Genomic DNA, 57,671 nt, shown 5'->3' with positions numbered 1-57,671 from the left:
GGTAGTGGAATGTCGATGGTTACAGTGTGCACATAGTCGACGGCTGCGCCAGTGCAATCGGTATAAGTCCAGGTGTAAGTTATGTCACCTTCACAGTTAGGCACGGTGCCTTCTACCGGACCGCTCATGATCATGGTTTCGCCGCAGGCGTCCAGCACGGTGGGTGGGGTCGGCAGATTGATATCCGCGTAACAGTCGACCGTTTCGGCGGTTGGGTCCGGAGTAGTCGGCAGTGGAATGTCAATAGTTACGGTGTGCACATAATTGACCGTTTCACCCACACAATCCGTGTAAGTCCAGGTATAGGTCACGTCGCCTTCACAATCGGGTACATTACCTTCCACGGGGCCGGTGATCATCATATCGATACCACAGGCATCCGGTACATCGGGTGGCGTCGGTAATACGATATCCGCGTAACAGTCGACCGTTTCGGCGGTTGGGGCCGGAGCAGTCGGCAGCGGAATATCGATGGTCACGGTATGCACATAGGTCACCATAACGCCATTACAATCTTCGTAGGTCCAGGTGTACGTAATATCTCCTTCGCAATCCGGTACGGTACCTTCTACCGGCCCGGTAATGGAGATGACCGTACCGCAGGCATCCTGCACATCGGGCGGTGTCGGCAGACTAATGTCCGCATAACAATCAACGGTTTCGGAGGTCGGGTCCGGAGCGATCGGAGGTAAGATCTCCAGGGTATAGGTGTAGATCCATTCACTGACGTTCCCGGCACAATCCGTATACGTCCAGGTGTACGTCTTGGTGCCGTCACAGACCAGATCGGCGCTTTCTACCGGTCCGGTAGGGGTGATGGTCGCTCCGCAATTGTCGGTCACCACGGGTGGGGTGGGTGTGGTTATATCAGCCGGGCAGTTTACGGTACTGCCGTCATTAGCCGGTACTGCCGGTGGTGTGGTGTCATCGATGTTGATCAACTGGATGGCGTCCGAGGTATTACCGCAGGAATCGGTGTAAGTCCACGTTCGGGTAACGAGGGTCGGACAGTCCTGGTCGTCAATTACGTCCATACCGGTGACGGTGCCGGCTCCGTTACAGTTATCCGTCCAGTCCAGATCCGTCATGGCCGGCAGATCGCTCAGGCATTCTACGGTTACATCCATTGGGGGATTGTCCAAAACCGGCGGCGTGATATCGTGCACCGTGATGATCTGGTCACAAGTCACCAGATTACCGCACTGGTCTACTACCTGGTAGGTACGGGTAATGGTCTCGGGGCAGGTTTGATTATCGGATACGTCGCCGACATGGGAAATAGTGACCGGACCGTCACAGTTGTCGATCGCCATTACAATAGTGGTATCCGGAGCGGGAATATCCGCGCGACATTCTACCGTAACCGGGGCACCGCAGGAAGTGATGGTCGGAGGCGTAAAGTCATTGTACAAAATATACTGATCAGCGGTAGATACGTTGCCGCAACCATCGGTAGCGATCCATTTCCGAATAATACCGCCTCCATTGGGGATACAGCTAGCCGCCTGAATACAGGCACCCAGAAACTTGAGTTCACCGTTCGAACTGGCTTGCTTTTCCGCAAAGATCTGCCAGGTTCCGAACAGATCTCCGGTAAAATCTTCAAAACAGTCTACATAGTTCTCGGGTGGGATTGGCTGGCCGTTGTATTCCACCGGGGTAGTGGTCGACGGAACACCTCCGGTCGGTGTGAAGTTTCCGATACCCGTAAAGATGAAATCATTGTTACCCCATACCGGATATCCCTGTCCACAGTTCCAGAGCTGTACCTTATAGCGTTCGATACTGTTCCGGTCGGCGTCATCACATTCGCCCCCCTGGCAGTAAACGCCGATCAGGATGATGGCCTGGCCGGTGGGAGAGATCAAGATGAACTGGCCTCGACCTTTACCCTGGTTGGCTTCGAATTCAATCAGAATATTATTGATCTGACTGGCCGCAGTACCATTGTCTTCCGTTACTTCCAGATCGACGTATACCCCCTGTCCGGCATTGATATTGGTCTCTTTGTCAAAAGAAGCAATACAGTCGCCGTTGTTGTAGTAGAAATCCTGGTAGGTCAATTCTGGATTGGCATCGCAGTTATCGGTCACCTGCTGTACCGGATTGCCCAGCGCCTCTACCGAAATATCGTCTCCGCATTCCACGTACATGGTAATGGTATCCTTGATCTGGTTGCCGCTCTCAAAAGAGATGATCGGAGATTCATTGTCTATGATATTGAAAAAGGCGGTATCCGAAACCGTATTGCCGCAGGCATCTGAAGCGTAGAAGATGATCTCATCGACGATGTCGTTTTGACAGGTCCCGGTCAGGGTAGTGATGCTGTTGGTCCAGGTGATATCGCTGCAGTTATCCGTAGCCAGGGCCCCACCGTTATCAGCAAGCCAGGTTTCGAGGGTATCGATGGCACTTTCATTGCGTCGACACTGCTGTATGAACAGGTCAATGGCCGCCATATCAAGCGTCGGCGGTGTCACGTCGTATACCCAAGTAAAAGTCACATCACAACTTGCGGAAACATTCCCACAGGCATCCGTCGCTTCGTAGCGGTAAGTGATGCTGCGATCGCAGCCGGTCAGTACCTGGTCGATCTGCGTATAGGTGATATTGGTCGAATTACAAATATCCGTCGCCGTGATATCTGATCCGATGAGAGCCATGGGGTCGATGTCATCGGGAATATCATCGGAATTATTATCGTCGGGATTACAACCCAGATCGTAGGTGGCCTGGGTACAGCTCAGCTCGGGAGCGGTTGTGTCTTCGATGGTGAAGGTGGCTGTTTGGTCGGTGCTGTTACCACAATCATCGGTAGCGGTGAACGTAACCGTGATCGAGCCGGCATTGCCACAGTCAGTACTGAAAGCGTTCGCATTGAAATTATGACTGAGCGTCACCTGTCCGCAATTATCACTGGCCACTGCACCGCCAAAAGTATTCAGCCAGCTATTGATCTGACTGGTCAGACCCATCCCATTGCATTCTACGGTGAGGTCGGCCGGAGGGGTATCAAAAGTAGGCGTCGTATTATCGTTGACGGTAATGGTCTGGGAGACGGAACTTTCATTACCGCAGTCATCGGTGAAGGTCCAGGTACGGATCAGGGTATATTGATTGGCGCAGTTCCCCGGGTTAGTTTGCTCCGAGGGACTGGCGATGATGTCGCCGTCGCAGTTGTCCGTTGCCGTGAGATTGACGGCCGCAGGTACATCTGCGGAGCAGGAAACGGTGACGTTGGCCGGTGGTGTCGGTGCGGCCGGCGCCGTATCGTCGCTAACGTTAATGGTCTGGGAGACGGTACTGGTATTACCACAGTCATCGGTAAAGGTCCAGGTGCGTACCAGGGTATATTGGTTGGCACAATTACCGGCGGTGATCTGCTCGGTTGGACTAACGGTGATGTCTCCGTCGCAGTTATCGGTAGCGGTCAGATCCACGGCTGCGGGTACTTCGGCGTCGCAGGAAACATCAACATCTGCTGGTGCAGCCGGTGCCACGGGCGCCGTCTGATCGTTAACGGTAATGTTTTGAGAGACGGTACTGGTATTACCGCAGTCATCGGTGAAAGTCCAGGTGCGGACGAGGGTATATTGGTTGGCACAATTACCGGCGGTGATCTGCTCGGTTGGACTAACGGTGATATCTCCGTCGCAGTTATCGGTAGCGGTCAGGTCCACGGCTGCGGGTACTTCCGCGTCGCAAGAAACATCAACATCTGCTGGTGCAGCCGGTGCGGCCGGCGCCGTATTGTCGCTAACGTTAATGGTCTGAGAGACGGTACTGGTATTACCGCAGTCATCGGTAAACGTCCAGGTACGAACGAGGGTGTATTGGTTGGCACAATTACCGGCATTGATCTGCTCGGTTGGGCTAACGGTGATATCGCCGTCGCAGTTATCGGTAGCGGTCAGGTCCACGGCTGCGGGTACTTCGGCATCGCAGGAGGCGTTAATATCGGCCGGTGCGCTGGGTGCCACGGGCGCCGTCTGATCGTTAACGGTAATAGTCTGAGAGACGGTACTGGTATTGCCGCAGTCATCGGTAAACGTCCAGGTGCGGACCAGGGTGTATTGGTTGGCACAATTACCGGTATTGATCTGCTCGGTTGGGCTAACGGTGATGTCTCCGTCGCAGTTATCGGTAGCGGTCAGGTCCACGGCTGCGGGTATTTCGGCATCGCAGGAGGCGTTAATATCGGCCGGTGCGCTGGGTGCCACGGGTGGCGTCTGATCGTTAACGGTAATGGTCTGGGAGACGGCACTGGTGTTGCCGCAGGCATCGGTGAAGGTCCAGGTGCGGACCAGGGTATATTCATTCGCACAATTGCCCGGCGTAAGCTGCTCCGTCGGGCTAAGGGTGATGTCACCGTTACAGTTGTCCGTAGCGGTCAGATCTACCGCTGCGGGAACGCCGGCATCACAGGAAACGCTTATATCGTTCGGTGAGTTGGGCGCAACGGGCGCTGTTTGGTCATCAACCGTAATGGTCTGCTGTACACTACCGCCATTGCCGCAGCCGTCCGCAAAAGTCCAGGTACGGATAATAGTATATTGATTGGGGCAATTACCGGTATTGGTCTGCTCCGTAGGATTAACGGTGATGTCTCCGTCGCAACTATCGGTCGCCGTCAGGCTAACGGGCGCGGGTACCTCATCCGCACAGGATACGGTCACATCGGCCGGTGGATCGGGCAGCACCGGATCGGTATCGTCATTGACTACGATTATCTGGGAAACCTCGTCCGTATTGCCGCAGGCATCGGTGAAGGTCCAGGTGCGGGTCAGCACATATTCATTCGGGCACAGGCCGTTGTCAAAATCTTCCGTCGGATTCACGGTAATGTCTCCATCACAGTTATCGGTGGCGGTCAGAGCTACTGCGGCCGGTACTTCATCGGCACAGGTAAGGATCAGGTTCCCCGGGGCGGCCGGTACCACCGGAGCCGTATCGTCATTGACCGTAATGGTCTGGGAAACGGCACTCATATTGCCGCAGGCATCCAGGAAAGTCCAGGTACGGGTAATGACGTACTGATTGTCACAGTTGCCCGGGCTAATGACGTCCGAAGCCGGCACGATGAGCTCTCCGTCACAATTGTCCATACCGGTCAGATTGACCATAGCGGGTACGTCGTCTTCGCAGGAAACCGTAACGTCAGCGGGAGGTGTCGGGGTTTCGGGAGGGGTCGTATCCATGACCGTGATCGTCTGCGAGACGCTGGAAGCATTCATACAGGCGTCCGTAAAAGTCCAGGTGCGGACAATGGTCAATTCACTAATACAGGTGCCAACTGTTATATCATCTACTCCGGTAACCGTAATGGTCCCCTCACAATTGTCGGAGGCCGTCAGGTTTCCGGGAGCGGGTACGTCTTCAAAACACTGGTAAGTGGTATTGTTCGGCGCCGGTGGCGGCGAGGGAGCCGTCGTATCTTCAATTGTAAAAGTCGCCACCGCACTGCTGGCATTACCGCAGGAATCAGTTGCTGTAAAGGTCACATCGATGGAACCGTTCTGGCCGCAGGTATTGACGAAATTGGCTACGTCAAAATCATTAGACCAGGTGAAATTACTGCAATCGTCCGTGGCCGTAGCGCCACCGTTGTTACTCAGCCAGGTATTGATCTGGGCGGTCAGGCCGGTCCCGTTACACTCGACAGTCTGATCCATTGGCTGGGCGGTGAATACCGGATCGATGGTATCTTTTACGACCAGGATCTGCAGGCAGGAAAGGGGGGCACAGTCACTGAGCACGGTATAAGTACGCGTGATTACCGTTTCACAGAGCAGCGGGTTATCCACTACTGCATCGGCTGAGAAAATGGTACTTATCGTACAGGGACCTACCGGAAAATCAATTATTCCACCCGCCGCTTCAAATTCCAGTTGGGTTTTCAGGGAAGTCGTATCGCTGATGGCACATACCGTATCCCGCGGCGGACAGGTAGCCACCATCGGAGCGGCAGTTAACTGCTCCGGACCGGCCTTACGGATGGAAATAACCAGTTCCTGCATCTCCAGGAGATGTCGCGGGACTTCCACCACGTGGTAGGTATCGCCTTTCAGGTAGACCGGTTCGCCAAACTGGTAACCGGCAGCGGAATTAAAGGAAAAAGTGGCCGACGATGGGCTAAATACCCCAAAAGGCATGCGCGGTCGGTCAATCCGGATAAACTCGGTATCGCTACCGGCCCAGAAGATTACCTTAAACGTTGCGGAGCCCGCAGTTCGGAATTCCCACGAAGGATGATGGACGTCAGAGGCGTGGATCCGTATTTTGGAAGTGGATATATTTTCCAGATCAATGAATACGAGATCAGATGATGATGGTACATACGGGTTGTTTCCTTTCGCAGTAAAGATGCAGAAAAGACACAGGGTGACGGTGTAACCTAAGGATGACATGCTTCTTATGTGGCCAGACATTAAGAACCCTTTTGCTAGAATAAAAAAATCTATTTAGCTGAGGTATAAAAAATAGTCGTAATAAACTGTTGCGTGTCTACTTATCTGAGTACTGTGGATAAATCAAGCAATACAAGGTATCTAAATATCTACTAGGGGAGGTTGTGAATGTGCATGTAAAATAATCAATCTTTTTCCAGAAATCATTAAGATCCGAAGCGTTTTATCGGAAAAAGATAAATATAAAAAAATATTGCTATCTATTTCAACCGTGCAGCAGGTTTGCAATAAAACTTTTTTTTCAATGTAAAATGTTGGCAATTAACCAGATAAAAAGCCGTGATGCAAAGATTGTCCAGATTTTTGCAGGAAATGTCCAGAAGAGATTTGGATAAATACACTAAATTTATAAGAGAAAATCTTAATAGGTTACTTAATGAAAAAATCCAATTTAGCCACATCGCATGACACTGACTCATGAGCATGGAAAAATTTGCATACTAAGTCAGTTGTACTTAGAATCCGGGGCGCCAGAATGAGTGGCGCCCTTTTTTTTAGAGATAAAATGGGAAAAAGGAAAGGCCAGAAAAGCGGCGTCGGGGCTATTGATTTAACCCAGTCCAATCCCTTTTCTGACCTTGGGGTAAGAAGTGTTAACGATCCTAACCCTTGCGCAGGATCAGTCGTTTGCTGGTCGACTTCCCGTTTTGTTGTACGTGCAGATAGTAGGTGCCGATCCCGTTTTGGGAAAGGTCGATCTCATCCTTAAATTCCCCCGTAAAGGAATCCGTATAGTATTCGTAGATATTCCGGCCTACATCATTGTAGATCCGTACGATCGTCCTTCCGTGCTCGGGCAATACAAAACTCAACTGGAAAACGCCCTTGGCTGGCCGCGTAGCGATGCGGATGGATCGCATATTGATCTGGTTGTGCGCACTCAGTTGCACCTTATGCAAGCGGGACATCTGGACGGCTTCTTCGGAACGAATATCGGACACCACCACCTCTACGTTATCCAGATCAATGCCGCCCGGCGCCCGCCGGGTCAAATCCTCGTGGGTGGTTTGCGGCACGATCTGATTGGTTTTTGTCTGGCAATAGGACATGATGGGCGCCCGCCCGCTCATCTCCCGACCGTTGCGGATCCATTTCACTTCAATGTTGGTACCCACTTTCATATTGTCGATCGCGGTGCCCACATCCTCCCAGTCGATCATTGGATAACCGTTGATCCGGACGATAAGGTCCTGGTCCTTCATGCCGATGATCTGTGCGGTGGATTTCGGAATGATCTTTACGCTGACCCCGGTACGTTCAACGTAGGAATGGCTGGATTGGATACCGAAGTAGGGGCCTTCGCATTCATCTACCTTTTCCCGCCGGGCTTCATCCCGGTTGCCGAATGTCACCTGTACCTGCCGATCCTGGCTGCGGCGCACAAAGTGCACTACGGCCCGGTCGCCGGCCTGATAACGGTGGAGAATATTGGTCAGTGATTGACCTTCTCCCGTCCGGTATTCGTCTACACCGTATATATAGTCAAAGGGCATGATGCCGGCCCGTTCGGCGGCTGTATTCCCGATCACAGCGCTCACATAACTGCCGAAAGCATTTTCGAAACCGAGTTTTTTGGCCTTGGCTTGGGAAATTGTTTGTGATAAAATACCGAAAAAGGCATTTTCCACCGATTCCCGTTTTTCTCTGATCTCCAGGGATCTTTCCCGGCTTTGGATACGACCGCTGGCTTCCATTTTCCGTCCGTCTCTTTCGTAGGTTACCACTACCTCGTTCCCCACTTCCAGATCATTGATGGCCGTGGTGACATCACTCCAGTCTATCATCGGAAACCCATTGATGAGCAGCACCTTATCTCCGGACTGCAATCCGATGGCATCCGCCGTGGAGTTGTCTATGACATTGATCAGGATGCCGAGGTCATCTTTATCGGAATCCCGGTTGGAGATCCCGAGAAAAGGGGATGCGTCACTATCGCGCTCCCGCTGGATGCTGTCGGAAGCCCGACCCAGGATGAGATTGATCGTCATCGGCCGGCCATCACGAATGAGGTGGATATTGGCCTGGTCGCCGGCTTTGTATTTAACCAGCAGATCCGTGAGATCATCCCGGCTGCTGGTGCGGTACTCATCAATGCCGTAAATGAAATCAAAGGGGCGCAAACCGGCCCGGTCGGCAGCACCTCCGATCAATACTTCGGTGATCAGGCTACCTTCCTCCTGCGGTAATTGAAGGATAGCGGCTTTCTCTTCGGAGACGCTGGTACTGTAAATTCCTAAATAGGCTCTGTCGTCAGAGCATCTTTCCCCGGAGGTTTGGGCCAGGATCATACCTCCCAGTAGGAAAAGGAAAAGCGTGTTAAACAATCGTTTCATGGTTACTTCATCATTTTTGAGCTACTCGCATAAATTGGGGAGAATAGCCATTTTACGTATTTATAACAGTCGGGCCCAAGTGTTAAAAAATTCCGTTAAGCAATAAATTTCAGACAACATTAATGACAGTAATCCCGATTAAAGGTTGCTTAACTATCTTTGCCCGGGATTCGTTTCCTATGCTTACTTTTGTTGAAAATCAAGTTTCAGATCAGCCAGTCAAGGTCTTCTATTATGAAAATAAAAAATTCATTTCTACTTCATCTTGGGTTGTTTACCGTTATCAGCCTGAGCCTTTTTCCGGCCTGCAAAACGACCCAGCCGAACCGTCCGTCGGAGCAGTATGAAGAACTTTTCGAACAGGGAATTTCGGTGGTAAATATTCCCCTGCAGTTCAGTATCCGGGAGTTGGAGCGAATGCTCAACAAACAGCTCGATACCGTCCTCTACGAAGATAACGATATAAATGACGGAGATGATATGATGGTTAAGGCAGAAAAAACCGAAGATATCACCCTGCGTCTGGACAGCAACCGGGTAGCCTACCGGGTTCCGCTCGATATCTGGGTGCGATACAATGCCGGCATCGGCAAGGTGGAAGGTACCGGAGCGGTGGCCATCGAGTTGGAAACCGATTACGAGATCAAACCGAGCTGGGAACTCGAGACCCACACCGAGATCCTGTCTTACGAGTGGCTGGAAAAGCCGCGACTGAAGATGGGGCTGGTCAGCCTGCCCGTCGGTTTTGTGGCCGACCTGCTGATCGATAATTTCAAAGCGACCATCACGGAGAATATTGACCAGCAGATCTCGGCAAACCTGAAACTGGATACCCTGGTGGAAAGCGCCTGGAAAAAAATGCACGAACCCATACTGGTGTCCGAGGAGTATCTGGCCTGGATGATGCTGAACCCGGAAAAGATCAGTATGACGCCCATCAATATCCAAAAGGATGAGCTCGAAGCCACCATCCTTATTGAATCCAAACCCCAGCTCAGTTTCGGCAACCAGCCCAAGGATCCGGCGATCCGTCCGCTGCCCACTTTTGAATACACCAATATGGGGGGAGAGGACTTCTTTATTAACGTCGGCACCCAGATCTCTTACCAGGAAGCGCAACGTCTGGCCCAGGGAGCGGTGGAAGGCGAACGCTACGAATACGGTAAGCGCTACGTGGTGGTGGAGGGTATCGAACTCTACGGTCAGGGGAATAAGCTGGTGGTCAATACCACGATTTCCGGTACCTACAACGGCACCGTCTCCATGACCGGCCGGCCGGAATACAATGCCAACCGGAATTCCATCGATATCAAGGACCTCAACTACACCGTGGACTCCCGCAATTTCCTGCTCAAATCCGCCAGCTGGCTCCTCAAAAGTAAGTTCAAAAATATGATCGAGGCCAATATGGACTTCCTGCTGGAAGAAAACCTGAAGGATATGGAAAGCCAGATCAAAGAACAGCTGTCCAACTACGAGCTGACCGAAAACTTCATCCTGGACGGCGACCTGAAAGAACTCAATATTGCCAATGCTTACCTGGCTCCGGACGGCATGCGCGTAGACGTGGCCCTGCGGGGAAAACTGAAGGTGGGCATGAAAAAAAATCGGTAGGTTCAATTACCCGGCTGGCAAGAACGATAAATCACCGGACCGCAAGCCGGAAGCAGTATTAAAGTGGAAATGTTGAAATGTGGAAACGTTTTCAAGTTTCCACATTTCAATGCTTAAAATACTTGGCCGTAATAAAGATGTAAGGATGAGATTTTCTGAAAGCCATGCAATCATGGGGTTCACCGAGTGGCCATCCTTACCTGTCGATTACCGCCCGAAAGGTTTCTTCAAAAAGGCTTATCTTTAAGTGTCGGGCCGTAATCATGCGCGGTAACGATGAAGGTTTTTGAAAACCGACATTACTAGGTGATTGCCGGAATATCCATCCTTAGATATTTATCACCGTCAAAAATTAAACCTTTTGAGAAATCTCTGCACCATCCTCTTTATTCTGATAATGTTGGTTCTACTCAACGGGTGTGTTGGTCTTGTAGAGCCAGAATCTTCTCCCCGTACTGAGGCTCATTACCCCACTACCAGGCAACTTTATTACGCCTATTTAACGGTTGATTCTGTGACTGTGGAGTTTTCTAATTCATTCTGTTTAGAAAGCTACAGGTATACTGATTTGTATTCATGGGAAAGCTATTGGGTGAGCTTTAATAGTGAAAAAAAAATCCATGATGGAGGTTTGGATTGCTCGAGACTCAATAACGAATCATGCAATACAGGTTTCAAGTTTATTTACGAATATGAATTGGAAGGTAGTTATATCAATCCTTTTGATCGTGAAAATGGGTTTCTTTTGGATAAGAGTATTATGCCAAACGCCAAAGAGTTTGATATTGCAATTCACCTGGTTAGCGACAATGAGAGCTATTTGTACAGGCGTTTTGCTCCGGACAATACCGATCCTGGCAAAATTGTAGTGAAAACGAAGGATGTGCAACCAAAAGAAGAGATAGTGACAGTAAACGGGAATAGAGAATTTAGGAGTTATCCGGAATATACAGTTCTGATAACAGGCGAAGCGCACAAATATGATGTAAAGCACGATAATGAGGGAAATTATTTGGGATCTAGTTACACGCAAAAGAAGGTACCTTTTTCCATTGAAATGGTATTCCCTTTCGGATCATTTCCCCGGGAGCAATTTAATTTTGGATACCGAAGAGCAAATTACAAAGTCTGTCTGTAATAACTTTTCACTACCACTATTTCCATCAATTTAATTTAGCCAGTTTGGGCTGATTACGAAATCAAGCGATCATCTTTACAAGTTGATCACCGCCAAACACTTATCGTCGGCGATGCGATCCGCATTACTGACCGGCGGCAGCTTTGGATACGATCCAACCCAGTTTGGGAACGAGCGCCAGAGAATCTTCATCCTGATCGACACCGATAAAGCCTCCGGTGAAGTGCATATCTACGAGCGTGCCCGTTTTCATCCATTTGAACGGTACCCGGGAGACGCCCGTGTGAAAGTTATCCATCTTTAGTACTCTGGGAACTTCCTCCATCCCGAGATAAGGGTTTCGTTTTTCGACATCGGAAAAAACGATTCCACTGGGGGACCAGCTTTGAAAAGCGTCACCCGGGGATGTATCATTTTTGGGTTTATCCCGCAATTTGCCTTTCTCCTTCAGGTAGGGAAAAAAGTTGATGATCCAACCGCTGATGTAGGGCCCACCGCTCATTTCCATGTATTTGTATATGGAAGTCCAGAAATCCACGTCCGCTTCACCGGCGGCACTCGCTTTTATTTTCCGGATGATGGGGCGCAGATGCCGCGTCCACCAGTCGAGTTCGAGAAAGGCGAGGCCGTTCAGTCGATCTTCGATCTCCTGCCAGTCATCGGGACTTCCCTCCAGTTCAATTTCCGGAATGCCGCAGAGCGACATGACCAGATAATCGAAATAGTTGGAATAGATATCCAGGATACCGATCTGAAAAGCGATCCGTTCTGCATCCGTAGTGGTAGAAAAACTCGGGAGAAAAGTTTCCAGATCCTGACCGGCATCGGCAAGATGGCCGCGAAACTCCTGGATCAGTTGATCGGGAATAGTTGCCCAGCGTGATTTATCCACCAACAGTGCATCGTCCCGCACTTTGATCTCGGCTTTTCCTTCGTGTTCGACCAGCAGGTGTCGGTATTTCTCGGGATTCTGATCAATGTGTTTCGCTACTCCCTGCAGAATGAGCATCCAGAAGTATTCCGGTTTCAGCCGTAGCGGCAAATGCTGGGAGAATGCCCGGTTAATCGCGTACAGGAAACCATTTATCCCGGCCTGCTCCTCATCGCATTGCAGGAGTTCCTGTTTTGTCAGGGAATGCGTAATGATCCCGGGACCAAACTTTTGGGGAAGGACTTCGTCGGCGGGAAACCGGGGAAAAATGGCCGTCCGCTTGTTTGTTTTCAGACGGATGTGGGTAAGGGGAGTAGTTTTGCTTGGCATAATTTTCAGTTGTAGAGCGTCAGTATAATGGAATGGTTTACATTTCACGGGCCATTTTCAGCAACCTTTCTTTGCCCGCTTCGTTCATCCGCAGATGCAGCGAGTCCTGGGTGAGCAGCATGATCTCCACGGCTTTTTCGGTGGAAGCCTGATTGATGGTATCCATGGTGTATAGATACTGCTGGTCCAGGAAGTACGTTCCGGCTTCCTGGTAATTGAGCGTGCTTTCGTAGCGGTAGGAGCCGCTGGGCTCCAGGATCAGCTTGATGTTCGAAGGTTCAATATCCAGCGGCTGATTGGCCTCCAGAATGGAACTGCCGCGCCAGGTACCGCTGAGCAGATCCTCTTCGTACTGCTTGCAGGCGAGCAAACTCAATAATAGGAATAGTAGCGGAAGATGTGCTTTCGTCATAATTCGTGGGTAAATGTTGTGATGTATAGGTTGCGCATAAGAACCGGTTTAAAATTCGTTTTTGATAGCGAAAATGACCAGATAGTGATTCTCACAAAGGTATTTTTGAGCCTCATAGCAGCGCTACGGGGCGAAAAATTGGTGAAGTGAGGTTCATTAGATGGTTATTTACCGGCCAAAGGATGAAATTTAAACACGTTCTAAAAATAATTTATGGCGGGAAAGAATTTTTATCCCGGCTCAAATTTAATACAACTTTAAGAAACACACTATGCCGTTGCGCGGCTTCTGGCAGCAAAGGGGGTAAACATCCGCCGGAGAATGGCCGAAAACGTTAAAAAGCCGGATTTTGTCTTAAGGAAAACCTTGTACGGTTTGTTGTTCTTAGCAAGAGATAATATTTTTACGATTTTTCTAACGTAAAAACATTGTTTCATGCATTTAACGATTACCCGTATTAGCCTTCTATTCTTCCTGCTGGCGCTCTCTGTTACCGGATATTCTCAGGAGGAAGCTTCCTCCGAGACGGCCGAAACGGCTCCTTCCGCAGTCAGTTTGTACAATGAAGGGCTGGAGAAACTGAAAGCAAAAGAATTTGAAGCGGCCTTGCCTTTGCTGGTAGATGCTATCGCGGCGGCGGACACTACCTCCGAAACCGACGTGAAAGTGATCGGTTTGGCCCAGCGCAACGGCGCTATTGCAGCCTATTACGTGGGTACCGGCCAGCGGAAAGCCGAAGAGCTTGAAAAAGCGATCGAGACCTACCAGTTGGGCATTGAGTACAACCCTGATTTTTACGCCAACCACATCGGCCTTGCCCAGGCACTGGATGATAATGAGCAGAAAGTGGAAGCCGTATCGGCTTATATGAAGGCGGCTGAAGTGTGCAACATGTCCGAAAAAACGAAGGACAAAGTAGAATCCATGGAAAACAAGGCCACCAATACCGTGATCCGCCTGTTCCTGGACGATAAAGTAGACGAAACGCTGGCTGCTGCCGAAGCCTTCCTGGCGCTAAAGGAAACTTCCGACGTATTGACTTACAAGGCAAAAGCACTGGCTGCAAAGGGCGATAACTCCGGCGCGCTTGCTGCTGCTGATAAGGCCGTAGCGATGGTATCCGAAGCGGCGAATAAGGATCTGGTTTATTTCACCAAAGGTGAGATCCACCAGGCACTGGGCCAGAACGATGCGGCTATCGAAAGCTACAAAATGGCCGGCGGAAAATACGCGGATGCCGCTCAGTACAAGATCAGTGAGCTGGAAAAATAAAACGTACGTCCTGATCACTAAAGGACAAAGGACGGAATACCGGCCATCGCCCACTGTGGGCCGGCTGGTTTCGTCACTTAAAAACGCTGTGGAGTACGCTGTGAAAATTTCGCGGCTCTCCAAACGACAGATTGGATCGTATCCGTCTGACTTAAATGGTCAAAAGTTGCTGGATGCAGGGTGTCGGAACAGCCATGCCGACATCCTGCATCTTCCAACTTCCGATCTCGCGGACCAGGGAAGGCACAATTCGCATCCGCTCTATTCTTTCTCAATGCTTATTGTCCCAATTCAACGGCCCGGTTCAGCGCCGCCCGCGCACCGGCGATAATGTCCTCGTGGACCGCCTTTTCCTGGTAGGTACGCATGGCCGCTTCGGTAGTTCCGCCTTTGGAAGATACCCGGCGGATCCATTCTTCAAATGACAGGTCGGTTTTGTTGTAAAGTTCGATCGCTCCGCGGAAAGTCTGACTGACGAGCAATTCGGCTTCGGATTCGGAAAACCCCATCTCCAGGGCCGCCTGCATCATCGCCTGCATAAAGAACCACACATAGGCCGGACCACTACCGCTGATGGCGGTGGCCGCGTCAATGGCTGATTCCTGTTCTACATAAACGGTTTTCCCGGTGGTGTTCAGCAGGTTTTGTACGGTGACCAGTTCAATCCGCGTCACGGATTCGGAAGTGGTGAATACCGTCATGCCCATTCCAATCTGGGCGGGCAGGTTGGGCATCGCCCGGATGACCTTCTCGGCTCCCAGACCTTTGGCAATAGTTTCCATCTTGACCCCGGCCATGATGGAGAGAAATACCTGCTGGGGATCGACGAGCGGCCGCAAACTGGCAAAAAGTTTCTCGGCATCCTGCGGTTTGACGGCCAGAATGATAAGATCGGCATTCTTCAGGCAGCCGTCCGGAGTCCCGAAAACGGTCCCAATGTCCTGCTTGGCGAGTTCGGCGGCCTTCTCCGGTGATTTTTCCAGGATCATCATCTGTTCCTGAGTGGCAATGTGGGATCGAAGGAAACTCTGAGCGTATGTAAGGCCCATATTTCCCCCTCCGATGATTAGAATTTTCATAAAACCTTATTTACGGCTTTCCTGGTTGGGCAAGGATCGCAAAGCTAAATAATTCCGGCTGGCAGTACAACATTAAATCCCGGGAACAAATTCACAAAAGTTTGAAACAATTGAATGTCTATAGTAGTTTCTTTAAACAGAAGTGTTAATTTTTTACGATTTCAGGTTAATAATTAATTTGAAGTTGCTACATTAAATGTATATACATATATTTGCACCAGGATGAAAATTGAAGAAGCCATACAGCAGAAGAAATTCAGAGACGAATACCATAAAGCACACATCAATGTGTTATTTACGGCCAGTTGGATACATCAGCAATCCCTGAAGGCTCTGAAACCGTTCAATATTTCCTGGCAGCAATTCAATATCCTGCGGATCCTGCGCGGTATGTATCCAGAACCGGCCTCCGTCAAGTCGCTGACCGAGCGCATGATCGACAAAATGTCGAATGCTTCCCGGCTGGTGGAGAAACTGAAACAGAAGGGGCTGGTAGAAAGGCGGTCCTGTAAATTCGATCGTCGTCAGGTAGACGTAGTGATCACTGACCAGGGGCTGGAATTGCTTTCTCAGGCCAGTGCGGCCATGGAAGATCAGATGGATCTTTCCAAAAGTCAGCTGTCGGAAGAGCAGGCGGCCCAGCTCAATGATCTGCTCGACGCAATGCGGTATTAAAGCAAGCCGCATTTTTTTTGAGAAAATGCATGTATATACAATGATTGTTTAAACTTTATTTTTTGGTAAGCGTTCTAACAGTCATTATTTGGATAATTAGATTCGTAATCATTAACAAAACAATTTTAAAAATGAATCGCAATACACTTTTCACATTTGCCATCGCCCTGGTTGCGATGATCGGTCTGGCCTTCACTACGGTTGAAAAAACCTCCGTGAACGTAGACACAACGGAAAGTTACATTGTATGGAAAGGCTACAAAGTAACCGGTTCTCACCACGGTAAAGTGATGATCAAGAACGGTGAACTCAATTTCGATGAGGCCGGTATGCTGACCGGCGGCGGTTTTGATATCGATATGGCCAGCATCACCTGTGACGACCTGGAAGGAGAGTGGAGCCAGAAACTGGTAGGTCACCTGAAATCCGACGATTTCTTCGGCGTTGAGAAATTCCCGACTGCCAAGTTCGTCATCACCGAAGTGGTATCCCGCGGCAAGCCCGGCGAATACAAAGTGGTAGGCGACCTGACCATCAAAGAAACGACGAAAAAGATCAAGTTCAATACCGTGATCACGGAGGAAGCCGGCAAACGCGTAGCCAATGCCGACATCACCATCGACCGTTCTGAGTACAACGTACGTTACGGTTCCGGTAGCTTCTTTGATAACCTGGGTGACAAGACGATCTACGACGAATTTGAACTGAGCGTAAATCTGGTTGCTGCCAAATAAGCAGACGACCCCGATCGCATCAGCACTTAATGAAAAAATCCGTAGCCGGACCCGGCTACGGATTTTTTTTATTCGGTTCCGCAAAGACATCCGCGCGGGCGTAGTCTTTGGCGACCGTAGTCATTTCATACGGCGTACCGTTACTTCAGGCAATCGTCAACGGGATCCAGCGGCAGGTCGAAAGCTTCCGCTACTCCTTTGTAGACGACTTTACCGCGTACCACGTTCAGTCCCTTTTTCAGCGGCTCGCTCTCGCGGCAGGCCTGCTGCCAGCCCTTGCCGGCCAGTTGAATGGCGTAGGGCAGGGTAGCGTTGGTCAGGGCAATGGTGGAAGTATAGGGAACCGCACCCGGCATATTGGCCACACAGTAATGCAGCACATCGTCGATCACGAAGGTTGGATCGGAGTGGGTAGTCGGACGGCAGGTCTCAATGCAGCCACCCTGGTCTACTGCCACGTCAACCAATACGGTACCGGCGTGCATTTCCTTAAGCATATCGCGGGTAATGAGATTGGGCGCCTTGGCTCCGGGGATCAGTACCGCACCGACGATCAGGTCTGCTTCCTTGATGTAGTGGCGAATATTGTATTCGTTGGAATAAACCGTCTGCACATTGGCCGGCATGACATCCGCCAGATAACGCAGACGGGAAAGGCTGATATCCATAATGATCACCTGTGCACCCAGACCGGCGGCCATTTTTGCGGCCTGCGTACCCACCACACCGCCTCCGAGTACAAGTACCTGGCCGGGTCTCACGCCGGGCACCCCGCCCAGTAGTACCCCGCGTCCGCCACTGGGTTTTTCCAGATATTTGGCGCCTTCCTGGATGGCCATGCGGCCGGCTACTTCGGACATCGGTACCAGCAGCGGCAGGCTGCGATCCGGCAGTTCCACAGTTTCGTAAGCCAGACAAACGGCTTTACTCTTGATCATGGCCCGGGTCAGCGGTTCGTAGGAAGCGAAGTGGAAATAAGTGAACAGCAACTGATCTTCGCGGATCAGGTCGTATTCCGCTTCGATCGGTTCCTTCACTTTCATGATCATTTCCGCCTTGTCGTAGACATCTTTGATGGTCGGCAGGATCCGGGCTCCGGCGGCTTCGTAATCCTGATCTTCGAATCCGCTGCCGGCGCCGGCGGTTGACTGAACGTACACTTCGTGCCCGCGTTTGGTGAGTTCCAATGCACCGGCCGGTGTTAATGCGACCCGGTTCTCTTCGGTCTTAATCTCTTTGGGTACCCCAATTATCATTTTAAACTTGGCTTTAGAAGCGGCAATAGGTGTCCAAAGCCTTTATGGATGCATCATCTGGCGCAGGTCACCGGAAACCGCTTACAGGTTAAGGTTGAGCCGGCCTGCAGCCGGCTGGATCAAATCAAATAATCCGACCGGGGCCGGATCTTAATGGTGGCGCAAAAATAAGTTTCATTGCGCACAAGGCTGCCATTTTCCTGCAAAAGAATAGGGGAGGGGCAAAAAAAAGCCCGTGGTAATCTGGCACGGACTGGAGAAAACGAATTTTAGCATTTCATAACCTATTATAATTATTTACAATAAGTATGCCAGGATTTTAAAACGGTAATTTCAATGGCAACCGCAGTATCAATTACCCGAGATCAAAGCGAAAGGTCAACGGCGCAAAAAGCGGCCTTTTTCCTGCGATCGAGATGGCCACTGAAAAAGTTGTAAATCAAATTTTTGCACAAGCCTGCTCTTACCTCCGGGTATTATGGAAAAAGAAAGACCAGATATCGGCCTGTTCTTCAATGACCTTGGCGATGGGTTTACCCGCACCGTGTCCGGCCCTTTTGGAAATGCGGATCAATACCGGTTCTGCTCCATCCTGAGCCTCCTGCAGACGTGCCGCAAATTTAAAGGAATGGGCGGGCACTACCCGGTCGTCATGATCGGCCGTCGTGATCAAAGTAGCGGGATAAGCTTTTCCGTCCTGAAGGTTGTGCAACGGACTGTAAGCCAGCAGGAAAGGGAATTGCTGCGGATCATCACTGGAACCGTATTCGGGTACCCAGGCCCGGCCGATGGTGAACAGGTGAAAGCGCAACATATCAAGTACCCCCACTGATGGGAAAGCCACCGCAAAGAGTTCCGGCCGCTGGGTCATGGCCGCACCCACCAGCAGCCCCCCGTTGGATCCGCCGGCGATCGCCAGACGGGAAGGAGCCGTATAACCCTGGTCGATCAGGTATTCGGCGGCGGCGATGAAATCATCAAAAACATTTTGCTTGTTGGCCAGCATGCCGCCCTGGTGCCATTCTTCACCGTATTCGCCGCCACCCCGCAGATTGGGTATGGCCAGGATACCGCCCCGCTCCAGCAGCACTACCCGCGAGGCGCTGAAACCCGGAGAGAGACTGATATTGAACCCGCCGTAGCCGTAGAGATAGCAGGGGTTTTGGCCGTCCATCTGCAGTCCTTTTTTGTGGACGATGAACATCGATACTTTCGTGCCGTCTTTACTGGTGTAGAAAACCTGCTTTTCGGTATAGTCCTCCGGGTTGAACTGTAGTTCGGCCCGGAAGAAGGGTTCGGAACTTCCCGTACCGATATCGTACTTAAAAATGGTGGTTGGATAGATGAAGGAGGTGAAGGTGTAGAACAGGATCTTTTCCTCCTTTTTGCCCGAAAATCCACCGGCGTTGCCCGGTCCGGGCAGTTCGATCTCCTGCCGGCCGCTGCCGTCGTAGTTCAGCCGGTAGATGCGGTTAGTGGCGTTTTTCAGATAATTGGCGAAGAGGTATCCGCCACCGGTATTGACGCCCTGCAATAGGTCGTCCGTTTCCGGAATGAGCTCCTGCCATTCGTTCTCCGGCACTTCTTCCTTTGCCGGTACGGACAGGAGGCGGTATTTGGGCGCCCCCAGATCGGTCATCACCAGAAATTTCCCATCGCGGTGGTCCACAACGGAACTCTTATTGGAATAGCCGGCAAACAGGCGGGTGATCGGTCCATCCTGCTTCAGGTCCTTAAAGTAAGTGGCATAACCGTCCGTACCGGGGGAAGCGTAGATGAGCAGATATTGGCCATCTTCGGTTACCGTACAGTAGTGATTAAAAGTGGGGTGGTCTTCATCGCGGTAGATCAACTGATCTTCGGACTGATCTGTGCCCAGGCGGTGGTAGTAAACGGTATGGTGCAGATTTTTGGCGGAATATTCACTACCCGCATCCGGTTGGGGATAGCGGCTGTAGAAGAAGCCGTCTTCGTGCCAGGCTGCCCCCGAGAATTTCACCCACTTCAATACGTTGGGCAACTCTTTTTTGGTGGCTACTTCCATCACGCGAATCTGTTGCCAGTCCGATCCGGCTTCCGACTGCGCGTAGGCTACATAGCGGTCATCCTGGGAAAAACCCAGCAGGGTTACCGCAATGGTCCCGTCTTCCGACCGGCTGTTCGGATCGATAAATACCTCCGGATCACCTTCCAGACCTTTTTGGAAATAGATGACCGGCTGGTTTTGCAGACCGTCATTTTTATAGAAAAAGTAATAATCTCCGGCCCGGAACGGGGAAGACAGTCGCTCGTAATCGAGCAACTCCCGCAGGCGTTTGCGGATTGACTCCCGCTCGGGGATCTGTTCGAGGTATTGAAAAGTTACTTCATTCTGGGCGTCTACCCATTTTTCCACTTCCGGAGCCGTATCCACTTCGAGCCAGCGGAAAGGGTCCGCAATATCCCGGCCGTGGTAATTATCGATCTGGTCAGCTTTTCGGGTATGGGGATAGCGTATTGGAGTCATTAGTGTTGGATTTTCCGTAAGGTTAAAACGTCAATAATAACGCCTGTACGCACGCTAAGTTTGCCGGAATACTTTTTTATTTACCCACCGTGGGCTGCTGGGGGAGTGAAGTGAAAATAAATGGAGATCAATGATCTGTCAACCGACCGGCAGAGCGGCCGGCCGGGATCTCATTATTCCTACGTATTGAAAGCTCTACTTTCTGGGCTGGATGGACTGCACCCGGGCCTGATAGATCGTCCGAATATCAATACTGGGATCGGGAAAAAGAGGTTGGAGCGTATTGGCCCGGAAGGTGGCGGTGAATTTGACCAGTTTACCTTCCTCCTGGAAGCGGCCCGCCAGTTGATCGGGGATCCCGATGATGAGTTCCTCACCATCGGGATGGGTAGTTTTGATGCCGAAGCGGTTAAAACAGTGCAGCATCACTATTTCCCCTTCAAGATTGTACCCGAAGAACAGGCAATCGTTTTCGCATAAGATGTCTCCCTGCTTTTCACAACTAAGGGCCAGGCAGGAAATGGCTATCAGTAGGCCCGCTATGCTTTTTTTCATCGGTGATCTTTTTAAATAGAAGACCGATAGCTGCGAAAAAAAGGTTGGGCCGCTCGTTACTTGGTTTTGTCCAGACCGCCGATGATCTGAAATTCCGTTCTCCGGTTGATCTGATGCTCGGATTCCTCGCATTCCTTGGAATCGTCGCAGTCGTTGATCAATTGGGTCTCTCCGTAGCCTTTCGGGATCAGACGCTTTTCGTTGATGCCCTGCGAAACGAGGTATTTAACCACGTTTTCGGCCCGTCTCTGGGAGAGGTCCTGGTTGTAGGTCGCAGATCCACGGGAGTCCGTGTGGGCGCCGATCTCTACGATGAGCGTCGGGTTTTCCTCCAGCAGCCGCAATAGCTTTTTCAATTCCTCTACGGATTCGGCTTTTACGCTGGTACGGGCCGATTCGTAGTATACGTTCAGGATAAAGGCCAGACTTTTATCACCGAGCCTTTTATTCTTGCTTCTTTCAAATCCTTTGAATGCTTCCGGATTGACCAGCATGTTGGATTCGTTGTTGGCAACGGTCGGTTCCGGTTTGGGGTCTTCCGGTTTGAGCAGGATCGAAGTGCTCCCTTTGATATTACCGTTCTTATCCGTACACAAGGCTTCCAGAGCCGTGTAGGTCTGAAATCCTTCTTTCTCTACCCGGATATTGATACAGCAACTGGCTACCAGTGGCAGGCGATAGTGCCCGGAGGCGTCCGAAGTGATCCGGATATTCACCCCACAGGTTGAGTTCAACATATGTATGGTAGCGTAGGGGATCGGACGACTGTTGAGCGGGTCGTAAACCGTACCGATTAGGTATTTGGTGGTCTTTCTGGCCCGGGTCGTCTGCCGTACGATCTCCGTGGTTTCTTCCACTACGCCGGGGGCACTGCTGGGCTCCGGTTTGGCCTCATTGGACACGGTAATCGCATTTTCGCTGGATTCCTTAACCTCTTCCTCGGCTTGTGGTTTTGGTTGCGGTTCAACTGTATTCGGAGTCTTGGCCACCGTTTCTTTGGCCGGTTCTTTCGGTTGGGGAGCTGGTTCTACCTTTTTCGGGGCTTCGACTACCTTTTCCTCGGCTTGTGGTTTCGGCTCTACTTTGGACGCTACAACAACCGCTTCTTCCAGTTCTTCTTCGGGCTGTGGTTCCGGCTCGACTGCTTTGGGCGTTTCGGCTACCTTCTCCTCAACTTTTTCTTCGGGTTGCGGCTCCGGTTCCACCTCTTTCGGCGTTTCGACTACCTTTTCCTCAACTTTCTCCTCGGGTTGTGGTTCCGGTTCTACCTCTTTCGGAGTTTCGACCACTTTTTCCTCGACTTTCTCCTCGGGTTGTGGTTTCGGCTCGACTTCCTTCTGCGTTTCGGCTACCACTTCCTCGACTTTCTCCTCGGGCTGTGGATCCGGTTCCACCTCTTTTGGCGTTTCGGCTACTACTTCCTCGGCTTTTTCCTCGGGCTGTGGTTCCGGTTCCACCTCTTTTGGCGTTTCGACCACTACTTCCTCGACTTTTTCCTCGGGCTGTGGCTTTGGCTCAACTTCTTTCGGGGTTTCGACCACCACTTCCTCGACCTTCTCTTCGGGCTGTGGCTCCGGCTCAACCTCTTTCGGAGTTTCGACTACCACTTCCTCGACTTTCTCCTCGGGCTGTGGTTCCGGTTCAACTTCCTTCGGAGTTTCGACTACCACCTCCTCAACTTTCTCTTCGGGCTGGGGCTCCGGCTCCACTTCTTTCGGCGTTTCGGCTACTACTTCCTCGACTTTCTCCTCGGGCTGGGGTTCCGGTTCCACCTCTTTCGGCGTTTCAACCACCGCTTCCTCGATCTTCTCCTCGGGCTGTGGTTCCGGTTCAACTTCTTTCGGGGTTTCAACCACCACTTCTTCGACTTTCTCTTCGGCTTGTGGTTCCGGCTCCGGAGCTTTCGGAGTTTGAACTGCAGTTTCCGCAACTTGTTCTTCGGGCTCCGGTTCCGGCGCTATTTTCTTCGGTGCTTCGGCCACGGCTTCTTCGACTTTCTCTTCGGGAGTAACCGGGGTAGGAGCGGGGACCTGGGTAATGATTTCTTCTTTCGGCGGTGCGGTAGAAATACCGGTTTTCTTCAGGGCCACCGCGCGCGATTTCTTACTTGGATCTCCACAGATCTCGATCGTAGCGTCCTGAAAGCCCGGAGCGCTGACACTCACCTCACAGCAATCCCCCGGGAAAAGGTTCATCTGGAAGGAGGACGTGCCGACCGACCGGTAGAGATTGGCTTCGCAATTGGTAATGACGGGATTTTCAATTCGCTTACCGTTGGAGGCGTCGATGACCTGAACGTGCACCACCACTTTATTGCCTTCGGGGATCTCCTGCTGGGTCACCAACTCTTCTTCTTTTTCTTCCTGCGGTTTCTGGAAACCGTAGATGTCGTCTTTCCCGATGCCGCCGGGCCGGTTGGAAGTGAAATAACCATATTCCTCGTCGGGAGAAACGATGATACCGTAGTCGTCAAATTCCGTATTGATCGGAGCGCCGATATTTTGAATATTATCCCAAACGCCGGCTTTATTAGGGCTGGTGGAGAAAATATCCTGTCCACCGAGCCCTACCTGCCCGTCGGAGGAGAAAAACAATTTTCCCGAAGGATGATAAAAGGGAAACATTTCGTCTCCTTCGGTATTGACCAGTGGCCCCAGATTGACGGGATCACCCCAGTAATGCTCTTCCCACTTAGAAACGTAAATATCTTTTCCACCAAATCCACCCGGCATATCGGAAGAGAAAAATAGCATGCTTCCGTCCGGACTGAGGGATGGGTGGGCAATGGAATATTTTGGACTGTTGAACGGGAGTAACTGCAGATCGCTCCAGCGGTTCCCGTCTTCCGATACGGCGTATACGATCTCCAGACCGGTAGCGGTGGCGGAGCTGTGTTCGTTATCGATCCCCTGGTTACGGGTGAAATAGATCTTGGTGGCGTCCGAGTTGAAGGTCACGATGGCTTCGTGTACCCGAGAGTTGATCCGGTCCGAAAAGGATTGGGGATCCGTGAAGTCGAAATGTCCGTCGACCATTTCTGCGTAGTACAGATCGTAGAACGGATCGGCCTTATCCTGGCTGCCACCGTTCAGCGGTGAACGAACGGAACCAAAAACGAGACCGTTCTTGTAGAATGCCGGACCGATATCACTGAGTACGGAGTTGATGGCCAGCACCTCTACCTCCAGAGTATTCTCATCCTTTTTCAGCAAACTCTGGCGGTGAGAGCAGGCATCTCTCAGCTGAAACTGCCGGGGATCCAGTGGTTTGAGACTCAGAAAATAGTCGAACTGATCCTGCGCCTCCCGGCATTTATCCGTATGGAGGAGCATCATGCCGTAGTAGAAGTAGGCGGCGGCCTCCACTCCTTCCAGCGCGACTGCCTTTTCGTACCATACCGCTGCTTTACCGTAGCTGTTCTGCTTCCGGAAAATGTGGCCAAGCATGGTGGCGATCTCCGCATTGTCGTTGTTCTCGGACAAAGGGAGCAGTATATCAATGGCAGCCTGATAGTCCAGGGCTTCAATTAAGTTTTGAGCCTTTCTGATCTTGCCCTTCTGTGCCAGGACCGGACCCGATGTCAGCAGGATGCCGAAAATTAAACCTATGATCAATTGTTTACTCATGACTGTAAGCCCTTATGTAGTTGTTCTCCAGGTAATGTTTTGATCGGAAGTGGGTTTGGTGCAAAAACTAAAAAAGAGCAGGTAGCGGGACAGGCAACAGGCAATCTGATCGTCATTTATCCACTGAACCGGAGTTTTTTTGGTAATCATCTCCGGAACGATTGAACACGAAGCGCTCTTGCCATCTAATGATTTCGCGCTATCAACTAATTCGTAGTAGTTGATACAAACCACACTTAAGAGGAAGAAGTACGTGCTTGGTACTCACCTCTAAGCGTAAATTTGCTTGCTAAAGGTATTAGGTATTGCGACTATAATGTGTTTTATGGATAAAGCTGCTATTGCCCTTGTACGGGAAATAGCCCGCTAGGTTTCTAAAAACACCAGAAAAATATATGGAGGAAAAGTAGATATGGGGTAAATTTATACAAATATATCCAAAATAACGAGTGTGCCAAAAATAAGGCTGGCCACTCCGTTAGTTGTGAAAAATGCCAAATTGATCTTACTCAGATCGTTGGGCTTTACCAGGGTGTGCTGGTAAAACAATAAACTGACGAAGATCACTGCAGCCCCCCAGTGCAGCCATCCGAAAGATGGATAAACCTGGCTCAGCAACCAGCTGGCCAACAGAATGATGCCCGCACAGACCACGTGGAGAATGGACGAAAGCAAAAGTCCGCCACGCTTGCCCAGACTTACCGGTATGGAATTCAGGGACATGGATTTGTCAAAGTCTTCATCCTGGAGCGCATAGATGATATCAAAACCGGAAACCCACAGCAACACGGCTACGGAATACAGGATCGGGATCAGGTCAAATTTACCGCCTACCGCCAGGTAAGCACCGATCGGCGCCAGCGCCAAACCCAGGCCCAGCACGAAGTGGCACAGAAAGGTAAAGCGCTTGGTATAACTGTAACCGAGGATCACCAGCAGGGCCACGGGGGAAAGGTAAAAGCACAGTGGATTGATCATCCAGGTACAGGCAATGAAGAGCAGGCTGGTGACGATCACAAAGATCAGCGCGGACCGGGGACTGATCTTGCCGGCCGGGATCTCCCGTGTTATCGTCCGCGGATTAGCCTCGTCGATATCCCGGTCCAGATAGCGATTGAAGGCCATCGCAGCGCTGCGGGCAAACACCATGCAGCCCAGTACCAGTAGGAGCAAACGCCCGTTCAGTCCCGTACCGGTCTCCAGCGTACCGAGGAAAAAACCCAGCATGGCGAACGGCAATGCGAAGATCGTGTGGCTGAATTTGATCAGGGAAAAGTAGTTTTTCATTGCAATAACCTTTTGTGCTGTTAGTGTCGGGTCGTAGCGGGAACCGCCCTCAGTTGCACCCCGCCTGGTCCATGGGCAGCGTCCGCTTTTGGCCCGGCTATCAGGGCCCAAATCTAACAAATTTGCCGCGTAGGTAGTTTAGGCAGACCACCCAAAAAGAAAAGGCCGCCTCCGAAGAGACCGCCTTTCCTTTATGTTCACAAACCGAAAAGATCGGTTCTGTTCAATTTCGTCGATTACTGAGTAACCTGGATGCTTGGTTGAGCACCATCAGCCGGATTTACCGTACCGGTCAGAGACAGGAACGTCTGAGGCGGGTTGGTGTTAGCCGTGATGGTTACTTTTTGGTTACGTTGTCCTTTCTTACCTTTTGAGTTGAACTCAACGGTAATTTCGCTGGTGGCGCCCGGTGCGATCGGCTCACGTGGCCAAACTGGTACCGTACAACCGCAGCTACCTTTAGCGTCACTCAGTACCAGTGGTTCGTTACCGGTATTGGTGAAGGAATAGGTGTGAGAAACTTTCTCTCCTTCAGTAACAGTACCGAAGTCGAAAGTCAGCTCTTCAAAGCTCATGGTCGTAGTTGGGCCCGTTGGGGCAGGAGGAGTGTTGGCTGCAGCTGCAGGAGATGCTGGTGGAGTTACAGAAGGAGCTGTGCTCTCAATATTGTTACGGGCAGCATCGCGCACGTCATTATTCGCACTCTGGCAGCTAGACAAAAATCCTAATACCAATACTGCAAGAAGAGCAGTGTGAAATTGCTTTAGCATGTCAATTGCTATTTTGGTTATCAAAAATTATTTTGCGTGTTTAACGAGTACAAAATTAAGGAAAGCTCATGAATTCGCTGTTAATGCGATTTCAATTATTGTTAACGACTTGTTAATCGACTTAGTGTGTGCGATCAGGACTTTGGTGCTCCGGTGTCGCCGGGCGCTCTTCCGCAAACCCAAAAGCGGCCACTCCCGTTTGTCGTATTTCCCGCTCTACCGGTCCGAGCTGAGCGCTCACGGACTCCAGATCTTCCCGCATTTCCCGGCGGTTCCGATCCGATACCAGGTGCGAAAAGATCATCCAGACCCGGCCGTCGGCTGTTATCTGCCCGCTGAGCTCTTCCCACGGATCACCGTCCCACTGATGGACGACCGATCCGGAGATCTGCTCCGGACGAAGCGACGCCGCCTCGGGGGCATGTTGCGTATACCAGTAAAATGCCGGATAGGCGTACAGATCGATCCACAGCAGATCGCCGGCCCGGAGCTGCTCCCGGAGCTCGGCTAATAGCGATCGCATCTCCTCGTAACGGAAGGGGTACACCAGATATTCGGGGCCTTTGCGTAGCGGCAGAATCAAAAGCCCAAAAATTAAAAGAACCAGTTGACCCCATCGACCCACATACTGCACGAGAAAGTTCAGCCCAAAGGCAAGCAGTACCCCCGGCAACGGCATTAAGAATAAAGTGAGCCGTTCGATCAGGGAGTATCGCCCCAGTCCGGAGGCGATCAGACAGGCGACGATCGGACCGATCAGCAGCCATAGTAGGGCCGGTCGCTTTTTTCCGAGGTAAATGGTGCCGGCTACCAGTCCGCTCAGGCTGAGTACGATCGCGGGAAAAGTATGACCGCTCAGGGTGCCCAACAGGGATTGTGCCAGACCGGAAAGGCGTGCCCAGTCGGCACCGCTGGTTGGCAGCAACGGCCAGAAATAGGGCTGATGGTAAGACAGGAGGTCCGGCTTTTGCAGGTCATTGGCCAGGATCAGCCAGAAATACAGCCCGAAATTAAGCAGCCAGATCGTCCCGATCAGCAAGAGCGCAGCAACGGGTATATTTTGTTGATCTTTCAGGCCTAGGTATCCGAAATATAGACCGACACCGGTCAGTACGAACACCGAAGGCATACTCAGCCAGATGGCCAGACTGCCGGCCAGGATCCACAACGCGATCCGCTTTCCGGTCGTCGGACGGTACCGCAAGGCGAGCCAGACCAGAGTCGATGTAACCGCCATATCCGTACTGTACTGTTTTAATTCGGCGCTGTAGCGGATAAATACCTGGGAGCAGGCAAACAGATAGAAGACGAACAGGCCGGCCCAGCTTTTTTCACTCAACTGCCGCAGGAGGTCGTACAGGATGAGCAGCGCCAGCCCACCCATGATCAACGGCCAGAACCGTAGGCTGTACTCCGAAGCGCCGGCAAGTAGAAAATTGATCTTTTCCAATACGAGAAAGAGGGGAGGAGCGTACTGCTGGTAGCGAAGCGGGGCAAAACAGTCGGCTAAAGATATCTCGGCGATATTGCGGGCCAGGTTTGCCTCATCCAGAAATAACGAGCGATTCTGCAAATAGACCACCAAACGGAGCAGCAGGCCCAGAAAAAGCACCGCTGGCCAGAGTAGATCCCTGGCGCGGGAAAGCCCGAAAGTAATTCGTTGGTAAGAAGAAGGTGCCAATGCCCGATAGTTTTGCAGGATAGCCGGTGGTCAGCTGGCGGAACCGGTCCGATTTTAGGAACAAACATAATACATTCCTGCATTATCGGATAACGCCCACCTGATTCGGGCTGCTGACCACCGGCGAAGGGTGCTTATTCGAAGGGCATCAGGAAAGGTAACCTCGCCTGCGGGCCTTCTGCATTTTTCAATTCTTCAAAGTATTCGTAGTAGGGATACAGGTCTTCCAGCTTGGATTTTGCGATATAATTGTGGCGCACCTGTTCATCCCCCAGGAAGCTTTCAATAAATTCGATCAGTGGTTCTTTGACTACCGGATAACTGCTCAGCCGGAAATCATCTTCAATATCGGCCAGACGTGCCGCACTGGCAATGGCGTCATCGAGCGTACCCACCTTGTCGGCCAGTTTCAGCTCTACAGCCTTCTGACCGACCCAGACGCGACCCTGGGCTATTTCTTCTACCTGCTCCGGACTGATGCCCCGGCCTTCCGAAACCCGGGTTTTGAACAGGCGGTACAGTTCGTTGGTACGGGCCTGCATAAAGCGGCTTTCCCTTTCGTCCAGCGGATTGATAATTCCGATACCCGTAGCAAAATGACCGGTTTTAACGGAATCGAAAGTGACGCCCAGTTTATCGTTCATCAGACCCTGTATACTCGGTATGACACTGAAAACCCCGATGGAGCCGGTAAGCGTCGCATCCTGGGTGAAGATGCTGTCCGCGGGGCTGGAAATATAGTATCCGCCGGAGGCAGCGTAATCGCCCATGGAGACGACCAGCGGCTTGCCGGCTTCCTTGAGGCGGGTCAGGGCCTCCCAAATGCTTTCGGAGGCCATGGCGCTTCCGCCCGGAGAGTTGACGCGCAGTACCACCGCTTTCACGCGGTCGTCTTCCGCCAGTTCGTTGATGATCTTAACGTATTTATCGTCGCCCACGGCACCCAGTCCACCGTCGCCGTCTACGATATTACCTTCGGCGTAAATAACGGCGATCTTATTTTTGATGCTGAGGTCTACCCGGCGCGGATGATTGTTGAAAACTTCCAGCAGGCTGACCGTTTTGATCTTGGCATCTTCCTCCAGACCCAGCTTCACACGCATGCTGGCCAGGGCGTCTTCCCGGTAGCCGACGAAGTCAACAATACCCAGTTCGCGGGCATTTTGGACGTCTCCGGCCAGATAATTATCCGCAATCCGGTGTAATTCCGATTTTGATATATTACGGGAAGCACTTATGTCGTTAAGTAATTTATCGTAGAATGCATTAATGTATTCTCGTAATTGTTCCTTATTTTCGGGGGACATATCCGTGCGGCGGTATGGTTCCGTAGCACTTTTGAATTTGCCGGCGTAAAAAACTTGCATTTTAACACCCAACTTGTCCAGCAGATTTTTGAGGAAGGGGATCTGTACCCCAAACCCTCTAAAATCAACGACTCCCACGGGATGGACATAAATTTCGTCGGCAACGGAAGACAAGTAATAGGCTCCCTGCGTATAATATTTGGAGTAAGCTATTATGAATTTTCCACTTTTGGCCTTAAATTGGTCCAGCGCTTCGCGCAATACGCCGGCAGAGGCAAAGCCGGCGGGCAACATATCTACTTCAATAAAGATCCCTTGGATACGATCGTCTTGGGCCGCCTGATCTATGGCATAGGTGATGTCGGAAATACCCAATACTTTCTGGTTTTCCAGATCAAAGGGATCAATCTCAGCATTGTTCGTAAGTTCAGGCAGCACCTGATTGAGTTTCAGATGCAACACCGAATTGGCTCCAATTGGCTTGACTTGATCAGCCTGGCTGGCCAGGGTGCTGATAATGCCGATACTGACCAAAGAAAGCACCACCAACGCAACGATGGTACCCAAACATGAAGCAAAGAGGAACTTGAAGAATTGTTTCATTAAAATGCGTTTGTCTCTAAAAAATTAAAGCTTGGAGTTTATACTTGAACACGCAAAGTAGACTTACGGCTGATGAAACCATATATTTTTTAGATAAAATCGATAAATATGGGGTTCAATCCCTGTACGGCGAGAGGCTTTTACTCCAAAAAATTGAAAATCATCCTTATGAGAAACAACTACCAAAAGTGGTTCTTTTCCCTCCTGGGTAGCGCTTTGTTCCTGTTGATCTCCGGTGAACTACACGCTCAGCAGATCGAAGTGGATAACAACGTACCGTTCACTCCCATTAACCTGATCAGTAACGTATTCCTCGGTGACGGGGTGGAAGTGACAAATATTACTTTTGAAGGGGACCCTGCATCCGTAGCCTATTTTAAAAGCGGTGCCACCCAGGTTGGGCTGGACCGCGGTGTGGTCATGACGACCGGTCTGGCGGTGACCGACCCGGATAACGTCAGTAGAGTAGGGGTCAATGCTCCGGGCAGTACGAAAGCTTCGGTGAACAACGACAGTCCGCTCACCAACGATCCGGATCTGAAGGCGATCGCGGGCGATAACGAGATCTACGACATCGTACGGTATACCATTACCTTCGTGCCGGTGGCCGATACGCTTCGTTTCCGCTATACCTTTGCTTCGGAAGAATACCCCGAATTCGTTTGTAGCCCCTACAACGATATCTTCGGGTTTTTTATCTCCGGACCCGGTATCAACGGTCCCTATCAGAATAACGCGGCGAACATTGCCCTGATCCCCGGTACGAACCGCCCGGTGACCATCAACAATGTAAACCCCGGGACGATCGGTACCAATAACGCCAACATCATTAACTGTCAGGGAGATAACGGATCGCTGGCCTACTCCGAGTATTACATCAGTAACGAAGGCTCTTCCGATTTTCCCGTATACGACGGTTCCACCACGGTCTTCACCGCCCAGGCGCAGGTAATCCCCTGTGAGGAATACACCATCAAGCTGGTGATCGCCGACCTCGGGGACTCCAACTTCGATTCCGGGGTATTCCTGGAAGCTAAGAGTTTCGGTACCGGTACCGTGCAGGCGGAAGCTACCGCGGTCACTATTGACGGTGCGATCGCCGAAGGTTGCCAGGCGGGGGCAGTGACTTTCACGATCCCCGATCCGCTGGATGAAGATCTGGAACTGGACTACATCATCGGCGGTACGGCCGAAAACGGACGCGACTACGAAACGATCCCTACCGATCTGGTTATGCCGGCGGGAGATACCGTCTTGGTCGTACCGGTGCAAGCCATCGACGACGGCCTGGTGGAAAACCGGGAATCGATCACTTTTGACGTGCGGATCAGCCAGTGTACGCGAAAGACCTATACGATATATATTGACGATGGGAAACTACTGCCGCCACCCAATCTGGAAACGGATGTGGCGCTCTGCGTTGGGGAATCGACCCAATTGCAGGGGACCAGTCCCGTCAATTCTGCTCCGCCACCCTTTTTCCGAAGTACGGAAGAGATCAGTACACCCGGGACCTTCTCCCTCTGGATGGGGACCCGGACGTCGGAGATCAACGTCAGTGGCGTTTTCCCGGATAAACTGGGACCCGGCGTGATCCGATCGGTGTGTATTGAGAATTTCGAACACCGCTGGATCGACGATATGGATTTCTATCTGATCGGTCCGGATGGCCAATACCTGGAACTCACGACCGATAACGGTGGCGACGGCGGCAACGGCAACGGCTTTGATTATTACACCAATACCTGCTTTACGCCAACGGCTACCCAGCGGATCAACGCTCCGGGGCCTTTCGCTCCACCTTCGGCCGTGCCCTTCACCGGCGAATGGCTGCCGGAAGGCAATTGGGAGGATTTCTGGGGCAACGGAAATAACAATACCAACGGTACCTATCAGTTGCTCTTCCGGGATGATTCCTTCGGTAATGCGGGTACGCTCTACAGTTGGAGCATCACGTTTGAATCCATTTACGGCATCACCTACGAATGGTCGCCTGCGGCCGGGCTGAGCTGTGCGGATTGCCCAAACCCCACCGTGCAGCCGACGGTAAGTACAGATTACACCTTTACTATCCGTGACTCTTACGGATGTGAAATTATAAACGATGTCTCCGTCTCCGTACCGGACGAATCCAGCCAGCCGGATCTGACCTGTCAGACCGTAACCGGAAGTTCCATTACTGTGGGTTGGTTGCCGGTACCGGATTATGACAACTACGAAGTGAGTGTAAACGGTGGCAACTGGACGCCCATCGGCAATATGACGGAATATACGGTAGACAATCTCGGATTTTCCCAAACGGTTGATTTCCAGGTTCGCGCTATCGGCGTGGATTGTCCGGGTATTCCGGCTTCCCTGAGTTGTACGACTCCCGATTGCCCGACGCCTACGGCCAGCCTGGCTACTACGGATGCTACCTGTGCGAGTCTGGCGGACGGTTCGGTCCAGTTTACCATCCTTACCGGAGATGCACCTTTTTCCTACGAAATGATGGGCCAGACAAATACCACCGGCACCTTTACCGGTCTGGCCCCCGGCCGCTATTCCGTTTTGGTTTATGACGTCAACGACTGTCCGGCTATTTACGGATTCACCATCAATGCGCTGGATGAAGTAGAAGTGGTACTGACGATCGATCAGGAGGTCAGTTGTGGTGTAAATAACGACGGCCGTGTCATCGCTTCCGCTACCGGCGGTGGGGGCAATTACTCCTATCTCTGGAGTGACGGACAAACTACGGCTACGGCTTCCGGCCTGGCGGCGGGCACGTATCAATTAAGCGTGACCTCGGCCATCGGTTGTATGCAGGTCGCAGAGATCGTCCTGGAACCACCGACGGATATGGAAGTGAGCCTGATGGCCACCGAAACCCGCTGCGGTGTACCCGAAAACGGTACGGTCAGCCTGAGTATATCGGATGGAGTGCCGCCCTATACGTTTGTCTGGGGGCATGACGCCAACGAGACCAGCATGGACCTGACCGGCATGGGCCCGGGCATTTACGAAGTAACGGTAACGGATAGTGAAGGCTGTAGCCTGATCCGGTCGGCCGAAGTAATGGAAGCCGAAGGCATCACCTTGGTAATTGATACCGTCAGTGTGAGTTGTGCCGGTGGATCCGACGGTCAGATCAGCGTATCCGCCACGGGCGGCGAAGGCCAATACGAATACGTCTGGAGTGTGGCCGGAGCCGGTAACAATGCTCAGGTTAGCGGACTGCCCCGCGGGACCTATTCGGTGACAGTGACGGATGAGTTCGGTTGTACAACCAACAGCAGTATCGTTCTCGATGAACTGCCTCCGCTGACTATCGACCGGGATTTTACGTCGGCGCTTTGTGCCGGCAATAACTCCGGATACATCGACCTGAAAATCACGGGCGGTACGGCTCCCTATACTTTCAGTTGGAATACCGGCGCATCGAGTGAAGACCTGAATAACCTGGCGGCCGGAAATTACCAGGTGACCGTCACGGATGCCAATGGCTGTACGGCCACGGACGCCATGGCGATCGCCGAAGCCCAGCCGATACAGGCCAGCGTAATGGTGGACGATGTATTTTGTAACGGAGAGGCGACCGGCTCGGTGCTGGTGAATCCAACCAGTGGTCAGCCGCCTTATGTGTACAATTGGTCCAATGGCACAACGGATGCCAACCTTTCGGATGTCGTGGCGGGAACTTATACCCTGACCATCACCGATGCGTCCGGATGTGAGAATAGCTTCACCGCAACGGTCAACGAACCGGAAGCGCTGACAGCTGCTCTGGCCACGGAGGATATTTCCTGCGCCGGCGGACAGGACGGACGGATCGGGGTTACCGCTGCCGGTGGTGTACCCGCCTACAGCTACAGTCTGAACGGTAATGAATTCAAATCCGGTACGGCCTTCATCGGACTGACGGCGGGAGACTATCAGGTACAGGTTCGGGACGGCAACGGCTGTGTAACCAACCTGATCCCGGCAACGATTATCGAACCGGCACCGCTGGTCGTAGATCTCGGCGAGAATATCAATGTGGAATACGGCGATACGCTGATCCTGGATTCCCTGCTGATCACCGGTGGTACCGGCCCGACCTTCGCGTATACCTGGACGCCGGCCGACAGCAGTATGCTGAGTTGTGTCAACTGCCTGAACCCAACGGTGATCGTGAAGGAACAAACCAGCTTCAAACTGCTGGTGCGCGATGAGAACGGTTGCGTGGCCGATGATGTGATCACCATCTTTGTGAATAAGAATAATCCGGTAATGGTGCCGACGGGCTTTACGCCCAACGGCGACGGGAATAACGATCTGCTGCACGTACACGGTAAGGAAAACGGCACTACGGTGCGGGTATTCCGGATCTTTGATCGCTGGGGCGAATTGCTCCACGAAGAGCACGATTTCGACCTAAACGATCGTGGTCACGGCTGGGACGGCACTTTCCGGGGCCAACCGATGAACAGTGGCGTCTATCTCTGGCAGATCGAGGTGGAATATCCGGATGGGATGCGGCAGGTGATGTCGGGGAGTACGACTTTGATTAGGTAGAAGGGAGGGGGCAGGTGCGAGGGGCGAGGTGTGAGGTGTCAGGAGAGAGGGGCGAGGTGTCAGTTATCAGGTGTCAGGGGAAGGATTTAATGCAAAACTTCATGCCCTGACACCTGATCTCTCACCTGACACCTCGCCCCTGACACCTCATTCCTGACCCCTCTCCCCCCAAATCACTTCGGAGACTCCAACTCCAGTTCCAGTTCATAGGCTTTATTATCCCGGACCAGAACGAGGCTGACGGCGTCACCCGGATCGTATTTTTCCAGTTCCAGCAGCAGATCATCGCCCGTAGAGATCTTTTGACCATTTATTTCAACGATAACATCTCCAAGCTGGATGCGCCCGTACCGATCGCGGTAAGTCGGTTGGATACCGGCCCGTTCGGCATTGCTATTTTCATCGACAGACCAAACCAATGCGCCCTTCAGACCCAGTCGCAGGGCAATATGATTTTCTGCCCAATTAAAACCAAGGCTGGGTCTTTTTACTTTTCCGTAGGCGATCAGTTCCGGTACTACCCAGTTCACTACATCCACCGGAATGGAGAAGCCGATACCCGCCGAAGCGCCGGAAGGGCTATAGATAGCTGTATTTACGCCGATCAGTCTACCGGAAGAGTCCAGTAGGGGACCACCGGAGTTACCCGGGTTAATGGCCGCATCACACTGGATAACATCGCGGATCGGGGTGCCGGAATCGGATTTGATCTCCCGTCCCAGGGCACTTACAATGCCGGTGGTGAGCGTATGATCGAGCCCGAAGGGGTTACCGATGGCGTACACGGACTGGCCTACTTTCAGGTTCCGGGAAGTACCCCGGGGGATGGGGACCAGTTCGGAAGCGGGCGCTTCAATGCGCAGGACCGCCAGGTCTTTCTCCGGGGCAGCTCCTACCAGAACGGCATCCCAGGTACTCTGGTCGGAAAGGGTCACCTGGGCCCGGTTGGCGCCTTTGATCACGTGGTAATTCGTAATGATGTGTCCCTGCTTGCTCCAGACGAAGCCCGATCCGGTACCGCTGGGGATCTCCATGGTATTCTTGGTCCAGAAATCGCGTCGGACGGTGGAAGTGGTGATAAAACACACGGAGGGAGAAGCATTTTCGAAAAGCCGGATGGTGTGGACTTCTTCCGGGTTGAGTTGTTCCTCCATTTCGTCGAGGTCCGGAGTGCCGTTAGGGTTAGGATCTTCCGTCCTTAAGTTCACTTCTATGGCATTGGATTGCCTTTCGTCGGCTTCCTGATTTACTTTGGTTGCGAGCCGGTTATTCCAGGCGGTACCGGCCATGAAGCCGCCGATCACCAGCAGTAAGCCGATGACAACCTTTACAATAGTTGATTTCATGGTTTTGTGGATTTTTTTACTTTCGGTACTCGGTACGCGAAATCAATTGCCGTATCAAATTCAGATAGTTTAAAGCAAGCTGCTTCAATTTAACCCATCTTTAATAGTATAGTTCTAATGCCGCTACTTAAAGTTATTTTAAGATCAAAGGATGGTTTTTGGATGGGTTCTTAATGGAAGGTAGCTCTTGCCTTAGGTTTTCCGCTTTTTCTTTTTGGCGGCCGGGAACAGGATATTGTTCAGAATGAGCCGGTAGCCCGGGGAGTTGGGATGCAGACTCAGGTCTGTTTCCGGATCATTCAGCAGGTGCCGGTAGTCCTCCGGATCGTGGCCGCTGTAGAAGGTCCAAAAGCCCAGGTCATAAGTACCGTGAATGTATCGTGCTTCGTCGGCGGGTTTGTTCTCGCCGAGGATCAGCACATTGGATTTGATGAATTGTTTTTTGAAAGCCGTGGTCTGCCCCATGAATCCTTTTACCGTGCGGGTATGATTTTGGGTCAGCATGGTGGGCACCGGATCCCATTTAGCGGAGAAATCAAAGAGTGTAAAATAATCCTGATCCGGAGAGATGCGCCGGGACAGGTAATGATCGATGGTCGAATATTCGTACACCAGCGGGTCGGGGATCAGCTCAAAGTCCTTAAACGCAAAGGTTTTGGAAAAATCCAGCTTACTCTGAGCGTTGGGATCCGCCGCGTCACCGTCGTACATATTGGCGCAGATATCGACCCCGTCCGCTGCCAGAGCAATGTCGTAGGTATCGGTGGCGGAACACATGGCAAACATAAAACCGCCGCCCCGCACGTATTCCTTGATCTTTTTAACTACTTCCAGTTTGAGTTGGGATACCTTGGCGAATCCCAGACTGCTCGCCAGCGCTTCCATGCGCCTTTGATTTTCGCGGTACCAGGCCTGCGTGGAGCCGCCCCGGTAGAAGCGTCCGTATTGGCCGGTGAAGTCCTCGTGGTGCAGATGCAGCCAGTCGTATTTGGGCAGCATATCGTTGAGGACCTCGGTATCGTAGATCGTTTCGTAGGGTATTTCTGCGTAGGAAAGCACCAGCGTCACCGCATCGTCCCAGGGCTGGACGCGTTCTCCTCGATTGTTGAATTCGGGCGCGTAAACGGCGATCTTGGGGGCCACTTCGAGTTTCATGGCCGACATATTGACTTCGGGCTGTTCTACCTCGGCCAGGATCTGATTGAATTTCCCATCGGGGATGATCTCGAAACTCACGCCGCGGGTCAGGCATTCCAGTTCGAAAAGACGGTTGTGATGAAAGGCAAAGCTGCCGCCCCGGTAGTTGAGTAACCACCACGCTTCTATTCCCTGATCCAGTACCCAGTAAGTGATCCCGTAGGCTTTCATGTGATCTTTCTGCCCGCTTTCGTCCATTGGAATCAGCATGTAGGCCGCCCGTAGCGGCATAACGGCCATGAGGCACATGGACAACGCAATAAGGAATTTTTTCATGCAACTTGGTTTATGGGTATGGAAAAGGTGAAATGGGTGTCTGTATAAAAGTAAAGGGTGGAAAGCCGGAGCTTCCGGTTTTCGAACCTGCAACTTCCCACTAATTTACTTTTACTTCTTTTACGTCTTGCGTTTCTTCTTCTTGGCGGCCGGGAACAGTACATTGTTCAGGATCAGGCGATAACCCGGAGAATTGGGGTGCAGGTTGAGATCCGTTTCCGGATCGTGCACCAGGTGGCGGTAATCTTCCGGGTCGTGTCCGCCGTAGAAGGTCCAGAATCCCTCCTGCATGGTCCCGTGGATATAACGCACTTCCTGGGCCGGTTTATTCTCCCCGAGGACCAGGACATCCGATTTCACCAGTGATTTGCGGAAAGCCGTGGTTTGTCCCATGAATCCTTTCACCGTACGGGTGTGGTTTTGGGTCAGCATGGTGGGCACAGGATCCCATTTTGCGGAAAAATCAAACAAGGTAAAATAATCCTGATCGGGCCGTACGTTGCGGTCCTGCGTATCATCGATATTGGAATATTCGTACTCCAGTGGGTTGCGGCGAAGCTGAAAGTCCTTGAAGGCAAATGTTTTGCTGAAGTTCAGCTTTTGCTGGGCGTTGGGATCGGCCGGATCACCGTCGTACATATCGGCACAAATGTCCAGTCCATCGGCAGCCAGGGCAATATCGTAGGTATCCGTAGCGGAGCACATGGCGAACATAAAGCCTCCCCCCACAACGTATTCCTGGATCTTTTTGACGACCCCCAGTTTGAGCTGGGAAACTTTAGCAAAGCCCAGACTGGCGGCCAGGGCTTCCATCGTTCTTTGGTTGTTGCGATACCAGGGCTCATTGTGATAGGAGCGGTAGAAGCGCCCGTACTGGCCGGTAAAATCCTCGTGGTGCAGGTGCAGCCAGTCGTATTTGGGCAACATATCGGTCATCACTTCCGTATCATAAACGGTCTCGTAGGGGATCTCGGCGTAGGTCAGTACCATCGTCACCGCATCGTCCCAGGGTTGTACCTTTTCGCCTTTCTGGTTGACGGTAGGGGTGTAAACGGCGATCTTGGGGGGCACTTCCAGTTTGAGGGCATCCATATTTACTTCCGGATTGGAAATATCCTCCAGGATCTTATTAAATTGTGCGTCGGCAATGATCTCGAAACTCACACCGCGGGTGAGGCATTCCAGCTCGAACAGGCGGTTATGTGGGAAGGCAAAACTACCGCCGCGATAATTCAGCAGCCACCAGGCTTCTTCGCCTTTATCCAGCACCCAGTAGGTGATGCCGTATGCTTTTAAGTGGTTCTTTTGGGTCTCTTCATCCATCGGGATCAGCATGTACGCGGCTCGGGAAACCGTAGTAATGCCAATGATCAGCAACACTAACAGAAATAGTTTTTTCATAAAACACTTTATTTGCAATACAAAACGAAAATTAACCAATAAAGGTTATTCTTGAAGCAATTTAACACAAAGATAACGTATATCGAAAGACGGTGGAAAGAAGATGGTAAGCTTGCCCGACAAAGCGGGTAATTACTGCCCAAATGCAGCCGCCGGCAACTGAAAAACATGAAGATACTCAGGCTCAGGCTCGAAAATTTGAATTCCCTAAAGATAAAACAGACGATCGATTTCTCGGTTGCGCCGCTGTCTGATACCGGTTTATTCGCCATTACCGGGGATACCGGGGCGGGAAAAACGACCCTGCTGGACGCCATTACCCTGGCGCTCTACGGCCGGGTACACCGCAACAAGGAAGTGATCGAAGTAATGTCCTACGGCGCCACGGAATGTCTGGCGGAAGTAGAATTCGAGTCCGGCCGGGGCCTGTTCCGGGCCAAATGGTCCACCTACCGGAGTCGTCGGAAGCCGGGTGGCAATATTCAGCCGCCGCGCCGCGAACTGGCGCAGTGGGACGAAAAGGCGAAAGACTTTCGGATCATCGCCGAAAAGATCCGCGATGTAGACGCCCAGGTGGAGGAAGTAACCGGACTGGACTACGACCGGTTTACCCGCTCCGTATTATTATCCCAGGGCGATTTTGCCGCATTTCTACAGGCCGGCGAACGGGAGCGAAGTGATCTGCTGGAACGCATCACCGGTACGGATGTCTACACCCGGATCTCCGTGGCTGCCTACGAGCGCTTCAAACAGGAACAACTCACACTGGAAGATCTGCGTAAAGAACAGCAGGCACTCCAGTTGCTCAGCTCGGAAGAGATCGAAGCGATCCGCGCGGAACTGAACGACCATCAGGAAAAAGCCGGGCACTTGCAACAGGAACTGGAACAGACGCGAACGGCTATTCAGTGGTACCGGCAAAAGGCGGCACTGGAACAGCGCGAAGCGGCTCTCCGGGAACGCGAACAGATCTTACAGGAAAAACAGGAAGCATTCCGGGAGAACGATGAACGGCTGGCCGCCCACGCCCGGGCCAATCCCCACCGGGCTTTGCTGGAAAAGAGCGATGAAGCGGAATTGAAGATCAGTGAACTGACCGACGAACTGTTTACCTGGCAGGAAAGGGAAAAGGAGATCAAAACCGAACTGGCCGAGCTGGAAAAGTCCATGGCGGAAAATCAACAGGTCCATGAACAACTACTGCTGGAAAAGAAGGATCTATTCCCCGTCCTGGATCAGGTATTGGCGTTGGACAAGCAGATTGAAGGAAAAAACGAAGGGCTGGAAAGCCTGTTGGGAGAACACGCAGAATTGACGGAAGAGTTGAAAAGAATCACCGATCAGCAAACTACTCTGCGGGAACAGCTCACCCGGATGACCGCCGAAGAACAGGAACTGAAAAAATGGCTGGAGGACCATGCGGATTGGGACCAGTTGGGTAAACTGCTGCCGGAGGTGGATCGAAAAAGAGAGGAGATGCGGGCCATTGTACAGGACCAAAAACGCCTGGAGCAGCAGGCGCAGGCCTGGAAGGAAGAACAGGATGTACTCAAAAAGCAGGCCGCCGATCTGAAAAAACAACTGGATAAAGCCGGAAAGCAACTGGAAAAACTTCAGCAGGAATTCGAAAAGGACCTCCCGGAAGGGTACGCTCTGGGGCGCAATGAACTGTTGCGTAATCTGCACCAGGACATCGAACAGTTGGGCGAACGGCAGCAGCAATTGCAACAATTGCAACAGTTCAATACGGAATACCAGGAACTGTTGACCGAACTGCTGGAATACGAGGCCCAGTTGGAAAGCCTGAACGGCCAGGAAATGCTCATCGATAAGGAGGTCATTTCCTCCATGGATGCGATGGATGAAGCGCGGGAGCAGCTGCAGTACCGCCAGGCCATTTTCGAGCAGCAGCAACTGATCGCCAATTATGAAAAAGACCGGCATCAATTGCAGGAGGGCGATCCCTGCCCATTGTGCCAGTCCACCCACCATCCTTTCCGCGAGCATCCGGTGACGCCCTATGTAGATAAAGCCCGAACCCAGTACGAAAAGAGCAAAAAAGCGTACGAGGCTCTGCTCAGCCGGCAAAACCAGTTGCTCAGCCGGCAAAAGGAGATCAAGATCCAGAAAGATCAATTGATGGGGCAGGAACTGCAGGAACTGGGCGGACAAATGGCCCGGCAGTTGCAGCGGATCGAACTCATCGAGGAAAGAGTCGCCGGAATGATTCTTGGACTGGGAACGGATGTGAAAGAAGAAGACCGGGGCCCGGCGCTGGAGCAAAGGATCACCGAGGCGGGAAAACTGATCCTGCGGAAGAAAAAGACGCGGGATCGCCTGTTGCGGATCAGTGACCAGTTGGATGTACAGGAAAAAACCGTGCAAGAACTGGAAACGGCCCTGCGGGAAAACGATAACCGCCTGGAGATCTACGAGGAACGCTTCCGTACCAATACGCAACAATTGGCCGATGTCACGGAACGCTACGAAGCGCTGCTGCGGGAAGTAGGGGAGGTCTTTAAAAAATTCGGCCAGCCGTTCGAACCGTCCGAAGCCCGGGAAACCTACCTGAAGCTGAGTGCCGATCACGAACATTTTCAGGACCAGCGCTCGCGATTTGAGAAACTGGTGCAGGATATTGCCCTGACGCGGAAGGGGAACGAGGATTTGGAACGCAGGGAGACCCGGGAAGGAGAGCGTTTCCGGAAACTCAGTCAGCGGAAAGAAGAACAGGAAAAGGTCCGGTCCGAACTGCAGGCAAAACGTGCGGAACTGCTGGATGACAGGGATCCGGCGGCAGAGAAAAATCGCCTGGAACGGGCGCTGGAGGAAGCCGGCGAGAAGCTTGGTTCGCTGAAGGAAGAAGTATACACGCTGAATACCCAGTGGAAGGAAACCCTGCCGCTACAGAAAAGTAAAGGAAAGGAACTGAAGCAATGGGAACAAAAACTGGAAGAGTGGCAGACCCGACTCACCACGGCGGCTACGGAGGCCGGCTTTACCGACCGGGCGGCCCTGCTGGCCGCACTTCTGGATCCGGAGGAAGCGGAGAAGCTATTGCGGGAAAAAAGTGAGCTGGAAAAAGAAGCGCTGGCTATCAGTCAGTCGGCCCATGACCTCGCCGCCAGTCTGGAAAAACTGCAGCGGGATCGCAAAGTAGAAACGCCCTTGCCCGATCTTGAGGCTTATCTGGAAGAGCGGGAGCGGGATTACCAGCAACTGCAACAAACGATCGGTGGCCTGAGCGAACGCTTGTCGGCCAACGACAAGCAGCAGCAGGCCGCCGGCAAACTGGTGGATAAGATCAAACGGCAGGAAAATAATTATACCCGCTGGGCCCAGCTCAATGAGATCATCGGACAGGCGGACGGAAAGAAATTCCGGATCTTCGCCCAGGGGCTTACCTTATCCAAACTGGTGGAACTGGCCAACTTCCATCTCGAATCGCTGAACGGCCGCTACCTGATCCGCAAACGCAGCGACGAAAACCTGGAACTGGAGATCATCGATACCTTTCAGGCGGATAATGCCCGCTCCATGAATACGCTGTCGGGCGGGGAGAGTTTTCTGGTCAGCCTCTCGCTGGCTCTGGGTTTGTCGGATCTGGCCGGTCGCGATGCCCGTATCCAGTCGCTCTTCATCGATGAAGGTTTCGGCACCCTGGATGAGAATAGTCTGGATATGGCAATCGATACGCTGGAAAACCTGCAGTCGGACGGAAAGACCATCGGTATTATCTCGCACGTCAAAGCGCTGAAGGAAAGGATCGGCACCCAGATCCAGGTAACGAAAAAAGGAACCGGTTTCAGCGAAGTGGCGATCGTTGGTTGATCGGAGGTACCGGTGAAAGACGCTTTGGCGACATTTATGGTCCCGGGCACGGAGCGAATTGGGTAATTAAATTAAGATTTTAGCCATCTGATCGAGAATCGTTCTAGGAACATCGAATTTCGGTGGTTCTTTTTCGTTAAATTGTTTTAATTTGGAATTCGGTTAAAAACCTGCTTATTTTTAAAAACACATCATGCAGAAAGATCTTAAGAAAATATTTGGCGATCATCACGGACTAGACGAAAAGAGTGTTGGTTTTCTGGTAAACGCACTGACCAAAAGTAACCTGCCGGGATTTGACTATCTGGAATTCAAACAATCCCTGGGCGCACTGAGCGCAATGGATATGGAAGAACAGGTGGCGATCAAATCCGCTTTTGCCACGGCTTCTACGGTTGGCCTTACGAAAGAGAAATTGCTGAAAACGGCGGAACATTACAAACAGGTACTGCAAACGGAGAAACGGCAATTCGACGCTGCTTTGCAAAAGCAGATCGAGCAGCGTATCAAAGGGAAAGCCGCCGAAGTAGCCAAACTGAAAAAGCAGGTAGAAGAATACCGGGCCAAAATTGCGCAGCTGGAAGCCCAGATCGCTAAATCACAGGAGACGATCGATCACGCGGACGAACACATCAACTCCGCGAAAGAGAAGATCGAAAACACGCGTGATAATTTTGAACACACGCTGCAAAGCGTAGTAAATGAAATCGATAAGGATATCGAAAATATCAATAAATATCTGTAAACTATGTCTGATATTGTTCAATTTGAAAATCCCCAGGGCAAAAAATCATTTTGGAAGCGTCCGGAAGGAATGACGGGTATGCTGTTTATGGCCGCCCTGATCCTCGGTGGAGGTTATCTGATCGTTGCTAATATGGCCGCGATCCTGGCCTTGATGCAAAATGTATTGTACCTGAGTTTGATGCTGGCCGCTCTGGGCGTGATCGTATACATGATCCTGGACCCCAAAATGCGGAATCTGATCTGGTATATGTATAAAAGCGTGATGCGTTCCATCACCGGAATGTTCGTGCAACTCGATCCCATCGGCATCCTGAAAAGCTATGTGGAAGACCTGGAAGACAATCTGAAAAAGATGCGCAAACAGATCGGCCTGCTGAGAGGTCAGATGCGCAAGATCCAGGGGATGATGGAAAAAAACAGCAAAGACATCACTAATAACCTGCAGTTGGCCGCCGCTGCCCGGGATAAAGGAAAAGATCAGCAAATGGTGCTTTCCTCCCGCCGGGCTGCCCGTCTGAAGGAAACCAATCAGAAGTATCAAGTGCTGTACAACAAAATGGAGGTCATGTACCGCATTTTGACCAAAATGCACCAGAACTCGGAGATCCTGCTGGAAGATACCCGCGATCAGGTAAAACTGAAAGAACAGGAGCGCAAAGCGATCCGCGCCAGCCACTCCGCGATGAAGTCGGCCATGAGCGTAATTTCCGGTGATCCCGACAAACGCGCAATGTTTGATATGGCGATGGAAAACATCACCGAAGACGTAGCGAATAAAGTAGGGGAAATGGAACGCTTTATGGAAATGTCCGCCAGCTTTATGGATTCCGTAGACCTGCAGAACGGTGTATTCGAAGAGCAGGGCATGGCGATGCTGGAAGAATGGGAGCAGAAAAGTACCCTGATGCTGATGGACGGTAGCGAGAAGAGTTCCGATTCACTGGATCTGAACGATTCATTCGCGCAGCCCGAGAAACGGACACAAAGCAGCGGCAGCAGTTCTTACGACAATCTGTTTGAATAAGAAACGGTTTTAAAAATAAATACTGGTCTTGGAAGCGCGCATTTTTAAAACAGTTTCTAAGACTTTTCGGGAAGGCGTATGCTGCCGGCCAGTGATCTACGCCTTCCCAACCTATACCGCAAAACCCCGAAGATGATCCTCCTGGAAATCATTGCCTATTTTTTTGTTGATCTGCTTTTTGAGGGTCTGATCATGGGGATAGTCCGCTTTTTCCGGAAACTGGGCCAGCTCTTCGCAGGGAAAAACCGGACGGAAAAGCAACCTAAACGGAAATAGAACGATATACCCAATATGAAAGATCTTCTAAAAAATCTGGGCCTGCTCGTTGACCACCAAATGCAATTACCGGTGGATAAAACCCGCTTCGTCGGTATCCTCAGAGAAAATGTGGACGACGGCGGTAGTCTGTTTGACGTCTTTTCCTCCAGCAAAAATGTTTTCAAGGGGTATGTCGATCTCGGCGGCTTTGAATTAAAAAAGAGAAGAAAACTCTTCGGCCGCCGCCACAATCTCACCAAGGCAACCGGCACCTTTAGTCAGTTTGGAGATACTTTACAGGTGGATACGGAGATCAATGGTTTTCACTGGTCGATGGCCGTATTCTACGTATTCGTTTTCCTTTTTTACGCTGTTTTTCTCGGAGCCTTCTTCTTTACAGACTCTTTCGACAACAGTGATACACCACCCTTCCTGCCGATCTTCTTCTTGTTGCACGCGGCTATAATGATCGCTATTCCCTATTTTCTGATGAAAAGCGGGGTCAAGCAAATGAAGCACGATCTGGAACGGGAATTCTTTTATCTCTTACAACAGGATGGAACTACGGTTTAGAAAAGAAGAAGCTGCCGATTTCGCAGAAATAGCTGCTTTGATCCAGGCCGCCTTCGCTTCCGAACCCCACAGCGATCACCGGGAGCATCTGCTCGTGGATCGCCTCCGCCGTTCTGCAGCCTATATTCCCGAACTGGCCCTGGTTGCCCGGTGCGATGATCGCATTTGCGGCTATATTCTGCTCACCCGGGCCCACATTCAGAACGACAAACAACAATATCCGGTGCTGGCGCTGGCTCCGGTGGCCGTGCATCCCGCCTGGCATAAGCGGGGTATTGGTAGTCAGCTTATTCTCGAAGCCCACCGCCGGGCCGCCGCACTGGGGCATGCCGCGATTGTTTTACTGGGCCACGCCGATTATTATCCCCGCTTTGGTTACGAGACGGCCGTTCGCCACCACATCACTTTCCCATTCGATGTCCCAAACGAGAACTGCATGGTCAAGGCACTAGAGCCAACAGCATTATCAGGAATCAGCGGAGAAGTAGTATACGCACCGGCATTTTTTGAGACCGACGCCTAGCGCACCCCCTCACCCCGTCTCCCCCTCACCAAGTCTCCCACTCTCCTGATCACCCCCTCACCAAATCACCCCCTCACCAAGTCTCCCAATTCTCCGGAGGTTGCCAGTCCAACGGTCGAAGTGCAGGCCTTTCATCACTGCGCAATGCCTGAAATTCCCGCAGTTTTTCCTGCAGCATTTTCATGACGTCCGGATAATTCTCCGAAACGTCTTCCTTTTCTTCGGGATCGCTCTCGATAGCGAAGAGGTTCCCTTGATTCAATTTCCATTTTTGGCCCACCAGTGCGTCATTTCCCAGGTAGATATACCGATCCCGGATCTCCTCTCCCCGAAACAAAGCTAGAACGTTGGTGCCATCCGTTGGGATCGTGTTATTAGGGTTGATCGCAGCGTAAATGGTAGGCATCAGATCGACGTACGCGATAGGTTCTCTGATCTTATTCCCCGGAGAGATCCGTCCGGGCCATCGCACCGCCGCTACGGTCCGCACGCCACCTTCCCATTCGGTATGTTTAGCTCCGCGCAGTGGGAAGTTATCACCACCGAAATTCGGGGCGCCTCCATTGTCACTGAGCAACCAGACCAGGGTATTGGGAGCAAGGCCCGTACTGTCCAAGGCCTGCAGGATCTGACCGATCCCCCGGTCCAGTGCGCTGACCATCGCCGAATAAGTCTGACGGAGGGTATTTCCCCGACCCCGTTGGCCATATCCCGGATTATTGTATTCATTTCGCTGCGAGCCGCCAACCGGAAAGTTTTCCGACGGCTGGTCCGGGTCGTAATCGTACGCTTCCAGATCCTCCGCCAGCGCCTGCATCGGAGAATGGGGCGCGTTAAAAGCCACGTAGGCAAAAAATGGTCTTTGTTCCCGACTTTCGGAATGGATCAGATCGATGACTTTGCGGGTGACGAGTTCGGTAGTATATCCCTGATCGTGGTTCGCCTGGTATCCGTCGTGCCAGTCGAGCTGTCCGGCGCGTTCGTGAGTAAAGTAGTCTATAGCTCCGTTGTAATGCCCGTAAAAGGAAGTAAAACCCTGTTGCAGAGGATGCAGTTCCGGGCTGGAATGTCCGAGGTGCCATTTGCCAAAGGCCGCCCGTTGTTGGTAGCCGGCTTCGGCCAGCATTTCGGCCATAGTGGTGACTTCCGGTGGCAGGCCGCCGATCACCCTCGGAGCGATCACGCCCTCCCGCAATCCAAAGCGGTCGGGATACAATCCGCTCAAAATACCGGCCCGGGTAGGCGTACAGATCGGAGCGGTATAAAATCGATCCAGTTCCGCACCCTGGGCGACCAGCCGATCAATATTGGGCGTGCGGATCTCACTGCCGTGGTAGCTGACGTCATTCCAGCCCAGATCATCCGCCACAATGATGAGAATATTAGGTCGGGCATCTTCCGTCGGAGCGTAGCAACCAACAGTCACACAGAGCAACAAGCCCGTCCACCAGCGAAAATCGAGGTAACGCTTGCCCATAAAAAAAGGTCTTTCGGAACAAGGTAATTATTTATCCGATTATCCGATCACTGCGATTCATCCTTCAGGATCAAAACAGCCTGGAAAATGATCAGGGCCGAAGAAAGCATAACAACCAGACCGATCGTTAAAGGAGTAGGATATAAGGCAAGAAATGCCAAAAGAACGAGCACCAGTGCAAAGATCCAGACGGTGTAGGCGGGAAAGTTCATTATCTTGTTCTTTAGGGTGGAAACATAGATGCACAACAATCTATATTTCAAAAGGTTTGGAAATAAGGAGCGTTCCATTGCGTACTACGGTACATCTGGGAAAGAGACTGGGAGACCTGGAGATTGGGTGGGGGGGACCAGTCACCCATTCTCCCAGTCACCCATTCTCCCGCTCTCCCAGTCTCCCACCCTCAAGTAGTATGATTCGATTGACCGGCTTATGAATAAACTGCTGATCAAGTTATACGCCTATAAGTTTTTTGAAGATTTCGTGTTGATCTACCCGCTGTACGCGGTGATGTTCACGGATCACGGAATGGCCCCCTGGCAGGTAGGGACGCTGCTGACGGCCTGGTCCGTTACAGCCTTTCTGCTGGAAATCCCTTCCGGCGTCTGGGCGGATAAATACTCCCGCAAACACCTGCTGTTTTTTGGGCAGACCGTGCGTGCGCTCGGTTATCTCTGCTGGGCGGTATTCCCCGGCTTTTGGGGTTTTCTGATCGGGTTTGTCGGGTGGGGGATCGAAAGCGCCACCTCTTCGGGTACTTTCCAGGCGCTGGTTTTCGACGAACTCAAACATCTGGGCCGGGAGACGGAATTTACCCGGGTCATTGGTCGCTGCCGCAGTATTTCCTTTATCGCCATCCTGATTGCCTCGGTGCTGGCATCACCGGCGGTCTGGCTGGGCTATACCACCATTATCATTTTAAGCGCTGCGGCGGTGTTCATAGCCGGGGTGATCATCCTTTCCCTGCCCGTGGCCCGACGCGCGGAATCAACCCGGGAAACGGACTATTTTGCCATTTTGCGGACCGGCATCCGCGAAGTGCGCAACTCCGCCAGTTTGTGGCCATTGCTGTTGTTCCTGGCCCTGGCTACGGCTTTGCCCGGTGCTCTGGACGAGTACTGGACCATCTTTGCCGATCGGGCCGGTCTGCCGAATTACGGCCTGGGCTTATTCATCGGACTGCTCAGCGGTGCGGAAGCGGCGGGTAGTTTCTGGGCGCACCGTCTGGAGCATTTTTCGAATCGATCTTTTTATCTGGTTTTTATATTGAACGGACTGGTATTAGCGGTAGCGGCCTGGTGGTTCGAAGTGCCGGCGCTGATCCTGTTGGTCGTTTTTAGTTTGACCTTCACTATGGTCCAGATCGTATTTGAAGGCCGCTTGCAGCACGCTATTGCCTCGGATAGCCGGGCCACCGTTTCCTCCGTTAGTGGTTTTATCACGGAGATTGGCGCACTGGCCGTGTTTTTCAGCTTTGGCTGGTTGGCCCAATTCGGGACCTATCGCATGGGATTTTTCATTTTTGGTGGGATCATTACGGTGGTGGGGCTGGTGTATTGGGTTGGAAGTTTGCAGCGAAAATAAGCAGATACTAGCTTTTGACTCTTCATTTTGAACCGGACTCCTCTTCTTCGTTATCCGCAGTTCATCTTCCGATAATCAGCCGAATCAAAGCCGATACCCTGACCGCCCGGAGGCGTTTGTAAGGACGATTATTCTATAATAATCGCTGAATTTTTCCCAAGTCGAAGATGTAGCAAATATTCTCATTCTAATACCGCTCCTTTTCCCGCTCTATAATTTTTTGGAATCGCTTTGGCGGTTTGATCCGAATATCCACTGGTTTGCCCGTTTCCGGATGGTCAAACTGCAGGCGGCAGGCACAGAGGAAAAGCCCTTTGCCCAGGACGGTCTTTTGCCGACCGGCGTATTCCTTATCGCCAAGGATCAGGTGGTTCTCCTGCTGCATGTGTATACGTAATTGGTGGGTGCGACCGGTAACCGGCATCAGACGAACCAGCGAAAGATGTTGGAAAACTTTGGAAGGAACCACTTCCAGGGTCTCGAAATCAGTAATCGCCTTTTTCCCTTTAAGGGCCCGATCGATCCGGCCTTTGGGCGGCGTTTTCCCGTGCACGACGGCCATATAGGCTTTCTTGATCCGGTTTTCCTGAAAAGCTGTGGCCAGTTTAGCCAGGGCGGATTTGGATTTAGCGAGCAGGACGAGTCCTTTGGTGGGCACGTCGATACGGTGTGTAGCCACGGGGTAGGGGAGTGCGTCGGCCCGGGAACTGGGGCGGGCCACTCCGGCCAGGGCATTTTCCACGGTTTTGATCCGGTTGCCGTTCACAGCGATACCGGCCGGTTTGTTGACGACCACAAAATGATCGTCCTCATAAACGATCTCGATATCGGCGTCAAAAGAGCGGGCCTTCGACAGTCCGAATCCGTTCAGTTGCAGATGGTCGCCGTTCTCTACCCGGTCGCCCGCGCGGGCTTTTTTCCCGTTTTTCAATAAACGACCGCCGGCGATGGCCTTTTTGACGGCGGTTTTACTGTTCAGGATCGGGAAAACCTGCTGACTGTATTCCACGAGGGCCTGCGGACTTTTTAGTCCACTTACCCGACGGGTCCAAGATTTTTGCGCTTTTTTTGCCATATTGTGGGGCAAAGATAAAACGATCCGGGGAAAGTGGCGTAATGTCACTTACCGGAGCTAAGACCACCTTTAACTAGGCGGTGTGCAATTAATAACTGTTGGGTTTGATAGGTCAGTGATTTTGGTTTTAAACGAGGCGGAGACTCCCGACCTTAGCCAAAGCTAAGGGAGGTGTTTCTTGAACGAAGGGTAAAGCCAAAAGCACTCCTGGGAAATCTGACACTTATTGATGGGACATCGCTAAAGACACCTAAGCCTATGAAGCGCAACCTGTTTATGGTTAGCCTGATCCTGCTGACCTTCTTTGTTATTTCCTTTCTGACCAACATTATAGGCCCGCTGGTGCCGGATATCATTGAGAGCTTTGATCTGAGCCTGACCATGGTGGCGCTCTTGCCCTTTGCCTTTTTTATCGCTTACGGGGTGATGTCGATCCCATCCGGCATGCTGATCGAGCGATACGGGGAAAAAGTGGTCATGGTCATTGCCTTTTTCATGTCCTTTCTGGGAGCTTTTCTCTTTGCATTCAATCCTTCCTACGGCATGTATACCGTTTCCCTTTTCCTGATCGGAACGGGCATGGCGATGTTGCAGGTGGCCATCAATCCCTTGCTGCGGGTAGCCGGTGGAGAAGAACACTTTGCCTTCAATTCGGTGATGGGGCAACTCTTTTTCGGTCTGGCTTCTTTCCTGAGTCCACTGGCCTATTCCTACCTGGTACTTAACCTGGCCTCCGGTGACGGAGATCGCAATTTTATACTCCATCTACTGTCCGGCGTCGTACCCGAGGGGTTACCCTGGATCTCGCTTTACTGGCTTTTTGCCGCGGTTTCCCTGCTGATGGTGATCATTATCGGGGTGGTGAAATTTCCGCGCGTTGAGCTCAAGGAAGATGAAAAAGCCGGAGCGGTGGAGACCCATCTGGAACTACTCAAAAAGCCGGTAGTCTGGCTGTTCTTCCTGGCCGTTTTCTGCTATGTCGGTACGGAACAGGGCGTAGCCAACTGGATATCGGAATTTCTGCAAACCTACCACGGATACGATCCGCAGACCACCGGAGCCAAAACGGTATCCTGGTTTTGGGGACTGATGACTGCCGGTGCGGTGTTGGGACTGATCGCGTTGAAATTTATGGACAGCCGCAAGGTGTTGATCGGATTTACCCTGGCGGCGGTCATTTCTCTAACCGTGGCCTTGTTCGGCCCCGGATCTACTGCATTGATCGCGTTCCCGCTGGTTGGCTTTTTCGCCTCGGTGATGTGGTCCATTATTATATCTCTGGCCCTAAATTCCATGGATAAACACCACGGTTCCTTCTCCGGGATCCTGATCACGGGTATCGCCGGAGGTGCGGTCGTTCCCCTGATCGTGGGTAGTCTGGGGGATGCTATTGGATTGAGGGGCGGCATGGTGTTTTTGTACATCACCCTGGGCTACATCCTAAGTGTCGGGTTCTGGGCCAAACCGCTGATCACCAACAAAACGATCGGAGGAAAAAGCTGATATATTTGACCATGAGCAGCCCGGGAATTACTTTTGTCCGATAAATTCAAAAAACTGATTAGATCTACATGCAAGATTGGATAAAGACTCCCCTGGGGAGATTGCGATTGGTCGCATTACTGGAAGGCGTTTCTTTTTTGGTCATTCTTCTGATCACCATGCCGTTGAAATACGCCTATCAGATGCCGGAACCCAACTATTTTTTCGGCAGCCTGCACGGTTTTCTGTTTGTGCTGTACGTTTACGTGGTGATCCGGCAGGCGCTGTTGCGAAAATGGAGCTTTACGACCACCGGGCTGGCCCTGGCGGCATCCGTGATCCCCTTCGGCACCTTTTGGGCCGATAAAAAGATCTTTAAACCGGAAGCGGCCGGAGTGGAAGAAGACGGCCGGTAATGATAACTGCGGTAACCGCAAAACCTCTGAATTTCCCCAAATCACCCTGCGTCGAGTATACATCACTAAATTCTTATATCATGAAAAATTTATTGCTGGTGGCTATGATCCTGTTTTCGGCAGTAGCCTGTACTTCCGAACCGGAGTCCACCGAAGAAAACACTAATCTTGCAGAAGCTATGATAGAAGCAGAACCCGAAGCGGAAGCGAACCAAAAGATGTTGCGCCACGTGGTGCTTTTCAAATTTAAGGATACGGCCACGGAAGCCGATATCAAATCGGTAGAGGACGCTTTCATGGCCCTGCCGGCAAAGATCCCGGAGATCAAAGACCTGGAATGGGGTACGAACAACAGTCCGGAAGGCCTGGCCAAGGGATTCACGCACTGCTTTTTCCTCAGTTTTGAAAGTGAGGAAGACCGCGCGGTATACCTGCCGCATCCGGATCACAAAGCCTTCGGTGCCGTACTGGGGCCTCACCTGGATGACGTGCTGGTGGTCGATTTCTGGACCAACGATTGACATTCTGCCCGGATATCCATAACTTAAGTTCTACTCCATGCTGTTGCATGTGACCAGAGGGTGGGAGCTTGGGAGACATGGAGAGTGGGAGAGTGGGAGAGTGGGAGACACGGAGAGTGGGAGAAGGGGAGACGGGGTGAGTGGGAGCAGGGGTGAGGCATTGTTTCTCACCGCTGCTCCTAGTCCCCCCATCTCCAAGTCTCCAAATCACCCCATCTCCAGGTCTCCAAGTCTCGAGGTCTCCCTGTCTCCAAATCACCAAGTCTCCGGTCATACACAACAGCACGGTTCTACTCACTAAATCTTGAAGTTATGGTTCGCGCTCTTTGCCTCAGTTTTTTGTTGGTGGTCGTTTTTGCCTGCAAGCAGGACATTCCGGAATCATCCATCACTTTGCCCCTGACCCCGACGATGACCCACCTAAGCGGTCAGTTGGAAGGCTACCGGCGCAGTGTAAACAACGAATTTCTCACAGTACGGGTGACCAACTTCCAAACTTTCGACTACGATCGTAAAATGGTCCGGGTGGATAGCATGGGCTACTTTAGTGCGGATTTCCCGATGGATCACCAGCAGGATATCATGATCATCCATAATGATGCGTATTTCACCATGATCCTTTCCCCCGGAGATAGTGCGCATTTGACCTTACAAGCCGATGAATTTACCGAACGGGATCCCGGTCCGCAACATATAGCGATCAGCGGGGCTTCCGCCGAGACCAATCGCATCCTGTGGGAATACCTGCCGGCCCTGCGGGCGGACGGCCCGTTGGTGATCGTGGATACGGCCATGAAAAAAATGGCAGTGGAGGAATTTACCCCGAAACTGACGGCGATCATGGAGCGTCAGCAGGCGTTTCTGCAAAACTATATCCGGGAACACGATATTACTGATCTCGATTTTATCCATTGGGCTGAAAATTCCATTCGTTACCAGATCATGAAAAATTTTGTGGATTTTCGAATGGTCCTGCCGCTATCTCAGGGGATCCAGCCCAATGAGTATCCTTTTCCCGAAGATTACGGGGCATTTGTCAACCTAATTGATGAAAGCGATCCCGGGGTGATGATGGCTTCCAACTACGCTCGTTTTTTAAGGAATTATTACAGCTATGTCCAACAGGAAGTGGAAGCGGACCTCAAAAAGATGGATGGCTATAAACCGAATCCGCTGATCAGGAGTCGCGCCCTGCTCCAGCGAGTGGATGAGCAGCATGATGGATTCGCCCGGGAAGCCTTACTCAGCCGGATCCTGGTAGAACGGCTCAAGGTGAACATGGCGGACAGCATCAAACAGGAGCTTTACGATACGTATCTGGAAATGGCCGGGGATGATTATTTCCGAAGCCATGTGTCCGAAGTGTACAGCAATCTTTTTGAGGATGCTCCCGGTATGCCGGAGTTGCAGGATCGGATCGGCGCTTTGCAATTACCCGATCTGGCGGGTAAGGACCTTAGTGAGATCTTTGCTGCCTACCGCGGGAAGATCCTGTATCTGGACTTCTGGGCCACCTGGTGTAAACCCTGCCTGACCGAATTCCCATTTTATCCGAAAATTATTGAATCCGTAGATACGAGTCAGGTGGCCTTCGTTTTTCTGGCCAGTAGTTCTCCCGCCGGTCACTGGTTAAAGACCGTTGACAGATTTCAGTTGCCGGGAGATCATTACCTGCTTAGCCGGCAGGAATTCCTACACTTTAAGACCCTTTTGAACATCAGAGGTTTCCCGCAGCACGTCATCCTCGGTAGAAATGGTGAGGTACTGGACAACCAGGCGCTCCGGCCGGTGAACAGCAGCATGCAACCCAATGTCGGACTGATCGCGACCCTCAATCAGTTGCTGGAAAGCTCGTAAGCGCAAGGATGGGAAAAAATTCTGTGGTATTTGGAATCATTTCTTCAATTTCGGGTTGAATAATTAGTCTAAGTTGCGATGCAACTTAGGTAGAGGGTATAGAGCAGAGGGTAGAGGGTTTCCCTATCGTTAAAATGGAACAAAATCGCTCATTTTAACGGTTGCAGTCTCTCTACGCTCTACCATCTACTCTCTTCAATTCAAGTATCGCAACTTAAATTAATTAGCCGATTGCTCTAAAAATACGAATATGGATTCCTGTATCTTTTGTCAGATCGTTGCCGGAAAAGCCCCTTCCTGGAAGGTGATGGAGAACGATCATGCCTACGCCTTCCTGGACATCAATCCGGTAAGCGAGTACCATACCCTGGTCATCCCGAAAGCGCACCACCGGGATGTCTTCGATACGCCCTCCGAGGTACTGCAGCAGGTGATCGACCTGGTCAAACAGGTGACTACCCTTTATGAGGAAAAACTGGATCTCCGTCACTTGCAGCTGATCAACAGCAACGGGCGGGAAGCCCAGCAGGACGTTTTTCATATCCATTTCCACATCGTTCCCCGAAAATTTGGAGATGGACAAAACATCCGCTGGCAGACCTATCCGGAATGGCGGCCCCGATTTGACGGCTTGCTGGAAAAACTGCACTAACATGGATTTATACGATCAGCAGCATATCCGGGATTTTTACAACCGCTACGGAGAGCAGGAAACCCGGCGCTGGGAGAAATCCATTGTGGAAAAGGTCAAACTGCACGTCCATCGTCATTACCTGGATCGCCATATCCGTTCCGAAGATAGGGTGCTGGAACTGGGCGCCGGAACCGGCATTTTCACCCGGTTGCTGGCGGAAAGGGTGAAAGCACTCACCGTGACCGACCTTTCTCCGGTTCAACTCGACCTTAATCGCAGGGAAACGGAAGAAGCGGGACTGGGGGCATCTGTCGATTCGTGGGCGGTTCGGGATATTTGTGATCTCCGGGCTTACCCGGATGCTTCCTTTGACCGGGTGGTCTGCTACGGCGGTCCGCTGAGCTATGTTTTTGATCAGAAGCAACGCGCGCTTTCGGAAATGCGGCGGGTACTCCGGCCCGGGGGCAAAGCCCTGCTGAGTGTAATGAATCTCTGGGGAACCATTCGGGAGTCGCTGGAAAAGATCATCCTGCCGATCTCACCGGAAGACAACGAAAAGATCCTGGCTTCGGGAAATCTGCATCCAACTGCCTTTGCGCCTTCGGATCATCACTGCCATATGTTCCGCTTAGCGGAATTCCGCGCTGATCTCGAAACGGCCGGTTTTACTATTTTGGAACTATCGGCTTCCAACTGCCTGTCCACTTTGCGCGCTCAGGAATTGGAGGCCCTGCAAAAGGATACGGAAAGGTGGGCTTATTTTCTGGATCTGGAAATCCGGGCCTGCGCCTCTCCGGGCATACTGGAATCGGGGACGCACCTGATCGCAGTAGTCCGGGTTTAAGCGGATCAGATCTTTTTTAAAAAACCAGTGAGACCCCTTGACTCTCCCCTTACGTCATACTTTACTTTTGTAATTTTAGGATGTGGCAACGGATTGCAAAATACCCATGGCACCTCAGGGGAAATCCTGAGCTGGAGCAGCTATTTTCGTCCGAGCCGATAAAAAGTTGATGATGCAGGAATATCTGGTACTGATGTACGGTCCCGGCCTGGATACCCGGGAGATGGAGACCGCCGAAAAAATGGAGCGCTACAAAACCTGGGGAGCCTACCTGGCTCCTTTTGCCGCCGATCCGGATTATCGCAGTGGCAGCCCGACCCGCAGGGTAATGCGACTGTCCGATCCGTCGAATGGGACCGACCGGTCGGACACCAAGGGTATGCGGCTGGAAGGATTTATGCAGTTACAAGCCAGAGATCTGACCCATTTGCGGGAGCGCCTGGCCGGGAATCCCATTTTAGCGGTGGAAGGAGCCTACCTGGAGATCCACGAACTGGATCCGCAGGGGCTGATCAGCAGTAAACTTCCGCAGGGGTGAACAGAAGATCGGAACAGGAGATGCTGGACCTCATTCTGGCGGTAGCAATGGAAATGGATGCGGTGCGGGCCGTATACCTGCAGGGCTCCCGGGCTAACCCACAGGCTCCTCGGGATGAGTGGCAGGACTATGATATTGTTTATCTGGTGAATGAACTGTGCACTCTGATTGCTGATCACCGCTGGATCGATCGCTTCGGTGAACGCCTGATCCTGCAGATGCCCGAAGCAATGGAATTGCTCCCTCCGGCTAATGACGGGACCTTTCCTTTTTTGATGTTATTCACGGATGGCAACCGGATCGACCTAACGCTTATTCCCCTGGCCGTATGGGAGCAACGCGCTCCGGATAGTCTGAGTGTGCAGTTGCTGGATAAGGACGGCCGCCGGCCGGCATTGCCGGAACCCAGTGAGGCCGATTACTTCCCGGCCCTACCTACGCCAAATCACTATCGGGATTGCTGCAATGAATTTCGGTGGACCCTGACGTACGTGGTCAAGGGTTTGGGACGGAACGAGATCATTTACGCTAAAGCTATCCAGGAAAGGGTAGTGCGCCCGATGCTGGAGCAGATGATCGTCTGGGAGATCCTGAGGATCCACGGAGAACGGGTAAATCCCGGAAAACACGGGAAATATTTTCGGCAACTTTTACCCGCAGCCCACTGGGAAGCCCTTCTGAATACCTACACCGACTCCAGGAAAGGGGCGGTCTGGTCGGCCATTCTCACCATGAGCAATCTGTTTGAAGAACTGGCGGTAGGCGTAGCGGATCACTTCGGATTTCCCTACGACAGCCGGGAGGCGGAAAATATTAAAAGCTACCTTTATCGTCATTGGAATTCCTCATCATATTAGACAGTTGAATTCGGTTAGTTGCTATCTTTAAACAACAAATCGAATTATGGCAAAATTACGAAAACGCTTTACTAAGGCCGAGCGCCTGGAAATTGTTA

Annotated in this window: 40 protein-coding genes (1 of these 40 running past the window's edge); 21 read left to right on the top strand and 19 right to left on the bottom strand. The window is 51.8% G+C overall.

The features are described 5' to 3' along the window. The coding region annotated (locus CRP01_RS36725) for an HYR-like domain-containing protein (protein ID WP_143473705.1) crosses the window boundary (this coding region is incomplete at its 3' end): on the bottom strand, positions 1 to 6,407 show 6,407 of its 26,273 nt. The annotated region extends 19,866 nt beyond the left edge of the window. 662 nt (positions 6,408 to 7,069) lie between these two features. Further along, complete coding sequence (locus tag CRP01_RS36715; protein ID WP_099155085.1) at positions 7,070 to 8,800, bottom strand: PDZ domain-containing protein; 1,731 nt, start codon at positions 8,798 to 8,800, stop codon at positions 7,070 to 7,072. 234 nt (positions 8,801 to 9,034) lie between these two features. Here CRP01_RS36715 and CRP01_RS36710 point away from each other — a divergent pair, with 234 nt between their 5' ends. Together CRP01_RS36710 and CRP01_RS36705 are read left to right on the top strand one after the other, a co-directional pair. Continuing rightward, the gene (locus tag CRP01_RS36710) at positions 9,035 to 10,414 is read left to right on the top strand and encodes a DUF4403 family protein (RefSeq protein ID WP_099155084.1); all 1,380 of its coding nucleotides are present in this window, start codon (positions 9,035 to 9,037) and stop codon (positions 10,412 to 10,414) included. Between the two features lie 361 nt (positions 10,415 to 10,775). After that, positions 10,776 to 11,552, top strand: coding sequence for a hypothetical protein (locus tag CRP01_RS36705; protein ID WP_099155083.1), 777 nt, complete (start codon positions 10,776 to 10,778; stop codon positions 11,550 to 11,552). 124 nt (positions 11,553 to 11,676) lie between these two features. On the opposite strand, the gene CRP01_RS36700 is transcribed toward CRP01_RS36705, so the two are convergent. Then, on the bottom strand, positions 11,677 to 12,813 hold the full coding sequence (locus CRP01_RS36700; protein WP_099155082.1) for a DUF4419 domain-containing protein: 1,137 nt from the start codon (positions 12,811 to 12,813) through the stop codon (positions 11,677 to 11,679). A 37-nt stretch (positions 12,814 to 12,850) separates the two neighbouring features. Next, positions 12,851 to 13,225 carry a hypothetical protein gene (locus CRP01_RS36695; RefSeq protein WP_143473704.1) on the bottom strand — a complete coding sequence of 125 codons (375 nt, stop codon included), beginning with the start codon at positions 13,223 to 13,225 and terminating at the stop codon, positions 12,851 to 12,853. Positions 13,226 to 13,660: 435 nt separating this feature from the next. Here CRP01_RS36695 and CRP01_RS36690 point away from each other — a divergent pair, with 435 nt between their 5' ends. Beyond that, positions 13,661 to 14,497 carry a hypothetical protein gene (locus CRP01_RS36690; RefSeq protein WP_099155080.1) on the top strand — a complete coding sequence of 279 codons (837 nt, stop codon included), beginning with the start codon at positions 13,661 to 13,663 and terminating at the stop codon, positions 14,495 to 14,497. A 278-nt stretch (positions 14,498 to 14,775) separates the two neighbouring features. Here CRP01_RS36690 and proC read toward each other — a convergent pair whose 3' ends face one another. Beyond that, positions 14,776 to 15,576: a pyrroline-5-carboxylate reductase gene (gene proC / locus CRP01_RS36685; RefSeq protein ID WP_099155079.1), complete on the bottom strand. Its 801-nt coding sequence runs from the start codon at positions 15,574 to 15,576 to the stop codon at positions 14,776 to 14,778. 222 nt (positions 15,577 to 15,798) lie between these two features. Here proC and CRP01_RS36680 point away from each other — a divergent pair, with 222 nt between their 5' ends. Together CRP01_RS36680 and CRP01_RS36675 are read left to right on the top strand one after the other, a co-directional pair. Continuing rightward, the gene (locus CRP01_RS36680) at positions 15,799 to 16,251 is read left to right on the top strand and encodes a MarR family winged helix-turn-helix transcriptional regulator (protein WP_099155078.1); all 453 of its coding nucleotides are present in this window, start codon (positions 15,799 to 15,801) and stop codon (positions 16,249 to 16,251) included. 131 nt (positions 16,252 to 16,382) lie between these two features. Next, complete coding sequence (locus CRP01_RS36675; protein ID WP_099155077.1) at positions 16,383 to 16,985, top strand: YceI family protein; 603 nt, start codon at positions 16,383 to 16,385, stop codon at positions 16,983 to 16,985. Positions 16,986 to 17,125: 140 nt separating this feature from the next. On the opposite strand, the gene ald is transcribed toward CRP01_RS36675, so the two are convergent. From ald to sppA, 8 genes are all read right to left on the bottom strand, one after another. Continuing rightward, positions 17,126 to 18,241: an alanine dehydrogenase gene (gene ald, locus CRP01_RS36670; protein WP_099155076.1), complete on the bottom strand. Its 1,116-nt coding sequence runs from the start codon at positions 18,239 to 18,241 to the stop codon at positions 17,126 to 17,128. Positions 18,242 to 18,704: 463 nt separating this feature from the next. Beyond that, on the bottom strand, positions 18,705 to 20,747 hold the full coding sequence (locus CRP01_RS36665; protein ID WP_099155075.1) for a prolyl oligopeptidase family serine peptidase: 2,043 nt from the start codon (positions 20,745 to 20,747) through the stop codon (positions 18,705 to 18,707). A 195-nt stretch (positions 20,748 to 20,942) separates the two neighbouring features. Next, on the bottom strand, positions 20,943 to 21,302 hold the full coding sequence (locus CRP01_RS36660; protein WP_099155074.1) for a hypothetical protein: 360 nt from the start codon (positions 21,300 to 21,302) through the stop codon (positions 20,943 to 20,945). 56 nt (positions 21,303 to 21,358) lie between these two features. Continuing rightward, entirely contained in the window at positions 21,359 to 24,928 is a 3,570-nt protein-coding gene (locus CRP01_RS36655; RefSeq protein ID WP_099155073.1) for an OmpA family protein, read from the bottom strand. A 423-nt stretch (positions 24,929 to 25,351) separates the two neighbouring features. Continuing rightward, on the bottom strand, positions 25,352 to 26,215 hold the full coding sequence (locus tag CRP01_RS36650; protein ID WP_099155072.1) for a UbiA-like polyprenyltransferase: 864 nt from the start codon (positions 26,213 to 26,215) through the stop codon (positions 25,352 to 25,354). 236 nt (positions 26,216 to 26,451) lie between these two features. Beyond that, positions 26,452 to 26,985: a DUF1573 domain-containing protein gene (locus tag CRP01_RS36645; RefSeq protein WP_099155071.1), complete on the bottom strand. Its 534-nt coding sequence runs from the start codon at positions 26,983 to 26,985 to the stop codon at positions 26,452 to 26,454. Between the two features lie 121 nt (positions 26,986 to 27,106). Continuing rightward, entirely contained in the window at positions 27,107 to 28,666 is a 1,560-nt protein-coding gene (locus tag CRP01_RS36640; protein ID WP_170110704.1) for a glycosyltransferase family 39 protein, read from the bottom strand. A gap of 134 nt (positions 28,667 to 28,800) precedes the next feature. Continuing rightward, the gene (gene sppA, locus CRP01_RS36635) at positions 28,801 to 30,576 is read right to left on the bottom strand and encodes a signal peptide peptidase SppA (RefSeq protein WP_099155069.1); all 1,776 of its coding nucleotides are present in this window, start codon (positions 30,574 to 30,576) and stop codon (positions 28,801 to 28,803) included. A 168-nt stretch (positions 30,577 to 30,744) separates the two neighbouring features. Between sppA and CRP01_RS36630 the strand changes: the two genes are divergently transcribed. Continuing rightward, positions 30,745 to 35,112, top strand: a complete 4,368-nt coding sequence (locus CRP01_RS36630; protein ID WP_170110703.1) for a choice-of-anchor L domain-containing protein — start codon at positions 30,745 to 30,747, stop codon at positions 35,110 to 35,112. A gap of 173 nt (positions 35,113 to 35,285) precedes the next feature. On the opposite strand, the gene CRP01_RS36625 is transcribed toward CRP01_RS36630, so the two are convergent. The 3 genes from CRP01_RS36625 to CRP01_RS36615 form a co-directional block, all read right to left on the bottom strand. Then, positions 35,286 to 36,458 carry a S1C family serine protease gene (locus CRP01_RS36625; RefSeq protein ID WP_099155067.1) on the bottom strand — a complete coding sequence of 391 codons (1,173 nt, stop codon included), beginning with the start codon at positions 36,456 to 36,458 and terminating at the stop codon, positions 35,286 to 35,288. A gap of 192 nt (positions 36,459 to 36,650) precedes the next feature. Next, positions 36,651 to 37,931: an asparagine synthetase B gene (locus tag CRP01_RS36620; protein ID WP_185154591.1), complete on the bottom strand. Its 1,281-nt coding sequence runs from the start codon at positions 37,929 to 37,931 to the stop codon at positions 36,651 to 36,653. A gap of 120 nt (positions 37,932 to 38,051) precedes the next feature. After that, positions 38,052 to 39,332, bottom strand: a complete 1,281-nt coding sequence (locus tag CRP01_RS36615; protein ID WP_099155065.1) for an asparagine synthetase B — start codon at positions 39,330 to 39,332, stop codon at positions 38,052 to 38,054. A 168-nt stretch (positions 39,333 to 39,500) separates the two neighbouring features. Between CRP01_RS36615 and CRP01_RS36610 the strand changes: the two genes are divergently transcribed. The 6 genes from CRP01_RS36610 to CRP01_RS36585 all read left to right on the top strand — a co-directional run bounded on the left by CRP01_RS36610 (position 39,501) and on the right by CRP01_RS36585 (position 46,288). Next, entirely contained in the window at positions 39,501 to 43,163 is a 3,663-nt protein-coding gene (locus CRP01_RS36610) for an AAA family ATPase (RefSeq protein WP_099155064.1), read from the top strand. Between the two features lie 193 nt (positions 43,164 to 43,356). Continuing rightward, positions 43,357 to 43,908 carry a hypothetical protein gene (locus CRP01_RS36605; protein ID WP_099155063.1) on the top strand — a complete coding sequence of 184 codons (552 nt, stop codon included), beginning with the start codon at positions 43,357 to 43,359 and terminating at the stop codon, positions 43,906 to 43,908. Between the two features lie 3 nt (positions 43,909 to 43,911). After that, positions 43,912 to 44,934 carry a hypothetical protein gene (locus CRP01_RS36600; protein WP_099155062.1) on the top strand — a complete coding sequence of 341 codons (1,023 nt, stop codon included), beginning with the start codon at positions 43,912 to 43,914 and terminating at the stop codon, positions 44,932 to 44,934. Positions 44,935 to 45,066: 132 nt separating this feature from the next. Continuing rightward, a complete protein-coding gene (locus CRP01_RS42595; RefSeq protein ID WP_170110702.1) occupies positions 45,067 to 45,210 on the top strand; it encodes a hypothetical protein in 144 nt (47 codons plus the stop codon). Positions 45,211 to 45,225: 15 nt separating this feature from the next. Continuing rightward, positions 45,226 to 45,765: a hypothetical protein gene (locus CRP01_RS36590; RefSeq protein ID WP_099155060.1), complete on the top strand. Its 540-nt coding sequence runs from the start codon at positions 45,226 to 45,228 to the stop codon at positions 45,763 to 45,765. Continuing rightward, positions 45,749 to 46,288, top strand: a complete 540-nt coding sequence (locus CRP01_RS36585) for a GNAT family N-acetyltransferase (RefSeq protein WP_099155059.1) — start codon at positions 45,749 to 45,751, stop codon at positions 46,286 to 46,288. Before CRP01_RS36590 ends, CRP01_RS36585 begins: the two co-directional genes overlap by 17 nt. A gap of 73 nt (positions 46,289 to 46,361) precedes the next feature. Here CRP01_RS36585 and CRP01_RS36580 read toward each other — a convergent pair whose 3' ends face one another. Continuing rightward, complete coding sequence (locus CRP01_RS36580; protein ID WP_099155058.1) at positions 46,362 to 47,765, bottom strand: arylsulfatase B; 1,404 nt, start codon at positions 47,763 to 47,765, stop codon at positions 46,362 to 46,364. 47 nt (positions 47,766 to 47,812) lie between these two features. Further along, positions 47,813 to 47,977, bottom strand: coding sequence for a hypothetical protein (locus CRP01_RS42590; RefSeq protein ID WP_170110701.1), 165 nt, complete (start codon positions 47,975 to 47,977; stop codon positions 47,813 to 47,815). A 220-nt stretch (positions 47,978 to 48,197) separates the two neighbouring features. Between CRP01_RS42590 and CRP01_RS36575 the strand changes: the two genes are divergently transcribed. Next, positions 48,198 to 49,349 carry an MFS transporter gene (locus CRP01_RS36575; protein WP_099155057.1) on the top strand — a complete coding sequence of 384 codons (1,152 nt, stop codon included), beginning with the start codon at positions 48,198 to 48,200 and terminating at the stop codon, positions 49,347 to 49,349. 187 nt (positions 49,350 to 49,536) lie between these two features. Here CRP01_RS36575 and CRP01_RS36570 read toward each other — a convergent pair whose 3' ends face one another. Then, entirely contained in the window at positions 49,537 to 50,424 is an 888-nt protein-coding gene (locus tag CRP01_RS36570; protein WP_099155056.1) for an RluA family pseudouridine synthase, read from the bottom strand. A 258-nt stretch (positions 50,425 to 50,682) separates the two neighbouring features. Here CRP01_RS36570 and CRP01_RS36565 point away from each other — a divergent pair, with 258 nt between their 5' ends. From CRP01_RS36565 to CRP01_RS36530, 8 genes are all read left to right on the top strand, one after another. After that, the gene (locus CRP01_RS36565) at positions 50,683 to 51,927 is read left to right on the top strand and encodes a sugar MFS transporter (RefSeq protein ID WP_099155055.1); all 1,245 of its coding nucleotides are present in this window, start codon (positions 50,683 to 50,685) and stop codon (positions 51,925 to 51,927) included. 68 nt (positions 51,928 to 51,995) lie between these two features. Next, complete coding sequence (locus CRP01_RS36560) at positions 51,996 to 52,322, top strand: DUF3817 domain-containing protein (RefSeq protein ID WP_099155054.1); 327 nt, start codon at positions 51,996 to 51,998, stop codon at positions 52,320 to 52,322. An 80-nt stretch (positions 52,323 to 52,402) separates the two neighbouring features. Continuing rightward, a complete protein-coding gene (locus CRP01_RS36555; protein ID WP_185154590.1) occupies positions 52,403 to 52,843 on the top strand; it encodes a Dabb family protein in 441 nt (146 codons plus the stop codon). A 312-nt stretch (positions 52,844 to 53,155) separates the two neighbouring features. Beyond that, a complete protein-coding gene (locus CRP01_RS36550; protein WP_099155053.1) occupies positions 53,156 to 54,700 on the top strand; it encodes a TlpA family protein disulfide reductase in 1,545 nt (514 codons plus the stop codon). 250 nt (positions 54,701 to 54,950) lie between these two features. Further along, a complete protein-coding gene (locus CRP01_RS36545; RefSeq protein WP_099155052.1) occupies positions 54,951 to 55,352 on the top strand; it encodes an HIT domain-containing protein in 402 nt (133 codons plus the stop codon). A 1-nt stretch (position 55,353) separates the two neighbouring features. Next, positions 55,354 to 56,178, top strand: a complete 825-nt coding sequence (locus CRP01_RS36540) for a class I SAM-dependent methyltransferase (RefSeq protein WP_170110700.1) — start codon at positions 55,354 to 55,356, stop codon at positions 56,176 to 56,178. A gap of 169 nt (positions 56,179 to 56,347) precedes the next feature. Further along, positions 56,348 to 56,716, top strand: a complete 369-nt coding sequence (locus CRP01_RS36535) for a hypothetical protein (protein WP_143473703.1) — start codon at positions 56,348 to 56,350, stop codon at positions 56,714 to 56,716. Then, entirely contained in the window at positions 56,713 to 57,573 is an 861-nt protein-coding gene (locus tag CRP01_RS36530; RefSeq protein WP_099155049.1) for an aminoglycoside 6-adenylyltransferase, read from the top strand. Before CRP01_RS36535 ends, CRP01_RS36530 begins: the two co-directional genes overlap by 4 nt. Positions 57,574 to 57,671: the final 98 nt, after the last annotated feature.

Origin of the sequence: Flavilitoribacter nigricans DSM 23189 = NBRC 102662 (assembly GCF_002646595.1) — a bacterium.
GTDB classification, from domain to species: domain Bacteria; phylum Bacteroidota; class Bacteroidia; order Chitinophagales; family Saprospiraceae; genus Flavilitoribacter; species Flavilitoribacter nigricans.
This window is presented reverse-complemented; position numbering and strand designations above follow the sequence as displayed.

Bases quoted from the DNA above. Each gene is read 5' to 3' on its own strand.
- ald (WP_099155076.1), bottom strand. From the start codon at position 18,241: ATGATAATTGGGGTACCCAAAGAGATTAAGACCGAAGAGAACCGGGTC.
- CRP01_RS36550 (WP_099155053.1), top strand. From the start codon at position 53,156: ATGGTTCGCGCTCTTTGCCTCAGTTTTTTGTTGGTGGTCGTTTTTGCC.
- CRP01_RS36660 (WP_099155074.1), bottom strand. From the start codon at position 21,302: ATGAAAAAAAGCATAGCGGGCCTACTGATAGCCATTTCCTGCCTGGCC.
- CRP01_RS36665 (WP_099155075.1), bottom strand. From the start codon at position 20,747: ATGACTCCAATACGCTATCCCCATACCCGAAAAGCTGACCAGATCGAT.
- CRP01_RS36610 (WP_099155064.1), top strand. From the start codon at position 39,501: ATGAAGATACTCAGGCTCAGGCTCGAAAATTTGAATTCCCTAAAGATA.
- CRP01_RS36600 (WP_099155062.1), top strand. From the start codon at position 43,912: ATGTCTGATATTGTTCAATTTGAAAATCCCCAGGGCAAAAAATCATTT.
- CRP01_RS42590 (WP_170110701.1), bottom strand. From the start codon at position 47,977: ATGAACTTTCCCGCCTACACCGTCTGGATCTTTGCACTGGTGCTCGTT.
- CRP01_RS36630 (WP_170110703.1), top strand. From the start codon at position 30,745: ATGAGAAACAACTACCAAAAGTGGTTCTTTTCCCTCCTGGGTAGCGCT.
- CRP01_RS36585 (WP_099155059.1), top strand. From the start codon at position 45,749: ATGGAACTACGGTTTAGAAAAGAAGAAGCTGCCGATTTCGCAGAAATA.
- CRP01_RS36565 (WP_099155055.1), top strand. From the start codon at position 50,683: ATGAAGCGCAACCTGTTTATGGTTAGCCTGATCCTGCTGACCTTCTTT.
- CRP01_RS36580 (WP_099155058.1), bottom strand. From the start codon at position 47,765: ATGGGCAAGCGTTACCTCGATTTTCGCTGGTGGACGGGCTTGTTGCTC.
- CRP01_RS36715 (WP_099155085.1), bottom strand. From the start codon at position 8,800: ATGAAACGATTGTTTAACACGCTTTTCCTTTTCCTACTGGGAGGTATG.
- CRP01_RS36645 (WP_099155071.1), bottom strand. From the start codon at position 26,985: ATGCTAAAGCAATTTCACACTGCTCTTCTTGCAGTATTGGTATTAGGA.
- CRP01_RS36700 (WP_099155082.1), bottom strand. From the start codon at position 12,813: ATGCCAAGCAAAACTACTCCCCTTACCCACATCCGTCTGAAAACAAAC.
- CRP01_RS36675 (WP_099155077.1), top strand. From the start codon at position 16,383: ATGAATCGCAATACACTTTTCACATTTGCCATCGCCCTGGTTGCGATG.
- CRP01_RS36605 (WP_099155063.1), top strand. From the start codon at position 43,357: ATGCAGAAAGATCTTAAGAAAATATTTGGCGATCATCACGGACTAGAC.
- CRP01_RS36655 (WP_099155073.1), bottom strand. From the start codon at position 24,928: ATGAGTAAACAATTGATCATAGGTTTAATTTTCGGCATCCTGCTGACA.
- CRP01_RS36560 (WP_099155054.1), top strand. From the start codon at position 51,996: ATGCAAGATTGGATAAAGACTCCCCTGGGGAGATTGCGATTGGTCGCA.
- CRP01_RS36620 (WP_185154591.1), bottom strand. From the start codon at position 37,931: ATGAAAAAATTCCTTATTGCGTTGTCCATGTGCCTCATGGCCGTTATG.
- CRP01_RS42595 (WP_170110702.1), top strand. From the start codon at position 45,067: ATGATCCTCCTGGAAATCATTGCCTATTTTTTTGTTGATCTGCTTTTT.
- CRP01_RS36695 (WP_143473704.1), bottom strand. From the start codon at position 13,225: ATGACGAAAGCACATCTTCCGCTACTATTCCTATTATTGAGTTTGCTC.
- CRP01_RS36555 (WP_185154590.1), top strand. From the start codon at position 52,403: ATGAAAAATTTATTGCTGGTGGCTATGATCCTGTTTTCGGCAGTAGCC.
- CRP01_RS36570 (WP_099155056.1), bottom strand. From the start codon at position 50,424: ATGGCAAAAAAAGCGCAAAAATCTTGGACCCGTCGGGTAAGTGGACTA.
- CRP01_RS36690 (WP_099155080.1), top strand. From the start codon at position 13,661: ATGCATTTAACGATTACCCGTATTAGCCTTCTATTCTTCCTGCTGGCG.
- CRP01_RS36545 (WP_099155052.1), top strand. From the start codon at position 54,951: ATGGATTCCTGTATCTTTTGTCAGATCGTTGCCGGAAAAGCCCCTTCC.
- proC (WP_099155079.1), bottom strand. From the start codon at position 15,576: ATGAAAATTCTAATCATCGGAGGGGGAAATATGGGCCTTACATACGCT.
- CRP01_RS36575 (WP_099155057.1), top strand. From the start codon at position 48,198: ATGAATAAACTGCTGATCAAGTTATACGCCTATAAGTTTTTTGAAGAT.
- CRP01_RS36615 (WP_099155065.1), bottom strand. From the start codon at position 39,332: ATGAAAAAACTATTTCTGTTAGTGTTGCTGATCATTGGCATTACTACG.
- CRP01_RS36710 (WP_099155084.1), top strand. From the start codon at position 9,035: ATGAAAATAAAAAATTCATTTCTACTTCATCTTGGGTTGTTTACCGTT.
- CRP01_RS36540 (WP_170110700.1), top strand. From the start codon at position 55,354: ATGGATTTATACGATCAGCAGCATATCCGGGATTTTTACAACCGCTAC.
- CRP01_RS36590 (WP_099155060.1), top strand. From the start codon at position 45,226: ATGAAAGATCTTCTAAAAAATCTGGGCCTGCTCGTTGACCACCAAATG.
- CRP01_RS36650 (WP_099155072.1), bottom strand. From the start codon at position 26,215: ATGAAAAACTACTTTTCCCTGATCAAATTCAGCCACACGATCTTCGCA.
- CRP01_RS36625 (WP_099155067.1), bottom strand. From the start codon at position 36,458: ATGAAATCAACTATTGTAAAGGTTGTCATCGGCTTACTGCTGGTGATC.
- CRP01_RS36535 (WP_143473703.1), top strand. From the start codon at position 56,348: ATGATGCAGGAATATCTGGTACTGATGTACGGTCCCGGCCTGGATACC.
- sppA (WP_099155069.1), bottom strand. From the start codon at position 30,576: ATGAAACAATTCTTCAAGTTCCTCTTTGCTTCATGTTTGGGTACCATC.
- CRP01_RS36680 (WP_099155078.1), top strand. From the start codon at position 15,799: ATGAAAATTGAAGAAGCCATACAGCAGAAGAAATTCAGAGACGAATAC.